The sequence below is a fragment of the Desulfolithobacter sp. genome, assembly GCF_054025815.1.
Window position 1 is genome coordinate 1 of the sequence record NZ_JBPMMS010000012.1, and the last position, 57,671, is coordinate 57,671.

The window sequence follows — 57,671 nt, forward strand, 5'->3', positions numbered from 1 at the left end:
GCGGCCACCGCGGCCAGGCCTCTTGCCTCGCTCCAGTCCTTCACCGGGATCTGGGATATGCCCACGGCCCGGATCCTGCCGGACTGGAGTGTCCGGGTCAAGTATGGCAAGGCCGAACCATACCGGTATTACGGTGTTGCGCTGGGTATCTTTGACCGGCTGGAGTTCCATGGTCAGTTTACGGAGATTTCCACTCTTCAGGGCTTTGCCGACTATGAGGCCTATGGGTATTACAAGGATCGTAATGCCGGGGCCCGGCTGGTGCTGGTCAAGGAAGATGCACTCTGGCCCCAGATAGCTGTCGGGGCCTATGATCCGGTTGGGACCTCTTTGTTTCCCTCCCGCTATATTGTCGCCTCGAAAATGTTCGGCAACCTGGACTTGACCCTTGGTCTTGGCCAGGGGTTGCTGGGTGGTGAGTCCCTGGACAACATTGCCCGGCAACGCCAGGGCGAAACGTTTGATACCACCTTTCTCCTTTCCAGTCCCCTTCGACCAACCAGCCTGTTTGGCGGTATCGAGTACCAGTATTCCCCGGATTTGACCCTGTCGGCAGAATATTCTTCCCTGAAATATGAAACCATGTTCGGCGCCCCGGAGGCGGCCCGCTGGCCCGTGAACCTGGGGCTGAAATACCGGTTGGGCAACCATGTGTATCTCCAGGGTGGGTTCATGCGCGGCCGGGAATGGAGCCTTGGTGTTTCTGGTGATTTTCCCTTGAATCCAGAGGGGCTTTTACCCTGGAAAAAGGAGGCGCCCTACCTGGCCACGGAAAAGAAACGGTGGCAGGCGTACGAGGCGGATAACCAGCGGCTGGCGGCGTTGGTCGCCAGGGAGCTGCGCAGTGACGGTTTTACCGGCGTGGAAACCGCGGTCCGGGACCATGCCATCTGGATAGAGTTCAACAACAGAAAATATCTCTCCCATGCCAAGGCCCTGGGCCGGGTTGCCCGGATAGTCGATGGTATTGCGCCGGAACGGATCACCACCGTGTACCTGAACCTGGTCTACATGGGCCAGGTACTCCAGTGCCTCCGGGCCAGCCGCCAGGAGTTGCGGGCCTTCCTGGATGGCCGGCTGGACAAGGAAGCCTTTCTCACCTTTGCCGACCTGTCGCTCTACAACCGTCGTCAACAGCAGGCCTTTTTCACCGGCGAGGAGGAGATCGGCAGCTATCGCGTCCCGGACAGCCTGTTTGACTACAGCGTCAACTTGAAGGTGCGAACCTTTCTGAACAACAAAGAGGGTTTTTTCAAGAACAAGGTATTCCTCCGGCCCAGGGCCTCGGTGAATCCCTGGAAGAATGGGACCTTGTACGGCGAACTGGAATTCACCCTGCTCAACGAGTTTGACGAAGTTTTGTTTGCTCCCCTTGAGCCCGAGCCCACCCGGACCGACGTGGTCCTTTATGAGCGCGAATCGCAGCCGCGCATTTCAGTGCTGGCCTTTGACCAGCATGCGTCTTTGCCGTTCAATGTACTGGGGCGATTTTCCGCTGGTCTTTTCGAGAGTGAATATGCCGGGTTCGGGGCCGAGGTCTTCCGGCTTTTCGATGATGGCCGGTTCGGGATCGGTTTTGAGAGCGAGGCGGTCTGGAAGCGGGATCCGGAAGATAATTTTAAACTGAGCGACACTATTACCAAGACCTATGATTCCCATTTTCTCAACTTGTATGGATTGCTCTGGCCGGAGCAGGGAATCGAGGCCGGGTTGAAGATAGGCAAATTTCTCGCTGGCGACATGGGCTTTCGCCTGGAACTGCGGCGCAGTTTTAAATACTTCACCATCGGCGCCTGGCTGACCAGGACAGATACCAGTGATTTTATAAATACAGATAACAGGGGTGCCAGTGAAAAGGGCGTGTTCATCCGCATACCTTTCTCCATCTTCAGTGATCGTGACCGGCGGGGAAATATCTATTACTCCTTCTCCACCTTTACGAGGGATCCCGGCCAGATGGTTCGCCAACCCAGCCGGTTGTATCCCATGGACCCCTACCAGTCGGTCGAGTACACCAGGGAGAGACTGGAGGATATGAGGAAGAATTGAGGAACAGCCGGGTCTTGGAGCAGTGAATGCACGCTGGCGCGGATTCATGGGGAAGTTGGGTTTCGTTCCTCAACCCAACCTACATGGGTTTTACCGGCGATCCGGGCCAGATGGTCCGCCAACCCGGCGGTTGTATCCCATGGCCCCCAATCAGGAAAAGCCTGGCATCGCTTTAAATTCGAAATTGTGTGAGCAATCGTAGGTTGGGTTGAGGAACGAAACCCAACGATATTTTTTTGATACCCCAGATCATGCAATATCGGCGGGCACGTACCAGGGGCGGAACTTATTTTTTTACCGTTGTTACCCACAAACGGCGAAGATTTTTATGTGAACCTGAAAATGTATCCTTGCTCCGTTTGATTTTCAGGGAGATAATGGAACATCATCCTTTTGTCATAGATGCCTTTGTGTTGTTGCCGGATCACCTGCATTGTATGTGGACCTTGCCGGATGATGATCAGGATTTTTCCAAACGGTGGAGGCTGATTAAGGGTTCATTCAGCAGGAGATGCGATTCTCGATTTAAAGGTGTGCTTACTGCATCACGAAAGCACAAACAGGAGCAGGCAATATGGCAGCGGCGTTTCTGGGAACATGTGATCCGGGATGAGAGAGATTTTACCCGACATGTCGAATACATTCATTATAATCCGGTAAAGCATGGGCTGGTGAAGATGCCCCGGGAATACCCTTATTCGAGTTTCCATCGTTATGTAGCCAATGGATTGTACGAATTGGAATGGGGGGCCTCAGGAGAATTGAAGTTCAATGATAGCGTTGGGATGGAATGACCCTTATTTTGTTGGGTTTCGTTCCTCAACCCAACCTACATGGGTTTTACCGGCGATCCGGGCCAGATGGTCCGCCAACCCGGCGGTTGTATCCCATGGCCCCCAATCAGGGAAAGCCTGGCATCGCTTTAATTTTGAAATTGTGTGAGCAATTGTAGGTTGGGTTGAGGGACGAAACCCAACGATATTCATCTGAAATCACCTCGGATTTAATGACTTCCAGCGTGATGTTCATGGTTCGTTGTGCAGGCCGTGGGAGGTTGCATGGGGGTTCTTCTTCAAGACATTGCTTCCAACAATACATGGAATTTATAAAAACCATCTCTATCTATCCTGTCCTTCTCGCTCTCCTTTTACTGGCAGGATGTGCCGGTTCCGAGTCCTGGCAGAAGCCGGGGGGAACACAGGCGTCTTTTAATCTTGATTCGCGGGAATGCCGGCTGATTGGCGAGAAGATTGCCCTGCTGCACAGCGAGACAGGCAAGAGTGTTGACCCGGTTTATGCTGCCCGGGCGTATGAAGAGTGCATGGCGGCAAAAGGCTGGCGGCGGCAGCAGGCCCGGGAGGGTGCCTCTCCTGATGCGGCGGCGGAATCAGGCAGCGGGTCGTTGCCGGTTCTGGCCGAAGTACACGGTGCTGATACCCTGGTCGGTTTTGGCCAGCGGATTGTGGTGCCGCCGGGCTTCAATATGCTGCCGGCCAAAAAGATGCGTATCGGGCCCACGGTCATGGAGCAGTTTTTCTGGCAGTGTGTCGAAGACAGACGAAACGACGCCGGTACCGTTATCGTCATCATTTTCCAGGAAAATAACCAGACCTCCTTCGAACAGATCGGCTACCCGGTCAACCCTCCCTATTCCCTCTACACCTCGGGCACTGCTGCCGGCGGACTGCTGCAGTGGGCCGCCTTCTGGGGCCAGGTCAAGAAGGACTGGGTCATGGGGCTTGGCGCCTACTATCACGTCTCGGGCAATCGGCGTATCATTGTTGTCATTACCTCCCCCCTCGGGCCACCGGAGTCCACCCCGCCGTCTAACGTAATCCTCAGCCGAGAGCAGTATCATCAGGTCGATAGTTTTGCCAGCCAGTGGCAGAGCTGGCTGGAAAAACAGTTTCCCAACGGCCCGGGAATGGTCTCCACATTGAAGAGATTTCTCACTCCTTCTGTGAAGTAACCCCACTTCAGCGGATCAGTTGGTTCATCTCGAAGATGGGCAGGAGGATGGAGACCACGATAAAGCTCACCACCCCGCCCATGACCAGGATCATGATCGGTTCGATGAGCGAGGTCATGGTCAGGATTTTTGCCTCCACCTCCCGTTCGTAGTTGTCCGCCACCTTGCCCAGCATTTTCTCCAGGGCGCCGCTCTGTTCCCCGACCCCGATCATCTGTACCAGCATGGGGGGAAACCAGGGGCTTTTTTTGAGGATCTGCGAGAGGCTGCGGCCTTTTTCCAGTTCCCGTGTCGCATCGTCGATGGTTTCGGCGAGGATGGTGTTGTTGAGGATGTTCTTGACGATCTGCAGGGCCGTGACCAGCGGGACGCCGGACTCCAGCAGGCTGGACAGGGTCCGGCCCAGGCGGGCCGAGGCGATCTTGATGTTGAGGTCGCCAAGCAGGGGCAGGGTGAGCTTGAGTCGATCCCAGAGCCGCCGGCCGGTGGGTCGGGTGATGAAGAAGCGGATGGCCGCGACAGCGGCGGCGATAAGCAGGATGAGGAGCCACCAGTAGTTTTTGAAAAATCCGCTCAGGTTGATCAGGAGGATCGTCGGCAGGGGAAGGGCCTGGCTGGTCCCTTCAAAGACCTTGGTGATGCTCGGAACGATGAAGGTGATGAGAAGAAACAGGACCAGGGTACCGACCACGGCCATGAACAGGGGGTAGGTGAGCGCGGCCTTGAGCCGGGACTTGAGGGCCTGCTGGCTCTCTCCAAACTCGGCCAGCCGTTCCAGCACCACATCCAGGGAACCGGAGGCCTCTCCGGCCCGGACCATGTTGATGTAGATCCGGGAGAAAAGGCGCGGATGCTCGGACAGGGCTGCGGTCAGGGAATTGCCCTCGTTGACGCTGTCCTTTATCTGGGCAATGATTTTTTTCAGGGACCTGTTGGTGGTCTGCTCGATGAGGCCGTTCAGGGCCTGGACCAGAGGGATGCCGGCGCCGAGCAGGGTGGCCAGCTGGCGGGTGGCTATATGGATCTCCTGTTGTCGCACCCGTTGCCCCAGTTCGATATGCAGAAAGGACGTTTTGCCGGGCTTTTCTGCCCGGGGTGTGGTTTCGATGATCTCCACCGGGTACTGGCCCCTGCTTTTGATCTTCTGCCGGGCTGCGCTGACAGAGTCGGCGTCGATAATGCCTTTTGTTTTCTTGCCGCTGCTGCTCAGTGCGGTGTATTCGTAAACAGGCATAGTTCAGGTTCCGGCAGGTTGGCAAAGGGTGCGGTTTATCTTTCGGTCAGGTCTTTTTCTGCAGTATACCGGCAGGAACCGGGCAGGGAAACGGAAAACATACTCCACTCTTTTCCCGTGGTTTGTGATATGATATAACATCCTGGGCGCTTCGCCAACTCGTTGTGCGGGTCAGAAGCTGGAACACATCGGATCTGGGCAGTCCGGGCCTGGCGTGGACCAAGAAAAGAAAGGAGGGTTTATCATGAAAGTTACCATTGAATATTGCGGCAAATGAAACTATAAACCGCGTGCCTCCAGTCTGGAGGCCGAGTTGAAGCAGGTGTTCGGCCCTGATGTCGACGTGGAGCTGATCGCAGGGTCCGGTGGCGTTTTTGAGGTCAGCCGGGACGGAAAGCTGATTTTTTCCAAAAAATCCTTGAGCCGGTTTCCCGAAGAGGGAGAGATCGTCGGACTGCTCAAGGGCTGATCAGGAGCAGGAGATCACGGGCACCACATCTTCGCGCGATCGCTCCCATCCGCATAGCAGGGTGTCTATAGCGGCCGGTGGCGCTTACGCGAATCTGCAGCAGCCGTGACCTCCTGTAATTTTTTTCCATATAATTTCAGCTTAGTGCGTACCTCGTGATGAGATATGATCAGGGTTTTCGCGATTTATTCTCCAGGCACTGCGATATGCAATGCTCGCAGTCTATCCTGGTTTCCCCTTTTTCAAAAAAATCGCTGAATCCCTGGATGAGATCCCGGCCGCCCCGGGGGCAGACTTCCAGGAAGCGGGTAAACTGGACGAGCCGATCGATGATTTCCTGGGGGGCGGCATGTTCTATCCTGCAGGCCCCTTTCTCGGCAATCTCGTGGTCGATCGCCAGGACATCGATGAAGAATTTTTTCAGGGCCTGGTGCCGATGGACCACGTCCCTGGCCACTGTCCGGCCCTGGTCGGTCATGGTGATGGCCTCGTAGGGGGTGTAATTGATGAGCCCTTTTTGTGAGAGTGAACGCAGCGCTTCGGTCACAGAGGCTCCGCTGACGCCAAGGCGGGTCGCGATATCCTTTCCGCGGGCCTCCTGTTTTTCGCAGGTGATGTGATAGATCGCTTCGATATAGTCTTCAAGGCTGGCGCTGAGCCGTTTGGTCGCTCCCATGGGCCACTCCGGATACAGTGTAAAATTTGCAAGAATAATCACGAAGATACAGGGTTCGTTTTCCGGAGTCAAGTTCTTTGTCTGCTGATGTCGGCTGCCTGGATGTGATGTCCTGGCGGGAACCGTCTTGCGGAAGTGGGATGCCTGATTTTGCGCTGATGCCACGAAGTGGTTAGCGGTTTCCCGAACCATAACATGGCCCGGGTCCTGTTCCCTGCGGGTTTTATTCAATATCGACCCAGGAAAGACAAATGCTGCAGGAACTGCACATAGAAAATCTCGCCCTGATCGATTCCCTGCATCTGGATTTCAGTGGCCAGGATACAGGGCTTATTGTTTTCACCGGTGAGACCGGGGCGGGCAAGTCCATCATCCTCCAGGCCCTGCATCTGCTCACCGGTGGCCGTGGAAGTACGACGTGGATCCGGAGCAACTGCGACCGGGCGGTGATCGAGGCCTGTTTTCTCCTGGGACCCGAGCAGCGCGAAAGCCTGGAACTGTTACGGGAGCACGGGCTGGAAAACGACGGTGAGTGTATTATTCGGCGAATACTCAGCCGCACCGGCCGCAGCCGGGTGTATGTCAATGATCATCTGGTTACCGCCAGGCTGGCCGGTCGGCTGGCCACCAACCTGGTTTCCATCGCCAGTCAGCACGATCACCAGGAACTGCTCAGCAGCCGGCGGCATCTGGATTTTCTCGACAGTTTTGGCGAACTCTGGCCGGAGCGGCAGGAATTCGCCGGGCTGTACGCGCGCTGGCAGAAGCTGGCCTGCAGCCTCCGGACCCTGCAGGAAAAAGAGCAGGACAAGGAGCAGCGGCGGGATTTTCTCGCCTTTCAACTGCGGGAGATCCAGGAAGTGGACCCGGCTCCGGGTGAGGATGAAGAGCTGTCCCTGGAGCGGGACCGGCTCAAGTCCTCCACCACCCTGGCGACCCTGGCGGCCAGAAGCCATGAGCTGCTGCATGGACGGCTGATCGAGCATCTGGCCGAGATTCGCAAGAACATGGAGCAGGTGGCCTCGCTGGATGAGAGTGCCCGGGAGCTCAGTGAGCGGATCACCACGGCCTGTTACGAGATCGAGGATCTGGAGTCGGCCCTGCGGGATTACCGGGGTAGCATTCCCATGGATCCGGGCCGGCTGGAGGAGATCAATGGTCGCCTTGCCGCTCTCAAGACCCTGCAGCGCAAGTACGGTCCGACCCTGGAAGAGGTGCTGGAGTTCGCGGTCCGGGCCGAGGAGGAGCTGCAGACCCTGGACAGCATGGAGCAGGAGATTGCGCGGCTGGAAAAGGAGCTGGAGATGCTGTCTGCCGAGCTTCGATCCAGGGCGAGCCAGCTGACCAGGAAACGGCAGCAGGCAGCGGCCAGTCTGAAAAAGGCCATGGAACGGGAGCTTTCTTCCCTGAGTTTCCCCCAGGCACTGTTCAGCGCGGCAGTGGAAAGTGATGCCGAAAATATGCAGGCTACTGGTCAGGACCAGGTCACCTTTCTTTTTTCAGCTAATCCCGGGGAAGAACCAAAGCCGCTGATCAAGGTGGTGTCCGGCGGAGAGCTGTCCCGGCTGATGCTGGCCATGAAGTGTCTTCTTGCCCGGCGGGATCAGGTGGAGACGGTCATCTTCGACGAGGTGGATGCCGGAATCGGCGGCAAGGCTGCCGAGGCCGTGGCCGGAAAGATCAGTGAGCTGGCCGGGCATCACCAGGTGTTCTGTATCACCCACCTGCCCCAGATCGCCGCCTATGCCACGGCCCATTATCTGGTGGAGAAACAGGTGCAGGAGGGCCGGACCAGTACCTCCATCCGGATGCTGGATGTGGACAGCCGGGTGCTGGAGCTTGCCCGGATGCTGGGCGGCAATTCGCTGACAGACCAGACCATGGCCTTTGCCCGGGATCTGATCGAGCGGGCAGGGACGCGCTGACAACGTGCACGTGCACGGGGATGGGAGTGGGCCTGCCTCCCGCGAACGGGATACCATCGTTTATGGCAATCAGATAAATTTTAACCCGTTAGTCTCTATATATGTCTGAAATTACAGCCCTTGGTCTCTATTCCGGGGGGCTCGATTCTCTTCTTGCCTGCCGGGTGATCGCGGCCCAGGGGATTCGAGTCATTGCCCTGAAATTTGTCACCCCCTTTTTTGATCACGACCTGTTGACGCGGGAAAAGGAGTTCCAGCGCGAGGTCATGAGAAAACACGGGGTCGATGTCCGGCTGGTGGATTTGAGCGAAGGGTATATCGAACTGCTTCGCAATCCGGCCCATGGCTATGGCAAGCATTTCAACCCCTGTATCGACTGCAAGATCCTGATGCTCTCCAGGGCCCGGGGGTTGATGCCCCGTTACAATGCGTCCTTTCTTTTTACCGGTGAAGTGCTGGGTCAGCGGCCTATGTCCCAGCGGCGCGATACCCTGCGGGTGATCGAACGGGATTCGGGCTGTGAGGATATTCTCCTTCGTCCCCTGTGTGCTCAACGGCTGGAGCCCACGCGACCGGAAAGGGAAGGGCTGGTGGACCGGGAAAAGCTGTATGGTTTTTCCGGGCGCGGGCGCAAGGACCAGATGGCCCTGGCGCGGGAATTCGGCATCACCGAATATCCGGGCCCGGCCGGAGGGTGCATTCTTACCGATCCCAATCTCGGCGCCCGGATCGAACGTTTTTACCAGGGCCTGTTTGCCACCGGCCGGGAGAGCATCGAGGTCGGCGATATCAAGTTGCTGCAGGTGGGGCGTCAGTTCCTGCTCCCCGGCGGCATCTGGCTGGTGCTCGGGCGCAAGCAGGCGGAGAACGAGAGAATCAAGAAGCTCTTTGAGCCGGGAGACTGGCTGCTGAAGATGGAAGACCGGCCCGGCCCCACAGGTCTGCTGCGGCGGGCCGAACACACCGTGGCCGGAACGGAACAGGAAGAGGAAATCCTGCGCCTGGCCGCGGGCCTGGTTATCCGGTATGGCAAAAAAATACACGGCGAAACGCCTCCGGCCACAGTGCGGATCTACGGCGAAGGCAGGGAAGAGACCAGGGACGCCCATTCTGTTGATGGAGCTGATTTTGCCTGTTGAATCGGCCGGACTACCGGCCGGGAAGCTCGCCGATCCTCCTGAAGTCCCAGCCGCTTGGGTTCTGAAACACCCGCAGGTCAAATTGCTCCACTGCGGCCAGCAGGTGGTCGAAGATGTCGGCCTGGATAGCCTCGTAGTTGGCCCAGACCTTGTCGCTGCTGAACACGTAGATTTGGATGGGCAATCCTTCCGACCCTGGCTGCAGGTGGCGGACCAGGAAGGTCATATTGCGGTTTATCTTGGGATGCTGTTTCAGGTAGGCGATGATATAGGCCCGGAAAATGCCGATGTTTGTCTGGCGCCGGCCGTTGATGATCACCGAGGTATCCACTCCGTGGGCCTGGTTGTATTCGTCGATCTCTTTTTGCCTGCTTCGTACGTAGTTGGTGATGAGCTGGATTCCGGCGAATTTTTCGAGTTCTTCATCGGACAGAAAGCGGATCGAGGTCATGTCGATGTTGATCTGGCGCTTGATCCTCCGGCCACCGGATTCCTGCATCCCGCGCCAGTTTTTGAACGATTTTGAAATCAGGGCATAGGTGGGGATGGAGGTTATGGTCTTGTCCCAGTTCTGCACCCGTACCGCATGGATGGAGATGTCGATCACGTCGCCGTCCGCCCCGTGCTCCGGGCTTTCTATCCAGTCGCCGACCCGCACCAGGTCGTTGCCGGTGAGTTGGATGGAGGCCACGAAGCCAAGAATGGAGTCCTTGAAGACCAGCATGGTGACGGCGGTCAAACCACCGAGCACAGAGAGCAGGCCCCAGGGAGAGCGGTCGGTGAGGATGGCGATCAGGAAGATGAGCCCGAGCACATAGGTGACGATGCGGGCCGCGTCGATATAACCGCGGATGGTGGAGCCCTTTTTACGGCGCAGGGAAGAGTAGATATCGTTGATCGCCCCCAGAATGGCGGTGATGCAGCGGATAGAGACAACGACAAAGCCGGCCATGATAAGCCGGCGGATGATTTCAGTTACTGTCTGGCCTGTGGCCAGCAGCAGGTCCTGGGCCAGGTAGAGGATAACCATGGGCACGTACCAGGACAGCTTGTGAAACACCCGGTTGTGAACCAGGGCATCGTCCCAGGATGGACCGCTTTCCTTGATGATCCTGATGACCATCTGTACCAGGATGCGGCGGGTGAGCCAGGTAGCCAGTGCCGTTACCAGGAGAACACCACTGCCGATGATGGCGTAGGCCAGGAGAGTGGCTGTTTCTTCTCCGGCTCCCATCTGGCCGAGCCAGGCGATAATGGTCGTGTCAGTCATGGCGGACAACCTCCCTGATCCACTGTTCCACCTGGGCTCTCGTGGGCAGCAGGCCACTGCTTTTGATCTTGCCGTTGATCATAAGGGCCGGGGTTACAGTGATGCCGGCCCGTCCGATTTCGTCCGGATCATGGATCTGTTCGACGTCGGCAGCTACTCCCATCTGGTTCATCACCTCGATCACCAGGGTCTGCAGGCTGTTGCAGCTCACGCAGCCGGGGCCAAAGATACGGATCACCAGGGCCTCTTGTTCCACCCCCTCATCCAAACCGATGAAGCGCAGATATTCTCGGCCCAGGGCTTCCCGGTAGTCTCTTTCCCGTCCCGGTGGGATGTAGTTTTTTCTTTTGATGGCCTGAAAAAGCTGGTCCACGGCCTCTTCCCGGGTAAGTTGCCTCGTATCCAGTTCGTTGAGGGCCACATCCAGGCCGATCAGGCCGATAGTTGATGCGCCGATTCGTATGGTTCGTGTTGTTGCTGCTTCTGTCATGGAGATCAAGGTGATGAGAGTGTGAAGTTGTCTGAAGCCCGCGGTTTTTTTTATCTGCCCAGATTGTGACAAAAATTGCCTGTTCCGGGTAACCACTGTATGAGACTGTAGAGGATTTTGTGGAAAAAACCAAGTGCTGGCTGGTATAGTGGCCTTGCATTCTTTCCTTTGATACATCGGTCTGGAGCGCAGCCTGTGATCAGGAAGCATGAAAAGGATACAAAAACAGTTGTTGACAGCAGTCGGCTGCGGGAATTGTTCCCGGCCGGAGTGCTGACCGCTCTGGCCAGGATATATGCCAAACGTCATGGTGGTGTCTATCTTACCGGTGGAACTGTGCGGGACCTGCTTATGGGGCGCATACCGGCGGATATCGATCTCACCGTTGATCGCCGGGCCCGGGCATGGGCTGCGGATTTTGCCGGCAAAACCCGCGGTACCTACGTGGAACTTGGCCGGGACGAGGATGCGGCCCGGGTGGTCTGCCGGAAGGTGGTGGTGGATTTCACCTCTTTTCGTGGCGTGGCGGATCATATCGAGGCCGACCTGCGGGAGCGGGACGTGACCGTGAATGCCATGGCGGTGGATCTGGGGCCCCTGCTGCGAGGGGAACTGGCAGGGGAGAGCGGGCAACCACAGGAGCCAGAGCGGGCACAAAGACCTGTCCCTGCGGCGATGCCTGGGGTGGGCGGAGAGAGGCTGCCGGTGATCGATCCGGTTGGCGGGGTGGAGGATCTTGAGAAAAGACGGATCCGGGTGACCGCGAACCATGCGTTCCGTGACGATCCGCTTCGTCTTTTGCGGGTTTTTCGTTTCTGTGCCACGCTGGATTTCACCATTGACGACCACACCCTGGACCTGGCCCGCCGGCAGCGGGATACGTTGAACCGGGTGGCGCCGGAGCGCATACGGCATGAGTTGAACCTGATCATGGATAGTGGCCGGGCTTTTTCTTCCTTTGGCGCCATGGCCGGGATCGGCCTCCTGTGGGAGGTGGTGCCCGAGCTGCAGGCCGGGGTGGGGATGGAGCAGCCGGCCAGCCATCACCTGGACGTATTTGCCCACTGCCTGGAGGCGTTGCGCTGGATGGAGCGGATTGTCGAGGATCCGGGCCTGTTTTATCCTGATCAGGTCGAAAAACTACACGAGTACCTGGCCGGGCCGCGCCGGGTTGTGCAGTTGAAATGGGCCGCTTTTCTCCATGACGTGGGCAAGCCGGTAACTTTGACCATCGACGAGGACCGGGGGGGACGGATAACCTTCTATAACCATGATCAGGTCGGGGCCCGGATCTGCCAGGACATCGGCAGCCGGTTGCGCTGCTCCAACGAGGATGTCCGGGTGATTTCCTCCCTGGTCGCGGCCCACATGCGTCCCTTTCACCTCAGCAATGTCATGCGTCGAGATCAGGAGGTCAGTCTCAAGGCCTGTCTGCGCTTGATTCGCGCCCTGGGTGAACATCTGCCGGGACTGTTTCTGCTTGGCATGGCCGATGCCCTGGCCGGTCGCGGCGATGCCCGGCCAGAAGAGATGGAAGCCGAGCTGGCCCGGCTTTTTGCCCGGGTGGAGCAGGTACGCCGCGAACACGTGGAACCGGTACGCCGGGGCAAACCACTGCTCACCGGGCACGATTTGATCGAGGAACTCCAGCTGAGTCCGGGGCCCATTTTCAGGGAAATCCTCGAGACTGTGGAAGAAGCTCATATGGAGAAGAAGATCAGTACCCGAGATCAGGCACTGGCCCTTGCCGCGGCTCTGGCGAACCAGGGAACGGGAAACGGAGCGATGCATGCGTAAGGTCAAGGACTATTACTTTGAAAAAGCCAAAAAGGACAACTATCCGGCCCGGTCTGTGTATAAGCTGGAAGAGGTCCAGAAAAAGTACCGTTTTCTCAAGAAGGGCCAGCGGGTGCTGGATCTCGGTTGCCACCCGGGAAGCTGGAGTCTGTATGCGGCCCGGATCGTCGGCAGCAGGGGAGTGGTGGCCGGTGTGGATCTTTCGCACACCGACCTGCCGACGCAAAAAGGCCATGCTGAAATCTGTTGGCTCTGTTATGATGTCTATTCCGATGAACTGCTGGAACACTTGAAGAAAACCTGGCCTGGCTTCCATGTCCTCCTGTCGGATATGGCCCCCAGAACCACGGGCAGTCAGTACGCCGACCACCAGCAGTCACTCCGACTCGTCCGCCGGGCCCTGGATATCGCCGCTGTGCTGCTCCATGAACGGGGCACCTTCTATGCCAAGGCGTTCCAGGGAGAGGATTTCCCGGAACTGCTCAAGGAGTGCAAGCCTCTTTTTGAAACCGTCAAGGTGGTCAAGCCGGACAGTTCCCGCCGGGAAAGTCGGGAGGTGTTCATCCTGGGGCGCGGTTTCAAGCCCAGAGAGGCCAGGGTAAGGCGACTTTTGAAGAAAAATCAATAAAATTTAATCAGTTCAATTTTAATTTCACCAAGAGGATAACGTGTCTGGACATTCAAAATGGAGCACCATCAAGAGGAAGAAAGGTGCCAATGACGCCAAACGCGGTAAGATTTTTACCAAGCTGATCAAGGAAATTACCATCGCCGCCCGGATGGGCGGGGGTGATCCCGAAGGAAATCCACGGCTCCGCAGTGCCATCACCGCAGCCAAAGCCCAGAACATGCCCAAGGACAATATCGAGCGGGCCATCAAGAAGGGTACCGGCGACATGGAAGGGGTGGCCTATGAGGAGATTTTGTATGAAGGGTATGGCCCGGGTGGCGTAGCGGTCCTGGTGGAGACCATGACCGACAACAAGAACCGGACCGTGGCCGATGTGCGTCATTTCTTTGCCAAGAGCGGCGGTAACCTGGGTGAATCTGGCTGCGTGGGCTGGATGTTTGACAAGAAAGGCACCATCCTGGTGGACCGGGAAGGGGTTGATGAGGACGAACTCATGGACCTGGCCATCGAGGCCGGAGCCGAGGATGTGATCGAAGAGGAAGCCTCGTTCCAGATCCTCACCGAGCCGGAAGATTTCAGCGAGGTGGTGGATGCCCTGGAAAAGAGCGGTATCACCATTGCCGAGGCCTCCATTTCCATGGTGCCCAAGAATACGGTGGAAGTGACCGAGGAGAAAAAGGCCAGGTCGCTTCTCAAACTGCTGGAGAACCTGGAAGACCATGACGATGTACAGAAAGTGCACGCCAACTTCGATATTCCCGATGAACTGATGGAGCAGCTGTCGTAGATGGCCGCGGACGAATCTTTTTCGTGCAACCTGTGTCGGCTGCCCGGTCGGTGGTTGGTCGCAGCTGAGCAATGGGAGCAGTAAAGATCATCCGCATTCTGGGTATTGACCCTGGTTCACGGACCACCGGCTATGGCGTGATCGAGAAAAACGGGCCCCTGCTCGGTTTTGTCACCTGCGGTACCATCCGGACCCGGGAAAAGGACTTTTCCCGTCGTCTTTTCGAGATTCACCAGGGGCTTTGCGAAGTGATCAACTGCCACCGGCCCGAAGTAGCGGCGGTGGAAGACGTCTTTGTGGCAACCAATCCCCGCTCGGCCATGAAACTCGGCCAGGCCCGGGGGGTGGCCGTGGTTGCGGCCATGCAAAGCGAGCTGGCGGTTTTTGACTACACGCCGCGGATGGTCAAGCAGGCCGTGGCCGGATACGGCCAGGCTGACAAGGCCCAGGTGCAGCGCATGGTCCAGGTGCTGCTCGAACTCTCCGGTACACCCTCCAGCGACGCTGCCGACGCCCTGGCCGTGGCCATCTGCCACGCCAATCACATGGATTATCCGAGCGGACTGTGAGGGGAGTTGACCCTGCACAGGTTCAGCGTCACCCTCGCAGGAGCGGATGCCACGAGTTTTTTCAGGGGATAAGACGAGCCCGGAGGAAGAATAGCCGCTGCCCTGGTATCCGGCTTACATCCGTGACCGTCCACGTGCTCGTGAACGTTCACGGGCACGGTGCTCGCGTTGTTACCGCTTCCCGGGATACCGTCGCCTCTGCGCCACCGAGTACTGTATATGAAAAGATACGATCGTAACCACTGGGAGTTAGATCTCCGTCAATGATAGCCGCGCTCACAGGAACCATTTTTCATAAACTGCCTGGCAGTGTCATTGTCGATGTCCGCGGAGTGGGCTACGAGGTCCAGGTTTCAGGCCGGACCTATGACCGGCTGCCTTCCACGGGTGAAGAAACCTTTCTTTACATCCATACCAGTGTCCGTGAGGATGCCATAACCCTGTACGGCTTCAGTGAGGTCGAGGAAAAGGAACTCTTCCTGCTTCTGAACACGGTATCCGGGGTCGGGCCCAAGCTGGCCCTGTCCATCCTTTCCGGGATTTCCGCGGCCGAGCTGTGCGAGGCCATCAGCATGAAGAATCTCTCCCGCCTGGTTGCTCTCTCCGGGGTGGGCAAGAAGACGGCCCAGCGGTTGTGTATGGAGCTGGGGGAGAAGGTGGGCGCCCTGGCCGGTGGCTGGGATGGGGGCGAGCCGGAAGCCGTCGCTCCGGTCGCAGTGGAAGGACATGCCATGCAGGACGCTGCCTCGGCTCTTGTCAATCTCGGTTATCCCCAGAACATGGCCTGGCAGGCCCTGCGCAGTGTCCAGCAGCATGATCCCGAGGCTGCCGCGGCCATGAAGGTCGAGGAGTTGATTCGTGAAGCGCTGCAGGTGCTGGCCCGATGAGATTTTTTTGTACTTTTTGTACTTTTTGTTGTGTTTCGGGACCAACCTATGAACTTTGAGGAAGAGCTGACAGGAAAGCGGCTGGTTGCCCGGCAGGAGCTGGCAGACGATGTGACGCCGGATACCGACCTGCGGCCGCGGAGCCTGGACCAGTATATTGGCCAGGAACAGGTCAAGGAGTCGTTGCGTATCTTCATCCAGGCCGCCCGGCAGCGGGGCGAAGCCCTGGATCATGTCCTGTTCCACGGTTTTCCAGGGCTTGGCAAGACCACGCTGGCCTATATCATCGCCCACGAGATGCAGGCCGGAATCAAGGTGACCTCGGGCCCGGTGATCGAGCGGCCCGGGGATCTGGCCGCCATCCTCACCAGTCTTCAGGCCGGCGACGTCCTGTTCATTGACGAGATCCACCGCCTCAATCACGTGGTGGAAGAGATCCTCTACCCGGCCATGGAGGATTATCAGCTCGACCTGGTGATCGGCCAGGGACCGGGGGCGCGCTCGGTGAAGATGGATTTGCCCCGTTTCACCCTGGTCGGGGCCACCACCCGGACCGGTCTTCTGACCCCGCCGCTCCGCGATCGCTTCGGGGTGATTTTGCGGCTTGATTTCTATTCTCCGGAAGAGCTGGTGACTATCATCAAACGTTCGGCCCGGCTGTTCGGGATGGAGATCGATGACGACGGGGCCATGGAACTGGGCCGGCGGTCCCGGGGGACGCCGCGGATTGCCAACCGGCTGCTCAGGCGGGTGCGGGATTTCTCCGAGGTGGGTGGCCACAAGGTGATCACCCGGGAAGTGGCGGACCGGGCACTGACCATGCTCTCTGTCGACCAGCGCGGCCTGGACGAGATGGACCGGCGTATTCTCCTGACGCTCATCGACAAGTTTCAGGGCGGTCCCATCGGGCTCGATACCCTGGCCACGGTGGTGTGCGAGGAAAAGAATACCCTGGAAGACGTGTATGAACCATTCCTGATCCAGTCCGGTTTCCTGGTCCGGACCCCCAGGGGACGCATGGCCACGGCTGCGGCCTATGAACATTTCGGCCGGCCGATGCGCCGGGGAGAAGGGCACCAGCCGGGACTCTTTGAGTAAACGAGGTTTGTTGTTGCGTGGTACGGTTGTGTTTTCGTGTCCGTTCACGAGCACGGGTGCGGGACTGGATCCGGTGCCACCTTCGCAGAGCGGCTGTCACGAGGAGGGGGTGGGGATATCATCGGTTGGGTAGCAACGGGATACCTACCTGAAAAAACCTGAAAAGGCCCATTAAGCTTACAGTGACAAGATGAAAAAACTCACGGTCAAGGATATTCGGGAAAAAAAAGGTGGCGGTCTGACCATGCTCACCGCTTATGACGCGCCCATGGCCCGGCTGCTTGAGCAGTGCGGGGTGGACATGCTGCTCGTCGGGGATTCTCTGGGTATGGTGGTGCTCGGTTATGACTCCACTGTACCGGTGACCATGGAGGAAATGCTCCACCACTGCCGGGCCGTGCGCCGGGGTGGTGGTCAGACCCTGGTGGTTGGCGACATGCCTTTTGGCTCCTACCAGGTCAGTGTTTCGGAAACCGTGCGTAACGGCTTTCGTTTTCTCAAAGAGGGCGGCTGTGATGCGGTCAAGCTCGAGGGTGGACGCGAGGTCTGCGACCATGTCCAGGCCCTGGTCCGGGCCGGGATTCCGGTCATGGGGCATCTTGGTCTGACTCCGCAGACCGCAGGCCAGCTGGGTGGCTACAAGGTGCAGGGACGGGACATGGACGCAGCCCGCAAGCTGGTGGAGGATGCCCTGGCCCTGGAAGAGGCCGGCATCTTTGCCCTGGTGCTCGAATGCGTGCCCGGTGGCCTGGCCCGGGTGGTCACCTCCCGCCTCTCCGTGCCCACCATCGGCATCGGCGCCGGCCCGGACTGCGACGGCCAGGTGCTGGTCACCAATGACATGCTCGGTCTATTTGAGAAGTTTACCCCCAGTTTCATCAAAAAATACTGTAACCTTGCTCCCCAGATCAAAGACGGGGTCTCCGCCTACCTGCGCGACGTGGCTAAGGGAACCTTCCCGGCGGACGAGCACACCTTTGCCAGCGATCTTGATTTTTCCTCCCTGTTGAAAGATTAGGATCTAAGCCACGCAGCATTTTTCACCCCACCTTGCCCCACCCGGCTGGAATGGTCGGCAGGGGTACAGGTTGTCCTTTTTTTATTATCTTTTTTTTCTCTTTTAAGAACAAGAAGTTCCTTCCTCGCACGCTCTTGGTCGGATTGCAGGAGCCTGTCCCTGTCCATCGTTGAGTCTTCTCTATGTAGTGCTCTGTGTCGTCTCGGCACACATTATATTGTGCTTTCTTCTGTTTTTGTCTTTCTGGTCAACTGGCTGAAGTTATGTCCTAATTTTTCTTGACTCCCAGGGGCTGCTGGGATAGAACCATAGCTAAGTGGTGTAAAGTGGTCCAAAGGGCCTCGAAATGGTTTTCCGGGGTCACGGAGTGCGGAGAGTGGTTTGAATAAGGACAGGGTCGGAGAACTCAGATTTCGCAGCAGGTCCGAGCATACGCTCGATGCCAAGGGGCGGCTCAATATTCCGAGCCGTTTCCGGGAAGTTCTGCGCGAGGTCTATGACGAGATCCTGATCGTCACCAACTGGCAGAAAAGCCTCAAGGCCTACCCCGTACCCGAATGGGAAATACTGGAAGAGAAGCTGCTCACCGAGGGCCGGATGCAGCCGGGGTTCGGCGATTTTGTCCGTTATGTCATCTCCGGTGTGACCGAATGTCCTCTGGACAAGCAGGGACGTATTCTTCTGCCCGGTTCACTGCGTACTGAATTCGGTATCGGCAAGGAAGTGGTCTTGAACGGTATGCTCGATCATTTCGAGATCTGGGACAAGACCGCCTGGCAGAACGAAACCCGCCGGACCAGGGAAAACTTTCAGGATTTCGAACAGGGACTTTCCTCGCTGGGGATCCTGTAGCCGGTGGAGAATATGGGCCCTGCTCCGCACGTACCAGTCCTGTCTCGCGAAGTGCTGGCGTATCTGCAGCCACGAAGCGGCGGGGTGTATGTGGATGGAACCCTTGGTCTGGGTGGACATGCCCAGGCCATCCTCGAGGCCAGCGCTCCCGGAGGCCGGGTGATCGGTTTTGAATGGGACCTGGAGGCGGTGTCCCTGGCTGCCGGGCGGCTGGCCCGGTTCGGAGACCGGATGAGGATCATCCCTGCCTCGTATGTAGAGCTTGCCGGGCGCCTGGAGGAGGCCGGGGAATCGTCTGTTGACGGATTGCTGCTTGACCTGGGGGTTTCCTCCCTCCAGCTCGATCGGCCGGAGCGGGGTTTCAGCTTTCGCCACGACGCACCGCTTGACATGCGGATGTCTGCGGATTTGTCGCTGACCGGCGCCGACATTGTCGCCCGGCTCAATGAAGAGGAGCTTGCCGATGTCTTCTACCGCTTCGGCGAGGAACGGCAGGCCCGGCGCATAGCCCGGTTTGTGGTCGAAGAACGGAAAAAGACACCGATCACCACCACCAGGCAGTTGTCCGAGCTGGTGGCCCGGGCTATCCCGCACAAATATCACCCCCGCAGAATCCATGTGGCGACCCGGGTGTTTCAGGCCCTGCGCATCGCGGTCAACAGGGAGTTCGACAATATTGTCCAGGTGCTTGCCCAGGCACCGTCTGTCCTCAGGCGGGGCGGGGTAATCTGCGTAATCACCTTTCATTCGCTGGAAGACCGTATCGTCAAACGGGGACTTATGGACAACCCGGCCTATGAGCTGATGGTCAGGAAACCGGTGGAACCGTCCCCGGAAGAAATTGAGCGAAATCCCCGGGCCCGCAGTGCCAGGCTCAGGGTTGCAAGGATTGTGACCACGTAACTGATAACAGGAGGAAGAGATTATGACGCCAGGTATGAATACCAGAATATATCGGCCAGGTCCTGTTCATCTTGGCATGCGGCAGCAGGTGTCGTCCCGCAGCGATGAATTTCTTCCCCGGCGGCTGCACCGGCCGGTGGCTTTTGTTGTTGCTCTTGGTTTTGTGGCCGCGCTCGGGGCCGGGCAGTTGATGCAGTGGCGGATCGGATCTGCTTTGCGGGTTATGGAGCAGCAGCAGAGCCAGCGGGTCGAGCTGGGCGAGGAGAATATCCGGCTCCTGGCCTCCCGGGCCAAGCTGGCCTCCAGGCAGCATGTGGAGGCTGTGGCCGCTGTTCGTTTTGATCTCCATGTACCTGGAAAGAACCAGGTGCATCGGGTCAAGATGTAGTGTCGGCCAGACCTGTCTCCGGGCGGGCACAGAGGCGTCTTCGCTCTCTACTTTCGATCAACACCCTGATTTTTCAAACTACCTGAAGATGAAACGGCCTTCCAGGATACGAAAACATACAAAAAGAAGGCGCTTTTGTCTCTGTATACTGCTTGTCTTTTTGCTGGCGGCAGCTGGATCATTCCTGTTCAGATTACCTCTTTCCCTCCAGGATATCGGCAGAATCATTCAGCTCGCTGCCGGCGAAAAGGCTCCTTCAGCGGACACCAGGTCCGCTGAACCTGTTTTAAGGGGCACGGTGTACGATCGTGGCTACCGGGAGCTGGCGATCAGCTATCCGCTGTTTAGCCTGTATGTCCGGCCGGCCGAAATCGGGGATAAAAAAGAGCTTGCCGCCTTCCTTGCCGGCTTGACGAAGCGTTCTCCGGAGGAGGTCGAAAATCAGCTCCGTTCCGCCCGGCATACGTTCAAGGTTGCCGATAATCTGACCCGGGAAGCGGTTTGGGAAGTCTGCGCCGGCAAGCGATCCGGGGTGTACTGTCGGCCGGCCGAGGCCAGGTATTATCCGGCCCATACCAGCGGTGCGCATGTGGTCGGTTTTGCAGGAGATGGAGTGGGGCTCGCCGGGGCCGAGTCCATCTATGACATCCTCCTGCAGCCTGGTGAGCTCCAGGCCGCGGATATGCCGGAGATCGACTTTGGCGGTCAGGAGAGTTTCGGCGAGCACGGCATGGATGTGGTTTTGAGTCTGGATCTTGAGCTGCAGAAGAAGATAGAGCGGGAGTTTGGGCGGATGCTGGAACAACAGTCCGCCGACCGGGGCATGGCCCTGGCCATGGAAGTCCGCACCGGCAGGATACTGGCCATGGTGAGCCTGCCATCGTTTAATCCCAATCATTTCTGGCAGGCTGATGATCCGGCCCGCCGCAACCAGGTGGTCAGTGAACCCCTGGCAGAAGACCTGATTCGGCCCCTGCTGGCCCGGGCCTGGGCGATCACCGGCCAGGGGCCCTTTGGCCCGCCGTTGCCGCCGGAAATGGTCGCGGCTCCGGATCTGGGGTTGAAGGCCGGGGATGTGGCGGCAGCCATGGCCCGTTTCGGGCTGCGCAATTCGCTGCCGGAACGGTCGTCTGTCTTCGACACACCGTCTGCCCTTGACACACTGGCGTCGGTGGCCGGGGTCGGGGCTGCCGGTCAGGATAATGTCACGGGGCAGAGGATCACCCCCCTGAAGGTGGCGGCTGCGGCGGCCAGCATGATCAATGGCGGTCGCCTGGTGGAACCTGTATTCCTCGAGTCGGTGTATGACCGGGCGACAGGCCGTACCTATACCCGTTCGCAGAGTTATGACCGTAAAAAACGTCGTCAGGTGGTTGACCCGGTTCTGGCACTCAGGCTGCGTCGGGAACTCCTGTCCACCATGAAGGGCAGCAAAACCATGGCCGTGTACAGCCGCTCGGGTCGCCGCACCGAGGTGGTGGACCAGGCAAGAATAACTGTCCTGCAGGACCTGGTTATCGGGGTGACTCCAAGGAAAAATCCACAGGTTCTGCTCTTGCTGGTCACCAGTCGTGACTCCTGCTACCCGCTGCCTGGAGAGGTCGATACCAGGGGCCGGTCTCTGGCCGACCTGGGAATGGAGCTCCTGCCGGACATTCTGGAGAGTAGCAGCCAGACCCTGGTGGCAGACCATCCTGCCGGTCGGAGTGAGGCCAACTACAAACGGTTTCTTATTGCCAGTACCATCAATTACCGGGAAGAAAAAAAGAAAGCCGGTCCTTCGCCCAGGGTGGCCATGCCGGAGCTGTTGGGCTTGAGCCTGCGCAAGGGGCTGCAGCGGCTCGATGGCAAGAAAATCCTGGTTCGGATCCAGGGCAGCGGCCGGATAGTCGGCCAGCGCCCAGGTCCCGGAGAGCCCCTGGCCGCCGGTCAGGAATGTGTGTTGACCCTGGAACCGGTTATCTGAACCATTGACCAGACGATGCGCTCCGGTACGGGAGAGCATCGCTGTAACCGTTGGTTTGTATCCAGTCTGTAAAGCATGAAACTTGACGCCCTGATAGATTCCCTGCCCCGGGACCTGGTGCTCCAGGTGCAGTCGGACAGCCATGCTCCGGAAATAACGGCCATAGCCGCCGATTCCAGGGAGGTGGGTCCGGGCAGCCTCTTTGTCGCCCTGGCCGGAGAGCATGTGGACGGGCACGATTTTATCCTCCAGGCTGTGGCGCAGGGGGCAGCGGCGGTGGTAATCGAGCGGGAAGTGCCGGCCCCGGGTCCGGGTGTGCAGCTGATCCGGGTGGCAGACACCCACCTGGCTCTTGGCCTGCTGGCCGCGGCCCTGCACGATTATCCGGCCAGGAAGATGGTGTTGATCGGCCTCACCGGCACCAACGGCAAGACCACCACTTCCTGGCTCATGGAAGCCATGCTCACTCACCAGGGGTACCGGGTAGGGGTGATCGGAACGGTGAATTACCGTTATCCCGACGCCCACGGAGAACAGGTCCTGCGGGAAGCGTTGTTGACCACCCCGGATCCGGTTCAGCTTCAGGGGTTGTTGGCTGAAATGGCGGCAGCCGGAGTGAGCCACGTGATCATGGAGGTTTCTTCCCATGCCCTGGTTCAGAAACGGGTGGCCGGGCTCAGGTTTCAGGTGGCGGTTTTTACCAACCTCAGTCGAGATCACCTGGATTTCCACGGTGATATGGAGTCCTATTTTGCGGCCAAGAAGATGCTCTTCACTCGTTATTTGGCCCCGGACGGAGTTGCGGTTATCACCATGGATAAGGCGGAGGGCTGGGGGCGGCGGCTCTATGCTGAGCTGAGAGCAGTATGTGGCAGACAGATGGTGGGTCAGAAGCAGACGTCCGGGGGCCAGCGGCTGCTTGCCTGCGGTTTCACCGCCGACTGTCATCTGCGCGGACGCATCGAACAGCAGGGGGTGACCGGAAGCCGCCTGGTTATGGAGTGTGTCGAAGACAGACGGTGTGTCGAAGACAGCCGGTGTGTCGAGGACAGACGACATGAGACCACAAGGGTGATGCTCGATACTCCGCTGACCGGGACATACAACATGGCCAACCTGCTCAGTTCCGCCGGGGTCGGCCTGGCACTTGGCCTGGATTTTAAGCAGGTGGCTGCTGGACTGGGCACGGTGGGGCAGGTGCCCGGGCGGCTGGAACGGGTCAGTCTGACGGGAGGATATCCGGATCTCTTTCCCACCGTGTTTGTTGATTATGCCCACACGCCCGATGCCCTGGCCAGTGTCCTGGCCGCTCTCCGTCCCCTGGCCAGGGGCAGGCTTGTCTGCGTCTTTGGCTGCGGCGGTGACCGGGACCAGGGCAAACGACCGGAGATGGGTCGCATTGCAGCCAGGTTGGCCGATACCGTAGTGGTGACCTCGGATAATCCGCGGACCGAAAATCCCGCTGTCATCCTGGCCGGTATAGAGGAGGGTATCCGCGAAACCGGGCTCGCCAGATATTCGGCTTCTGAGCTCTTTTCCCGCCAGCGGGGCTATACCCTGGTGGAGGACCGGAAGAAGGCCATCAAGCTCGCCTGCAGCCTGGCTGAATCGGAAGATGTTGTCCTTGTCGCCGGCAAGGGGCATGAGAGTTGTCAGGTCATCGGTCCGGCCGGGCAGCCCGGGAGCCGCCGTTTTTTTGACGACCGGCTCGAGGCGCAAAACGGGCTTATGACCTGGAATCCGCGCCTGGTCTGCGCCGCAACCGGAGGACATCTCCTCTCTCCGGATCCCGGCCCCCGCATGTTTGTCCGGGTTTGCACCGACAGCCGCGCTATCCGTCCCGGCGACATCTTTGTCGCCCTGGTTGGAGAGAGTTTTGACGGTCATGCCTACATTCCGGAAGCAGTGGAAAAAGGAGCGGCCTGCGTCGTGGTTTCCCGTGATTGCCGTGAAACCGGGGTGGCGACCGTCCGGGTCAAGGACACATTGCAGGCCCTTGGAGATCTGGCAGGATTTCGGCGCCGTCTGGCTGGCCGCCAATGCACAGTTGCGGCCATCACCGGCAGCTCGGGGAAAACCACGGTCAAGGAGATGACAGGTTCCATATTCAGCCGTCATCTCGAGCCGCCGTGGAAGGTGCTCAAGACCCGGGGCAATTTCAATAATCTGATCGGCCTGCCCCTGTCGCTTCTCCCCCTGCAGGCCACCCATCGTCTGGCTGTCCTGGAGATGGGGATGAACCGGCCCGGTGAAATCGAGCGCCTGACCGGGATCGCCGATCCCGATATCGGCTGCATCACCAATGTCCAGGCCGCACACCTGGAAGGCCTTGGCAGCCTGGATGGGGTCAGGGAGGCCAAGGGCGAACTCTTTGCCGCCATGCGCGCCGATGGTGTCTGCGTGATCAATTACGACAACCCCCATACAAGACGGTTGGCCCGGCGTGCCGGTAAGCACCAGATCGGCTTTGCCGTGACCCCTGCGGGAAGAAAATACAATCCCGTGGTCCGGGCCACCCGGGTGGCAAACCTTGGGGAAAAAGGGATCCGTTTCACCCTTCATATCGGTCCCTGGAAGGAGCGGATCAACGTGGCGGCACCAGGTCTGCACAATGTGAGCAACTGCTGTTGCGCCGCCGCCATCGCCCATGCGGCCGGGATAGCGCCGGAAACCATTGTTGAGGGCCTTGTTGTCTACCGACCGCAGGATAAACGGATGCAGGTCTGCCGGTTGCCAGGCGGCATCCAGGTGGTCAATGATGCCTACAATGCCAATCCCGCCTCCATGGCTGCGGCCCTGGAAACCGTATCATCGTTTGGCAGCAAAGACTGCCGACGGGTGGCGGCCCTGGGTGATATGCTGGAGCTTGGCCCCGGAGCAAGGCAGGCCCATCATGAGGTGGGTTTGCGGGTGGCAGAGCTTGGTTTCGATCTCCTGGTCGTCACAGGCCAGTTTGCCGATACTGTGGCCGAGGGAGCGCGGACGGGCGGGATGGATCCGGCACAGGTACAGGTCTTTGCCGATACCGATACCATGGCCGGTTGGCTCCATGCCCTGGTTATCTGTGGCCGGCTGACCGGGGAGGACTGGATTCTGGTCAAGGGCTCGCGCGGGATGCGTATGGAGCAGGTAATCAAGGGGCTTAAGGACCGATTGAGCCTGCGACCGGACCGGCCGAGCTGATGTGTCTGGAAATTGGTTCTGCAACAACCCACAACACGGAAGATAAAAAATAAAACCGCATGCTCTATCATCTTCTTTATTCGCTGCATACCACCTTCGGCGCCCTGAACGTGTTTCGTTACATCACGTTCCGGTCCATCGGGGCGACGATCACCGCCTTTCTGATCGTGATCTGGCTCGGCCCCCGGTTTATCCGCTGGCAAAAGGCCCGCCAGATCGGCCAGGTGGTGCGCAGTGACGGACCCAGCAGTCACTTCTCCAAGCAGGGCGTACCGACCATGGGCGGGGTATTGATACTGGCAGCCATGATGGTCTCCACCCTGCTGTGGGCGGACCTGACCTCTGGTCTTATCTGGCTGCTTCTGGGGATCTGCCTCTTCTTCGGTATGATCGGCTCCATCGATGATCTGCGCAAGATAAGAAAACAGAACACCCAGGGACTCTCGGCCCGTGGCAAGCTGGTGCTGCAGATGATCGGGGCTTCCATGGTCGGGCTCTATATTCTCCTTCATCCGGAGTATGACGGCACCCTCAGTCTGCCCTTTATCAAGAATTTTCATCCAGATCTCGGCTGGTGGTATGTGCCCTTTGCGGTCCTGGTTATCGTTGGTGCGTCCAATGCTGTCAACCTCACCGACGGACTCGACGGCCTGGCTGCAGGCCCGGTGGTGATCAGCGGTGGAGTGTACCTGATTTTTTCCTATGTGGCCGGTAACGCTGTGGTGGCGAGCTATCTGCAGATTCCTTATGTCCAGGGTGCCGGCGAGGTGGCCATTTTCTGTGGCACCATGGTGGGGGCCTGTCTGGGATTTCTCTGGTTCAATGCCTATCCGGCCGAGATTTTCATGGGCGATGTGGGATCCCTGGCCCTGGGCGGTACCCTGGGCGCGGTGTCCATTATCATCAAACAGGAATTTCTTCTGGCCATTGTCGGCGGTATTTTTGTGCTGGAGGCGCTCTCGGTGATTCTGCAGGTCGGTTATTTCAAGATTTCCGGTGGGAGGCGGATTTTTCTCATGGCACCGTTTCATCACCATTTCGAGAAAAAGGGCTGGCAGGAACCCAAAGTGGTGGTCCGCTTCTGGATCATCTCCATCATTTTGGGGCTGATCGCCCTGGCTACCCTGAAACTGCGCTGATGCTGAATCCGGGTCCTGATACAAAGGCAGTGGTTCTCGGCCTGGGAAGTTCGGGCCTGGCCACGGTGCGTTTTCTCCGTCGGCTCGGCGCTTCTGTGGTCGTGTCCGAGTTTCGGTCCGAGGAAGAGCTTGGCCAGGAGGATCTTGCCCTGCTTGACAGGCTCGGGGTCGAGCTGGAAAGCGGCGGGCACACGGAAAAGTGTATCGAGGATGCCGATCTGGTGGTGCCCAGTCCCGGGGTGCCCCTGGATCTGGATGTTCTGGCTTTTGCCAGGGAGCGCGGGATTCCCGTGGTCGGCGAGCTGGCCCTGGCCAGCGGTCGTCTGAAGATGCCTGTGATCGCGGTGACCGGCAGTAACGGCAAGACCACGGTCACCGGGCTCATCGGCACCCTGCTGGAAACCGGCGGTATGCATCCCTTTGTGGGTGGGAATATAGGCCGGCCGCTGCTGGATATCTTTTTTTTATCCCCGGAGGAAGATAAGCAGGCGAAAGAGGCAGAGGAAAAAAAAGAGCAGGAAAAAAACCAGGTGGCGGTCCTGGAGCTGAGCAGCTTCCAGCTGGAGCTCAGCGGTGATTTCCGGCCGAATATAGGGATACTGCTCAATTTAAGCCCTGATCATCTTGATCGCCATGGAACCATGGAGCGCTATGCCGCGGCCAAGGCCAGGCTCTTTGCCAGCCAACGTGCAGGGGATACGGCGATTCTTTGCATCGATGATCCGCTGGTCATGGAAACCCAAGTGGTGGCGGATGTCAGCGTGCTTGGTTTTGGTGAAAAAGAGTCGGCCCAGGCCCGGGTGATACCAGACGGTGTCCGGTTGCACGGTGTTATCCACGGACAGATGGTCGACGAGACCTACCCGCTTGCGGGAACCCGGCTGAGTTCGCGGATCAACCGATTCAATGCGGCAGCGGCTATCCTGGCGGCCAGGGTGGCAGGATGCCCGCCATCGGCCATTGCAGCCGGTTTGCAGAGGTTCACGCCGCCAGCGCACAGGATGGCCGAGGTGGCCTTGGTGGGTGGTGTTCGTTTTATCGACGATTCCAAGGCCACGAACACCGGGGCGGTGATCGCGGCCCTGGAAAGCTGTGACAGTCCGGTGGTGCTGATTTGTGGCGGACGCAGCAAGGAGAACGATTTCAGGGTTCTGCGTGAAAGTGTGGCTGCCAGGGTGAAGCACCTGGTGCTGATCGGCGAGGCGACCGAGGCTCTGGAAGAGGCCCTTGGTGACCTGGTGCCTGCGGTACGGGCCGGGTCCATGGAAGAGGCGGTCCGAAAGGCCTGGACCCTTGCCGGGACAGGGGGGACAGTGCTTCTTTCGCCTGCCTGTGCCAGTTTTGACATGTTTGCGGGATATGGACAGCGTGGAGAGGTTTTTGAAAACGCGGTTTGGTCCCTGCAGTCGGAGAAGAAAAAAGAAGAGAGCGAAGGAGATCCTGGAGATGGTTAAGATTTGTTGTGCCTGCCAGCGCACAGAGCTTGGCGGCATCTGGGTGGAAGGGGTTGTCCTCCCGGTCGATGAACGGCTCACCCATGGCTATTGTCCGGAGTGCTTTGCCGAGGCCATGGAAAACCTGCAGGTTTTCATTGCCGCGCAACAATCTGGTGCAGGCGCGGGATGTCACTGTTCGACCGGTGACCTGGCCACATGCGGATTATCGTAACCGGAGGCGGAACAGGGGGGCACCTCTTCCCCGGCATTGCCGTGGCCACTGCAATGCAGGAACGGATTCCCGGCTGCCGGGTACTCTTTATCGGTACCGAGCGGCAGCTTGATCAGACCACTCTTGGTGGCTGTGATTTCGAGCGGAGCACTATCTCCTGCATGGGGCTCAAAGGTGTGGGGATTGGCCATAGGATGCAGTCACTGGCTGTTTTGCCAAAGGCGGTGTGGCAGGCCGGGAGGATTCTGTCCCGATTCAGGCCTGATCTGGCCCTGGGGGTTGGCGGCTATGTGACCGGGCCGGTGTTGCTGGCGGCAAAGCTTGGTCTGGCCGGGAAGAGGATACCGGTCTGTATCCACGAACAGAATTCGGTCCCTGGCCTGGCCAACCGGATACTGTCCCGGATAGCTGACCGGATTTTTCTTTCCATACCCTGCGATTATCCGTTTCCGGCCGCACGGACAATGGTGACTGGAAATCCGATCAGGGCGGAGATTCTCCATGTTGCCGCAAGGAAGCGTGTCTGGTCCGAGCCTCCGGTGATACTTGTCCTGGGCGGCAGTCAGGGAGCGCACCGTCTCAACATGGTGATGCTGGAGGCGGCCCCAGAATTGAAAAAAAGGCTGGCTGGTGACTTCATGGTCATTCACCAGACTGGAAGTCGAGATCAGGATCGTGTCCGGGCGGGCTACAGCGCCCTGGGGATCCGGGCCGAGGTAAAGGATTTTTTTCAGGATATGGCCTCGCTCTACAGTCGGGCCAGTCTGGTGGTTTCCCGGGCCGGGGCCACCACCCTGGCCGAACTGGCGGTCGTGGGGCTGCCGGCCCTGCTGGTGCCCTATCCCCATGCCGCTGATAATCACCAGGAAATCAACGCCAACTATTATGCCCGGAAAGGCGGGGCCGTGGTTTTCCCGGAAAGAGAACTTTCCGCAACTGTCATCGCCGATCAGGTTGCGGGGCTCTTGCAAGCTCCGGAGAAATTGCATACTATGGCCGATTACATGAAAAAAACGGGCCGCCCCGATGCTACGTTGTGTATCGTTGAAGAATGCCTGTGCCTTGTGAGCGCAAGGAGCGATTAAACAGCCTTGTATAACAAAACAAAGCATATTCATTTTGTCGGAATAGGTGGGATCGGCATGTCCGGGATAGCCGAGCTGCTGCTTGACCTGGGTTACCGGGTCAGCGGTTCTGATCTCAACCGTTCAGAGATCACCAGCAAGCTTGAATCCCTGGGAGGGACGATTCACATCGGACACGACGGGGCCTGGGTTGACGGGGTTGATGTCGTGGTTACCTCGTCGGCCATCTCCGCCGATAATCCAGAGGTCTTGGCGGCGCGGGAGCAGCAGATTCCGGTCATTCAGCGGGCCGAGATGCTCGCCGAGCTCATGCGGCTCAAGAAATACGGCATCGCGATAGCCGGCAGCCACGGCAAGACTTCCACCACGTCGCTCATCTCCACCATTCTTACCGAGGCCGGCCTGGATCCCACCGTGGTGGTGGGTGGCAAGGTCGATAACCTGGGTGGCAACGCCAAGCTGGGTGAGGGTGAGTTTCTGGTTGCTGAAGCTGACGAAAGCGACGGTTCCTTTCTCAAGCTCTCCCCTGTCATCGAGGTGGTGACCAACATAGACCTGGAACACCTGGACTACTACCGGGACCTGGACCATATCAAGGAGACCTTTCTCGAGTTCATCGACCTGATTCCTTTCTACGGGGTGGTGATCTGTTGCCTGGATGATCCCAACATCGCCAGCCTGTTGCCCAGGATCGAGAAGAGAAAGATCACCTATGGCCTTACCGAGCAGGCAGACCTTCATGCGGTGCGCATCGACACCGTTAAGGGCGGCTCCGAGTTCATGGTCCGTTACCGGGACAGGGAGCTGGGACGAATACGGCGAAACACTCCCGGCCGACACACAGTTTACAATACACTGGCCGCCGTGGCCGTGGCCCTGGAACTGGAAATCGATTTTGACGTCATTACCCGGGCCATGGCCTCCTTTGCCGGGGTGGAACGGCGGCTGCAATTCAAGGGGGTGGAGGGCGACATCCTGGTGGTCGACGATTATGGGCATCATCCCACCGAGATACGCGTCACTCTTGATGCGGTTCGCGAGGGGTGGCCGGAGCGGCGGCTGGTGGTGCTTTTCCAGCCCCACCGCTACACCCGGACCGCGGCCCTTTTTGATGAGTTCACCACCGCTTTTCACCGGGCCGACGTGCTGCTGCTCACCGATATCTATCCGGCCAGCGAGGAGCCCATTGCCGGCGTGGACAGTGAAGGGCTTCTGGTGGCGATAAAGCGGCATGGCCATCGCCAGGCCCATTATCTGCCGGCGGGAGAAGACTTGCTCCAGCGGCTGGACGAGTTTGTCCGCCCGGGGGATCTGCTCCTGACCCTGGGGGCCGGCAACATCGTCCGTACCGGGGAACAGTTTCTGGAACAGTTGCGGAGCAGGTAGGGCATGAAACCGGGTGAGCGGTGGGAATTTGCGGCCTTCTGGAGCGGCAGGGTGCTCTGGGATGTCTCCATGGCCAGGTATTCGACCCTGCGCACCGGGGGCGTGGCCGAAGCCCTGGTGACGGTCACGCATCTGGCGGAGCTCAAAAAGCTGCTGGCCTGGCTTGAAGAGCGTCGCATCCCCTGGCGGGTGGTTGGTCGCGGTTCCAATATCCTGGTGCGAAGCGAGGGATTTGCCGGAGTAATCATTCAGCTGCAGGGCGAGTTCAACCATGTTGTCAGGCTGGAAGAGAGTGTGGAGATGGGCTCGGATCCGGTCCTTGTCCGGGCCGGGGCCGGCTGCCCGCTGGCCAGGCTGGTGGCCTGGTGCACCAACCATGCCCTGGGCGGAATGGAATTCATGGCCGGAATCCCTGGCAGTGTCGGCGGGGCCGTGCGGATGAACGCCGGTGCCTGGGGACGGGCCATGGCGGACAGCTTGCACTCCATTACCCTGATCGACCGCAGCGGCCGGGTGATGGAGGTGGATCAATCGGGGATGCGGCCGGGCTACCGGAGAATGGAGCTTGTCCAGGCAAGTTTTGACGATCTGATCGTGGTGGCGGCCACCGTGGTGCTCAAACGGGGTCATCAGCGGCAGATACTGCATAACTGCAGGGAAAATATCAAAAAACGCAGGGAGAAACAGCCAGCCAACATGGCATCGGCTGGCTCGTTTTTCAAAAACCCTGAAGGAGACTCTGCCGGTCGCCTGATCGACGCCGCCGGACTCAAGGGGTTGCGGCACGGCCAGGCCATGATCTCGCCTGACCATGCCAATTTTCTGGTCAATACCGGTGACGCCACCCCTGAGGACATTCTCTCTCTGGCCGGCGAGGTCAGGCAGCGGGTTTATCAGAAGTTTGGCATCTGGCTGGAGCCTGAAGTCCATATAATTTAAAGGTTCCAGAATCTGTTCTCAAATGAAAATCCCGGAAGGGTGAAACGCTCGATTCAGGTGTTATTTGACACATGGCCCCGTACACTCCGAAAGGTACATCCTCCCCGTCCGGAAGGCCGGGAAGACTCGGCAGGATCTTGTCATCCTGCACGGAGTGGTTGCGCCGTATACGAGGTGCATCCAGCGCTCGGCCGTACTCGCGAAACCTGGTGGCCAGTGCCCAGCGGTCGTGGAAGCTGCGGCGAATATCCAGGGGCGGGATGGTATGTCTGGTGGTGACCCTGCTGCTTGGCTTAAGCGGGTATGGAGCCTACCGGGTTTTTTCCGGTTCAGACATCTTCAAGCTGGTTACCATCTCTGTCCAGGGTAACCGGATGGTGGAAGACCAGGCTGTTATCGATCTGGCCGGTATTGAGCGGGGGATGAATCTCCTGCGACTGGACGTGGATCAGGTGGGTAAGCGTATCGCCGAACATCCGTGGATCGATGCGGTGACCGTGGTTCGCTCCTGGCCCTCCGCCCTGGTACTGACCGTGGTCGAGCATCGGCCCCTGGCCATGATCAACATCGAGGACAGGGGTGACCTGTCCGGGCTCTATTACGTGGACAGCGATGGCGAGATCTTTGCCCGGGTGGTCAGCGGCTATGAGCTTGATTTTCCGGTCCTGACCGGCATCCAGGATCACTTGAAGCTCAATGATGGCATGAAGGTCGTTACCGGTACCCCGGCCGACCAGGCGCTGGATTTTCTCCGGTTGACTGCCCGCAGAGGCAATCCGGTGCTGCCGGTCCAGGGGATTTCTGAAATTCATGTCACCCCGGAGCAGAAACTTGTCATGTACCTCCTGGACCGGCCGTTTCCCATTTATCTGGGCAGCGGGAGAATGAGGACAAAGTATGCCCGGCTGATCAAGATCCTCGACCGGTTATACCGGAAGAAGACCATTGATCATGTTGCTGAAATCCAGATGGAATATGACGAAAACAAGGTCCTTGTCGCAAAAACGGACCTGTAGCGTGTCGAGTAGACAGGCGTCAGTGTCGAGTAGACAGGCGTCAGTGTTGGAGATAGAGAATGACCAGTGAGAAGGATGGATACGGTGCAGATGGCCAGGAAGCGGGCGAGCTGATCGCCGGCCTGGATATCGGCACCACCAAGATATGCGCGGTTATCGGTGAGGTCTTTCCGGACCGGGTGGATATCATCGGTGTGGGCACGGCCGCTTCCTCGGGTATGAAGAAAGGGGTGGTGGTCAATATCGAATCCACGGTCAAAGCCATTCTCCAGGCCCTGAATGAGGCTGAGGAGATGGCTGAATGTGATATCGAGAGTGTCTACGTGGGCATTGCCGGCAACCATATCAAGGGATTCAACTCTCCTGGTATCATCGCCATCAACAACCAGGAAATACGGCAGAAGCATATCGAGGACGTGATCGAAGCCGCCCGGACGGTCAAGATTTCGGACAACCAGCAGATCATCCATGTCCTGCCCCAGGAGTACATGGTGGATGACCACACCGGGATCCAGAATCCGCTTGGCATGACCGGCGTCCGGCTGGTGACCAATGTCCATATCGTCACTGCGGATGTGACCTCGCTGCACAATTTGATGACCAGCTGCAACCGTTCCGGACTCCAGGTTTCTGATATTGTACTTGAATCCGTGGCCTCTTCCCGAGCGGTACTGAAGCGGGACGAGATGGAGCTGGGGGTGGCGCTCCTGGATATCGGTGGCGGGACCACAGACCTCGCTATCTTCTGTAACGGGACCATCAAGCATACCTGGGAACTGGCACTCGGCGGCAACAACCTGACCTCGGATCTTTCCATCGGGTTGCGGACTCCTCTCCAGGAGGCGGAACAGCTGAAGTACCTTTATGGCGGGGCCCTGTCGTCCATGGTCAAGGACAACCATATCATCGAGGTGCCCACGGTGGGCGACCGGAAACCGCGCAAGGTTTCCCAGCGGGTCATGGTTGAGATCCTCGAGGCCCGGATGGAGGAAATCCTCGAGCTGGTGAACAAGAACATCTGTTCATCCGGCTATCGCAACCGGATCAACGCCGGCCTGGTTCTGACCGGCGGCACCGTGCTGTTGCCCCATATCGTGGAAATGGCCGAGCAAATATTCGATATGCCTGTGCGGATCGGCTATCCCCAGGGGATCGGTGGCAAGGTGGGAGAGGTGGAATCACCCCGCTGCACCACGGCGGTCGGGCTAGTGCTCTATGGCAGCGAGGAACGGAAGTATGGGGTGAAAAGCCGCAGCGGTGTGGTACAGCGGCTGAAGGAATGGATGAAAAACATTATCTGATCGGGCTGCGGACAAACTGTGGCCACGGGGATTTTTTCCGCGGAACTGGAAAAAGGACCTCCCTGCGGGGAACCGGCGAGGGAAGTAAAATTCACATAATTTATACTTTAGTCTGAATTACATTAATGGTATAGTTTGTCAAGATCAGGGATACCAGAGTTCAGTTCGAGGGGGAACCATGCCGTTTAGAATGGCGGAAGAAGAATCGGTAGCAGTCATCAAGGTAATCGGAGTCGGAGGCGGTGGCGGCAATGCCATCAACTCCATGGTGGAAAACCGGCTCAAGGGTGTCGAGTTCATCGCCGCAAACACGGATATGCAGGCCCTGGAGAAATCCCGGGCCGACATCCGGCTCCAGCTTGGCCCCGGGATTACCAAGGGTATGGGTGCCGGGGCTGATCCGGAAAAGGGCCGGGAAGCGGCCCAGGAAAGTTACGAGGATATTCAGAACGCCCTGGCCGGGGCGGACATGGTCTTCATTACCGCCGGTCTCGGGGGCGGCACCGGCACCGGTGGGGCGCCGGTAATTGCCAAGCTGAGCAAGGAGATGGGGGCGTTGACCGTTGCTGTTGTCACCAAGCCCTTTTATTTCGAAGCCAGGAAGAGGATGCGTAATGCCGAGGCTGGCTGGGAAGAGCTGAAAAAGTATGCCGACACCATCATCACGGTTCCCAACGACCGGCTGCTGAGCCTCATGCAGACCAACTCCACCCTTGTCGATATGATGAAGATGGTGGATAACGTCCTGCTGCAGGCGGTCAAGGGCATCACCGATCTCATCAACCTGCCCGGGCATATCAACGTGGATTTCGCCGACCTGAAAACGGTCATGAAAGAAGTCGGCCCGGCCATCATGGGCTCCGGTGCCGCAGTGGGCGAGAACCGGGCGGCCGAGGCGGCCAAGAGGGCCATTGACAACCAGCTGCTCGAGGATGTCGGTATCGACGGCGCCAAGGGAATTCTGATCAATATTTCCGCCACCGAGTCCAGTCTGACCATGGCCGAGTTCATGGAGGCCTCGGCCCTGATCCAGGATAAGGCCCACGAGGACGCCAACATTATTATCGGCGCTCTGTTTGACGAGGGCCTGGGTGATGAGCTGCGGGTCACGGTGATTGCCACCGGTATCTCTTCCATCGAGGACTCCGAGACCATATCGTCGCTCGATGTCAGCCGCAGCCGCCGTCAGGAAAAGGCCAAGCCGCAGAAAACCACGGTGCTGCCCCTGGAAGAGCGGGTTGTCGGAGCCGAGGATCTGTCACCCAAAGCCGTGAGTCCGGCCAAGCCAAACCCCGTACCCAGGACCCGGTCCATGCCCACCCCTATTTTTGATGAACATGAGCATGACGACTGGGACGAGCCGGCCTATATCCGTAAAAAGGCCAACTGAAAGCAGGGACGCTGCTTCAAGGTACCATCAGGGGGGCGGAGGAAATCTTTCCCCTTCATCAATCCAGCCCGGACACTGTGTCCGGGCTTTTTGCTTCCCAAGGTAAGGAGCCATGGCGTCCTGGCTTGATCGAGAAACAGGGACCATTGTCAAGAAATGGAAGGGCCGTTTGCCGGTGGCCCTGCTTTATCCCAACATCTATCCTCTGGCGGTATCCAACCTGGGACTGCAGCTGGTCTACCACCTGTTGGGCGAACTTGATTATGTGGTCTGCGAGCGGTTTGTCTATCCCGGGGAGCCGGGCCGGCTCCGTTCCCTCGAATCAAGCCGACCACTGGCCGATTTTCCTGTGGTACTCGGCTCCATCAGCTTTGAACACGACTATCCCCGTCTGATTCGCATGCTGCATGCAACCGGCCTGGAGCCCCTGGCCGCTGACCGGACCAGAGAGGTGGGGCCGGGCAGTCCCCTGGTGATCCTGGGTGGGGTGGGAGTGTTCATGAATCCCGAACCGCTGGCCCCTTTTGCCGATCTGATCGTGCTGGGCGAGGCCGAACCGGTGCTCGGCCCCCTGATGGAGATTCTGGACAGGGACCTGGCTGCGGACATCCCACGTCGAAAGATGCTGGAAAACATATCCTCCACTCTGGATGGCTGTTATGTGCCTGCGTTTTACCACTTCGAATACGGGAAAGACGGTCGGGTCCAGGGGATTCGGGCGGAGGCGGGACAGGACAGGAGGGTTGCCAGGGTGATCCAGCCCGATATCGGGGTCGCGGCTCATTCCCGCCTGCTTTCGCCGGATGCCGAGCTGGAGATGTACATGGTGGAGCTGGGACGGGGCTGCAGCCGCAGCTGCCGGTTTTGCGCCGCCGGGTTTATCTATCGGCCACCCAGGCTCTGGAGCGGGGAGGCCATTCTGGAGAGCCTGGAGGAACGTCCTGTCTCGGTCAACCGGGTAGGGCTCCTGGGTATGGAGATGGCCGATCCGGAGGTGCTTGACCGGATTACCGCCTACCTGCAGGGTCAGGGGTGCAGCCTGTCCTTTTCCTCCCTGCGGGCTGACCGGATAAACGATCAGCTCCTGGCCCTGCTGGCCGATTCGCAGCTCAAGTCGGTGGCCATCGCTCCGGACGGCTGTTCAGAACGGTTGCGTCGGGTCATCAACAAAAACCTGACCGAGGAGGATCTGCTCTCCGCGGCCGTGGCTCTGGTCGGGGCCGGGATCGTCCATCTCAAACTCTACGTCATGATCGGCCTGCCCACCGAGACAGTAGCGGACCTGGATGAGATGATCGCCCTGGTTCACCGGGTCCACAGGGAGATCCTGCCACTCGGCCGCCGACGGGGCCGGGTAACTGAACTGACCTTGTCGGTCAACTCCTTTGTTCCCAAGCCGTGGACTCCTTTTCAGTATCTGCCCTACGGCGGCCTGGAGGAGGATGAGGCGGCCCTGGACCTGACCTGTTCCCGGGCGGTGTCAGCCCTGAAAAAGAAGATTAAATATCTGCGCACGGGACTTGCCGACCTGGCCAACCTGCGGATTAAGGTGGATCGGCCCGACCGGGTCCTGCAGCAGGCGGTTTTTTCCCGGGGTGATCGTCGGCTGACCCCGGTTCTGCTGGACATGGCCGCAGGTGAAACGTTCAAGCGGGCCATGAAAAAACATGGGTGTACGGCCTGGGAATACGCGGTCCGCCCGCGGGCGAGGGACGAGCTCTTCCCCTGGGACGTGGTGGACCATGGAATTGATAAACGCTATCTCTTACAGGAACTTGAAAAGGGGCTGGCTGAGCGGTCCACTGCTCCCTGCAATACGGATATTTGCCGACGCTGCGGGGTTTGTGGTGGCATAACTCCCTGATATGTTGTTTTATGTGTGAAGTCGGAATTTTTTGTGTTCCGGGCCTGGCTCAGTCCCAGGCGCCCCTTTGAGGGCAAAGGCATGGATACGCGAATTTCTGGATCAGAACTGTGAGAAAAAAGATACGTAAAACCCTGTCTCCGGAAAGGCTGTGGCAGGCACTGGATGTTCTTCGCTCCCAGGTCGGTCCGGAACGTTTCTTTCAGCGCCGGCCCAGGGGCAATCGGCGACGTAAGGTCATGGAGACCGGACCGCAGCCGTTTCAGCTGGTCAAATATTTTGCCTTTACCAGCCTCTCGGTGATTCTCATTGCATCTCTGGTGCTTTCCTGGGTGGTCTCCAACAAGGCCCGCCAGGTGCTTCTTGCCCGCAGCGAGGCCTATTCGCTGCTGTTTGCAGAAAATCTGAACCGCCAGGTATTCCTCCAGTTTGTCCTGCCTACCGTGGTTCGTTATGGCCGCATTGCCCTGTCCAACGAGGAACAATTTGCCCGCCTGGACATGATCGTTCGCAATATAACCCGGGGTATGGGGATCGATTCGGTGACTATCTTTGATTCCCGGGAAAATATTATCTCCTATTCCACCAGGACGGAACTGGTGGGTAAGCGGAATGTGGGGGGAGTCGAATACCAGAAGGCACTTCAGGGCGGAAACTCCACCGTGCTGGAAAGCCGGGGAACCATTTTCAACCTGCTTCCCGGCACCCCACCGGTCACGTGCAAGCTCAAGACCTATATACCCTTTCGTCAGGAGCACCAGTTCGGCGAACGCAGCGGTACCATCATGGGCGTGATAGAGGTGGTCAAGGATCTGTCCGGTGACCTGCGGGCCATTATCGAGATGCAGGCCCGGATCATTGTATTGTCTCTGGCCATCATGGGTATGCTGTTCGGGGTGCTCGGCCTGATCGTGGCCCGGGGTAAGAGGATCCTGGAGGAGCGGGCCGAGGAACGGCGGCGTCTGGAAAAGAAGCTCCATGAAACCCAGCGGCTGGCAACGCTTGGCAAGATGGTGGCCGCAGTCTCCCACGAGATCAAGAATCCCCTGGGTATTGTCCGCTCCACCGCTGAAATTTTGAGCAAACGGATCAGCAGGGTGGCGCCGGGCAACGAGCACCTGGCTGATATCATCGTCGAGGAAACCACCCGGCTGGACAATATCGTCCGCGAGTTCCTCGATTTTGCCCGTCCCCGGGATCCGAAGATGGAGAAAGGTTCCCTCAACGAGTTGATCCTGCGGGTCACCCGGTTCATGGAGCAGGAGCTTGAAAAACATGGCGTGATCCTGAATATGCAGCTTTACCCGCATCTGCCGGACGTGGTCATGGACAGTGAACAGATCTACCAGGTTTTGCTCAACATGATGTTCAACGCGGTCCAGGCCATGCCCGAGGGCGGGACTCTTACCCTCACCACACTTCCCTGTGCCAGTGGGGCCGGGGTGATTCTGAAGGTGGCGGACACCGGGGTGGGTATGGAACAGGAGAAGGTGGAGCAGATTTTCACGCCCTTTTTCACGGACAAGAACCGGGGTACCGGTCTGGGGTTGGCTATTGCCAAAAACATCGTCGAAAAACATGGCGGTCGGATCGAAGTGGAGAGCCGTCAGGGAGAGGGTAGTGTCTTTACCGTTTATCTTGGCTGTGAAAAAATTCCTGAGCCGGAAATGGAAACCGGCGCCGGGCTGGAATAATGGCCGGGAATTTCTTGAGTGCCGATTTCCCCTTCCTCTTTTTTTCGCGAGAGAGAACAGAACATGGCGGACTTACGGGTTGATGAGCTGAGGTTTCGTGATCACGGTCCCTACAGTTTCACGGTGGAGACCGGGCAGTGCGCTGGCCTGTACGGGGCCTCCGGGGCCGGCAAGACCCTGTTGCTGCGGGCCATGGTCGACCTCGATCCCCACCAGGGCACGGTCTGGCTCGGTGATGTCCGCCAGGAGGAGATTCCGGCACCCCGGTGGCGGCGCAGGGTGGGGCTGCTGCCGGCCGAGAGTTTCTGGTGGCACGACCTGGTCGGCGAACATTTTACCCGGCCGCCGGCCAGCGAACAGCTCAACCGGCTTGGTTTTGGTCCCGAGGTACTGGGCTGGCGGATAAGCCGACTTTCCACCGGGGAAAAACAGCGTCTAGCCTTTCTGCGTCTCCTGGCCAATCGTCCCGAGGCTCTGCTGCTCGACGAACCCACCGCCAGTCTGGACGCAGTGAACATAGAACGGGTAGAGAGCCTTGCCCTGGAGTACATGCAGGGTCAGCAGGTGCCTGTCCTGTGGGTCAGCCATGATCCGGAGCAGCTGCGGCGGGTGGCTGACTGGCGGCTGTTTATGGACGGCAACTCCATTCTCCACCGGGAGACATGAGAACATGGGGGTGATACAGCTTTCTCCTCTGGACCTGGCCCTGGCCGCATCTCTTGTTGTGCTTCTCGGTCTCACCAGCTACCGGCTGGGGCTGGGGCTTGAACGGCGGCTGGCCATCTCGGCCCTGCGGACTACGGTTCAACTCCTGCTCATCGGCCAGGTGCTGCGGCTGGTCTTTGCAAGTGGCAGTTTCTGGTTCGTGCTGGGTATTGCCACGATCATGCTTGCCGTAGCCGGTCGGGAGGTCATTGCCCGGCAGAAATATAGTTTTCACGGCCTGGCGGGCTGGCTGCTGGGCACCGGCTCGATGTTCGTTTCCTCCTTTACCGTGGCTCTGCTGGGCCTGATCGTTATCATCGGCAATGATCCCTGGTATACCCCCCAGTACTCCATCCCGCTGCTGGGCATGCTGCTGGGCAACACCATGAACGGGGTCGCCCTGTCCATGGACCGGTTCACCGAGACCCTGTGGCAGCAGCGTCAGATGGTCGAACAGAGGCTGCTGCTGGGGCAGACCGGCCTGGAGTCCGTGGAGGAAATCCGGCGCTCGGCGGTCCGGTCCGGTATGATACCAATCATTAACTCCATGGCCGCGGCCGGCATTGTCAGCCTGCCAGGGATGATGACCGGGCAGATACTGGGTGGCTCTTCGCCAATGGACGCGGTGAAATACCAGATCCTGATCATGTTTCTGCTCTGCGCCGGCACCGGGTTCGGAACCATGTTCGCAGTGGGTCTCACCGGCCGGCACCTCTTTGACGACCGGCATCGGTTGCGACTTGACGAGCTTCATAAAGAATAACCAGGAATTTCATGAAGGTCAGATTCCAGATCGGTCTTGCCTGTATTCTCGTGTTCTTCGGGGCTATCGTCGCCCTGATCACCTATTTTTACGAAAAAAGTTTCTTTGAGGAGGAGACCTTCCAGAAAACCCAGTTGGTCATGGCCGCGGTGGAATCCACCAGGACCTATGTCCATACCACCCTGCGGCCCAGAATGTTTGAAGAGCTGGGCCCGGACCGGTTTGTCCTGGAGGCCATGTCCACCTCGTACATCTCCCGGGTGATCATGGATATCTTCCATGAAAAGCTGCCCGAGTTCAACTATCGTCGTTCTGCGCTCAATGCCAGGAATCCTGATTTTGAAGCCACCCCGAAAGAGCGGGAGATGATCACCTGGTTCCGGGATCATCCTGATGAGGAGTTGTGGTTTGGCATGATCAGGGATCAGGGCGAGGAGTGGTTCGTCCAGTTCCGACCGGTGGAGTTCTCAGCTCAATGCCTGCACTGCCACGGCGATCCAGCCGATGCCCCGGCAGCGATCCGGACCAGATATGGGAGCGACCGGGGATTTTACAAAACAGAGGGTGTGATCGCCGGGGTTCAGTCGATATCTATTCCCGCTGGCAGTCAGATGGCCGCCATCCGTGAGGCCGCCCTCCAGGTGTTCAGTTTCATTGTCCTGGTGCTGTTGTTTCTCTACGCCATTATCTGGATATTCTTTGACCGGGTGGTGGTGCGTTCCCTGCGCTCGGTCCTGACCCTGTTCAGGGACAGCCTTGGTGACAGTGAAGGAGAGAAGATCTACCAGATGGCCCGAAAAGGTGATGAACTGCGGGATCTCCATACGGCGGCCGAGATGATGGCCAACCATCTGGCGGAAAGCCGGAGAAAGCTGGAGCAGTATGCCTGTCATCTGCGCTCCATGGTCGAACAGCGGACCGAGGCCCTCAAACGTTCCCAGGAGCGGCTGCATCACCAGGTTCGGGACCGGAACAAGGAGTTGGCTCTGCTCAACACCATTGCCGGCCTGATCACCCAGACCAGGACTCTTTGCGACCTGCTCCCGGCCCTGCTGCAGGCAGCGCTCAAGGTGATTCCGGCCCGGGGAGCCGGGATATATCTCTTTGACCGTGCGCAGCGGCAGCTGGAGCTTCGCTGCCAGGAAGGAGACCAGGATCTGGCTTTGCGGCTGGAAGTCGATGCCGCTTCCCTGAGTGGTGCCCGGGTAACGGATCCGGACGCCATTGCCCGGCTGGTTGCCATCGAGGGGTGTGGCAATATCCGGTTGACCGGCGATGGGGAAAACCGGGAGCTGGGAATTCGGGTCCCGCTGTGTTGCCGGGAACGGCTGTTGGGGATGATGGTTTTTTCCGGTATCCAGCTTGAGGACCTGGATGACGCCTTACAGGCGCTTTTGATCTCCATTGGCCGCCAGATCGGTATTACCCTGGAAAGTCTGGAAAGTATCTCCCGTCTGCGTCATTCCAAGGAACTGTTGCAGACCGTCTTTGATGCCATTACCGACCCCATGGTACTGCTTGACAAAGATGGGATCGTGCGGATGGTCAACCGGGCCTTTCTCGAACACTGTGGACAGGAAGAGTCAGAGATATATGGCCGTACCACCGAGGAGCTGTCCTGCGATTCTCCGCTTCCCTTTTCCCGCTGTATTCATTTGCTGGAAGCAGGCCGCCTGCCGCAGTCGACCGAAGTGACACTGGATAACGGAACAGTGTTCACCGTCACGTTCTATCCGGTCCGGTTTTCCGGGATCGCTGAAGAATCCATTGTCTGTTTTGCCCGTGATATTACCAGGCAGCAGATGGTGGCCCGGCAAATCAAGCAGGCTGAACGGCTGGCCGCCGTTGGACAGCTGGCCGCTGGTGTTGCCCATGAAATAAACAATCCGCTTGGGGTTATTCTCTGCTATACCGATATCCTGAAAAAGGAGGTCGGAGGAGGGCAGGCCTATCGGGACCTTGTGGTGATTGAGCGTCATACCCGAACCTGCCAGAGGATCATAAGTGATCTGCTCAGTTTTGCCCGCAGTCAGAAGTCCAGCAGGGAACTGGTGAACATATCGTCTGTTCTTCTGGATATGCAGAGAATACTCAATCGGCAGATGGAGCGAAAACGGATATCGTTTTCACTGGATCTGGCCCCTGAACTTCCCTTGATCATGATGGACAGGGAACGGATCAGGCAGGTTTTGTTCAATCTCTTTATCAATGCCATCCAGGCCATCGGCGAGGACGGAGAAATTCATGTCGCCGTACGGGTGATTTCCATCCCGGACACCATGGATTCCAGGGCCCTGGAGATCAGGGTCCGGGACAGTGGCTGCGGTATCAGCCCTGATATCCTCCCCCTGATCTTTGATCCGTTTTTCACCACCAAGAATATGGAAGAGGGAACCGGCCTGGGACTGTCGGTCAGTTACGGAATTATCGAGGACCACGGCGGCACCATCACCGTGGAATCAGAGCCGGGCCAGGGTGCCGTGTTCATCATCACCCTGCCGGTGATTGAGGAGGATGCGGGGGATGAAATCAACGGGCCTGTTCAGCAAGGGAAGAAAGGAATGTGAATGGTGGTATTCCCTGGAGGGGTCAAGTCGACCGGGCCGGCTCAGACTTTGATACCCCGTTCCTGAAGGTCCGGAACGGTGAGACCGTAACGTTCCAGGAGACGGATTATCTTGTTTCTGGGCGGAATGTTGCTGAGAAACAAAAGCCCGATGAGGAGGAGGAAGAACAGTCGGCTCACACTGGAGCTGCCCCGCATGGTACTGAGTGCCAGGGGTAAAAACAGCACCCCCATGTAGAGCATGCGTTCGTAGGCGGTTTTCATCAGGAGCCGCAGTTCAGCCAGGCCCTCTTCGTCCAGTTCCGGGACTTTGTCCGGTGTCAGGCTGGCGAGCTGGCTGCGCCGTTGCTGAAACAGGTAAATAATGGACGCTCCCACAAGCAGGTAGAGAATGCCGCTGGTCATTTCCGCTGTCATTTTTCGCTCCCTGTAACCCGGCCGGATCGGAACCGGCCGGGTTTTTTTACTCTTGAAGGATCAGTTGATGGTTGCTCCTGCCAGGGACGCCATGTTGGGGATCTGCATCCCGTGGTGGAACAGGTAGGCGATGATGAGCGCCACCGGAATGATGAACAGGAACAGGGCAACAAAGTAGACCCAGACCATCTTGCCAAACTGGGCCTCGGCCAGTTTCTTGAAATCTGTGATAATACCAAGGCTCATGAAGGTCAGCATGAAGAAAAGCTTCCGCATGCCTTTTTCCACCGGCACGGCACCGGCCTTGGCGGCCTTGAGCACTGACATGCCCTCTGCGGCGCCGGCATGTCCCGGACCAAAGAAGATACCCAGGTAGACAAACCAGGCTGCAAAGTAACCAAGAACAAATTTTGGAAAGCGGAACCAGACCTCTGAGAACGGGACCCGGTCTCCTTCGTGTTTTTCTATTTTATACACCCAGACCAGGGCCAGAATAAAGGCCCACAAACCGATGAACATGTCGATCCAGATCTTGGTCATTACCGCGGAGGTGGTGATGATGCCGCTCATCCAGACCACCTGGCCGTTGGTTTCCTGTTCGATTTTGTTCCGCATGAACTCGTCGAGCAGTTCTCCGGCGGCCGCGTCGGCGCCATCGGTCTTGACAGCCATACCCATGGCCGAGCCGGCGACCAGCGGGTCACTGGTGCCCGGCCAGACATGGGTGAAGACACCGGGAAGAATAACCAGCTCGATAACAGCATAGACAACCACCAGGGCCGATACCATGATGGAGACCACCGGCCGGGCCCGGACCGCGCCACCGGTGGCTACTGCGGCGGAAACACCACAGATGGAAATGGCAGACGCCAGGACGGCGGCCGTTTTTCTGGGAAGTTTGAAGATGAGCCGGGAGAGAGAGTAGACGCCCGGCCAGAAGATCAGGTAGGCGACAACCGTAGCCGCGGCCCCGGCGGTGAACAGGTCAAAGGTGAGATTGGCCATTTCATGGCCGATCTGGGCTCCTTTGCTGCCGAGGTGGGCGGTCTGGAGAACGGCTTTGATCGGCAGGTAGCCGACCTTGACGCCCAGGAAGACGATGGCGGTCTTGATGAACCATTCCGGCTTGGCCGCCTCGCTGAGATAGCGGGCCAGGGGTTTGAAGAAGTTGCCGATGATCAGGCCGACAATGAGGGCCAGGATGAACGATGCTCCGCCTCCCAGCGAAAGGGTGAACATCTGTGGAAAATGGCTTTTTTTCAGGTCAACCACTGAAGCGGAGAAAAAGGCGTGGTGGCCTATGAACCAGACAAAATAGGTCAGAAAGAAAATAATGGTCCATCCTGCCACGTACCGCTTCACGTCCCATTTTTGGAAATAGGCGCCGATGGTGGTCGCGACGGTGAATACTACGTAAGTAACCAGGATTGAACCAATGGGGCCCAGAGCCTTGTAGGTGTCTTTTGCGGTCAGGCTGTATTTGCCGCCCAGGGCGTAGAAGGCTTTGTCGATGGTGACGATTTTTTTGGCAATGGCCCCGTCGGGCAGGCTGAAGACCCATTTCTTGGGATAGGCAATCCAGCCAACGAGGTCAATGCCGGCCAGGGTGAGCAGGCCAAGGCCAAAAAAGGTGAGGCCGAGCCACACTGCCCACCAGTCTTCGGTTGTGAGCATGCCTGAGTACCAGGCGCGTTGTGTTTTTGCCATTTCTCTATTCTCCTCCCTTCATGGTTTATTCTTGAAACATAAACCGGCTTTAAAGGACCGTGCAGGACCCGGACTCCGTTACCAGGTCACAGCCCCGGAACTCAGTTGTACCTCAGCGGCAGTTCAAGGATCCGGTTGAAGTAATGATTCATGAATGGCCGCATCCAGCCGGGAATCATTTCGTTGTCGCTGGTCATGAAGACCTCGAGCGGTTCCTGTTTCCATACATGCTGCAGGGCTGATTCCAGCTTGCGGTCCAGCTCGTCGAGTGTGGGCGCGGACAGTGAGGTCAGCTGATCACCGGACAGGGTCCAGTTGCGGCCATCGTGACCAAGGATCAGTTCAATGGTTTTTCGGTTCTTTTTTGCGTTTTTTGTCTTTTTTTTCCTGAACATGGTTGTTCCTCTCAGTGGAGAACGGATGACGGGACAAGCATCAGACCGACAACCAGGGCAATGGCTGCGGCGATCAGCGAGCCCACGACCAGCTTGGTCTCCACTGGTTCCCAGGGCTCGGCGCCTTCGAGAACACTGCTGGTGTCCATTTCGCCACCGGACAGAGTTCCGGATCCACTGGACTTCATCTGTTTCTTCTCTGTCATGACTACCTCCGTTTTAAAGCATGGTTCGCGATTTTCCCGCCCGCTCCGCCTGGATGTGCGTGGTGCGGACGCCCTGTCTACAGCCTCGAAATTGCAACAGGTATGCCGTCCCGGAGATGGTGTGGGCCCATGTATTTAACTATTTGACAGGATGAATAATTTTTTTTATCAAAACCATGAGACCGGGTCGGGAAAAGGGCTGTGGAAGGGAAAAAGCAGCAGTATTTTGATGACAGTGCCAGATTTTTTTTGCAGTAAAGCGGGCAGGTACAGGCAGGGCAGGTCAGGACCGGGCGGTGCGGAACTGCTGGGCCGAGATATTGTATTTGCGCAGCAGGTGCTGGAGGGACTGGCGTTCCAGGCCGCACTCCCTGGCGGCCTGGCTGACATTACCGCCGGTTCGTTTGAGAAGTCTGGTGAGGTACCTGGTGCTGAATAGCCGCAGAGCCTGGTTTTTGGCACTCCGGTAGTCCATGTTGAGCAGGGCTTCCATGTCGTCCTCGCCGCAGGTACAGGGATTGTCTTCAAGGGCGAGGTCCTGCGGCTGTATGACCGGGCCGGGGGCGAGGAGTACTGTCCGCTTGATGGTGTTTTGCAGCTCCCGGACATTGCCGGGCCACCTGGCCTGGCAGAGTTGACGTACGGCCTCGGGCGAGAGAGTTTTGGGTTCCCGGTTCTGTTCCCGGCAGTAGTGATTGAGAAAATGCTCGGCCAGAAGCGGAATGTCCTCGCACATGGAACACAGGGGAGGCATCTGGAGGGTGATTTCACTGAGGCGGTAGTAGAGGTCTTCGCGGAACTGGCCCTGGCGCATTTTTTCCTGGAGATCCTGATTGGTCGAGGCGATGATCCGCACGTCGATCCTGCGGGTCCTGGTACCGCCCACCGGGCGGATTTCCCGCTCCTGGAGGACGCGGAGCAGTTTTGTCTGCAACCCGAGGGGCAGGTCGCCGATTTCATCGAGAAACAGGGTGGAGCCGTCGGCGGCGGCAAAGAGTCCCGGATGGTCCGTATCCGCGCCGGTGAAGGCACCTTTTTTATGGCCAAACAGTTCACTTTCCAGCACCGCTTCCGGCAGTGCAGGGCAGTTGACGGCGATCATTTCCCGGTCAGAACGGTCGCTGAGCCGGTGGATGGTCTTGGCTGCCAGCTCTTTACCGGTCCCTGACTGGCCGGTAATAAGTACCGAGATGTTGGAGGCGGCCACCAGTTTGATTACCGACAGAACCTGGGCCAGGGCAGGACTCTGACCGATGAAACGCCCGGTTTCACGCTGGGCTTTGATCTGGCGTTCCAGGTTGACGTTTTTCTGGAGCAGGTGGCGTCGTTCCAGGCAGTTGCCGATGATGTGGAAGAGCTGTTGGTGGTTGAGCGGTTTGGTGATGAAGTCGTAGGCTCCCTGCTGGAGGGCCTTGACCGCCTGGTCAATGGTTCCGTAGGCTGTCATCAGGATGACATCGGTTCCGGGAAATTCGTTCTTGATTCGCTCCAGCAGTGCCATGCCGTCCATGTCCGGCATGCGGATGTCGGAGAGGACGATCTGGATATCCATGCTCTGGAGCAGGGTCAGGGCCTTGTGCCCGCAGTCAGCTGTCAGGACCTCGCAGTCCAGCGAGCTGGCGGCAAGGCGCTTGAGTCCGGCCAGCAGGTCGGTCTCGTCGTCAACAATGAGCAGAGTGTCGGCAACCACGGCAGATGTATCCGAAACAGTGACTGTTTATTCAACCTTTTTCAGGCGGCTCAAACGTTCAATCTGGGTGCGAATCATGGTTTGCACCAAGTACATTGTACGTACCCTGATCCCTGTTGACAAGGATCCTCTTTCGCGGCAAGGTAGCCATCAGGTGTAGGTTAGAACAGCAAGAGGCGCGAGTTGGCAGCAAAGAACACGAGAAAAATACTGTGGATACCCGTTCTGTTCCTTGCCGGACTGTTTTTTTTCTTTCTGCCTGTCTTCCTTTCCTCTGCAGTGGTTCTGGACCTGATAGAACAAGAGCTCCGTTCACGCCTGTCCATTACTCTGGAACTGGGTTCCTGCTCCATTGGCTGGTTTCGGGGTCTGGAAGTCCGCAATCTGACCTGCCGGAAGCCGGAGTTGGGTGTAGAGTTGACTGTCCCCAGGGTCAGCGGTAGCCGCGGGCTGCTTGCCCTGGTTGCGGCGCCGAAAAATCTTGGAGTTTTCACCCTTGAGCAACCGGTTGTCCGGGTCGGGATCCGGTCCCGTACACAGTCACCGGTCCAGACTACCAGGCAGGAGTCCATCGGTGAGGCCGTTCCGGGGACCTGGTTTCTCCCGCCCTGGGACGAACTGCTGGTCCAGTTACGTATAATCGATGGAGCCATCCAGCAAGCGGGCCTGTTATCGGAGACCCCGCATCGCTTCCGCATCAAGGCCGCCCTGGAAGGTGGCACCATTACCTTTTCCTCTTCGGTGCTCCTGGCCATGGATAAGGGCCAGGTGGTCACGGTCAGGGGGCGGGTCAATCTGCCTCCCGCACATCTGGGAATAGACACCGGTGCCCTGGTGGTCAAAGCCAGTGTCGGGGCACGTCATTTTGCCCTCGCCTCGCTGCTGGAGCGGATTTCAGGGCGTACCGGGTGGCCGTTGCGAGGTGATGGTGTTCTGGATCTGGACCTTGAATACCACTATTCCGGTTCCGGGTTCGTGCTCGAGAGCCAGGCCCAGGTCAAACAGTTTGCGCTGTTTTACCGACAGAAGAATATTCTTTCCGGGGAGCCTCTCAAAGTTCGGTTGAGCCTGGGTGGTACAGGAACCCGGCTGGGAAAGGGATTGGTCCGGGAAGGACGACTGCAGCTTGATTCCCGACCTGGCCGGCTTTGGTTTGATTTTGAAAATTTCCCTGTCCCGGTTTCCGCAGCGTTGCAGGGACGCTACCGGGTTTTTCTGAATATGGATCTGGAGCGACTTGGCGCCATCCTGCACCAGGGAAAATGGCTTGATCCGGAACTGCGTTTTGGCGGGAGTTTGCAGCTGGAGGGTGCGGGCTATTTTGAGGATTCCCTGCTTGTGCTGCCGCGATTTAAGATGATAGGGGAGCAGGTGGTCTTCCGTGGTCCTCTCGATTGTGTCGAGGAACCTCATCTCGCGGTCCAGGCTGGTCCGGGAGGCGATCCCGATCAGGCGGTTATGGCGGTCAGACCTTTGACTGTGGCCACGGCCATGGAACCCTGGTTCCGGGCCGGCGGTGGCCATACGGCGGTTGATTTGACCGGCCATACTGTGTATCTTCGTGGATTACGTCTTCAAACCAGCGCTGGAACCATCAGCCTGGACGAGATGGTATTTGACGACTGGTCCCGGTTCCTGTCCGGAGCGGTCCAGATATTGAAACAGCGGTGACCTCGGCCTGCAGACCAGAGATTCTTCTGGATCTCCCGGCCGGGAGGCGCAGAGAATTTTGCAGCAGGTGTCATGGAATCACTGGGCAGACTGGCTATTATAGGCATGGGCGGTTTCACGGGCGCGGTGCTGAGATACCTGGTCAGCGGCTGGGTCCAGGATCGGTCCGGCTCCATCGTTTTTCCATTTGGCACCATGGCGGTGAATATGCTCGGCTGTCTGGTTATCGGCCTGCTGTCCCAACTGGTGGAAACCAGGGGTATGCTGTCGGTGGAGACCCGTGCTTTTGTCCTTATTGGTCTGCTTGGAGCTTTCACCACTTTTTCGACTTTTGGCAACGAAACCCTGAATCTGATCCGGGATGGCCGTATGGGCCTGGCCACGGCCAATGCCGGTAGCCAGGTTGTTGTCGGTCTCCTGATGGTCTGGCTTGGCCGGATGATAGCATCTGCTATCTGGAGGTGATCCATGGAACTGCCCGGAGAGGGATATATGCTGCGGGTGATTATCGGCGAAAAGAACCGGTGTGATGGTAAACCACTCTACGAGTGGCTGGTATTGAAGGCCCGTGAATGCGGGATTGCAGGGGCCACTGTGATTCGGGGTATGATGGGATACGGCGCTAATTCCCGGATCAAGACCGCATCTATTCTCCGACTGTCCGAAGACCTGCCAGTGATTGTCGAGTTTATCGATACCCGGGATATGCTGGAACAGTTTTTCGAGATCATAGATCCCGTACTTGATGACGGCCTGGTCACCTTTGAAAAAATGCATATTCGAATGTATCGGGGGGGTCGGTCCGGTTCCAGGTCCTGATTGTTGGATGATCATCCTTTCCGGTCCTTGAACGGGGTTTTATTTAGCTCTGTGGTACAGAGTCTTTCCGTGCTGAATCGATACGTTATTTTTCTGCACACCAGGTAATCTCGGTGGCGATCAATTTTTTTCACAGGAGGAGAAAATGAGTGAGGTCAAGAAAGTTCTCATTATCGGCGGGGTGGCTGCCGGACCCAAGGCCGCCTGTCATCTGAAAAGAGTCAGGCCCGGATGGGAGGTGACCGTTGTCGACCAGGATTCTCTCATATCGTACGGCGGCTGTGGCATTCCCTACTATGTCTGTGGCGATGTCTCCGATGAATCCGAGCTCCGTTCCACCTCGTTTCACATGATCCGGGACGAGAAGTTTTTTGCCGATGCCAAGGGGGTCACTGTGCTGACCAGGACCCGGGCCCTTTCCATCAACAGAAAGGACAAAAAGGTGCTGGTGGAAAATCTCGACACTGGTGAGCAAACTGAGCTGTCCTATGACAAACTCATGCTGGCCACCGGAGCCCGGCCGGTTGTTCTTCCTGTCCCTGGAACAGATTTGGACGGGGTTTTCACCATCTCGGATCTCCATAAGGCCATCGAGATAAAGAAAAGAATTGCCCGGGGCATGGTGGAAAAAGCCGTGGTTATCGGCGGTGGTGCCATCGGTGTGGAGATGGCCGAGGCCCTGACCGATCTCTGGGGGGTACAGACGTCCCTGGTGGAGTTTATGCCTCAGTTGCTGCCACGGATCGTGGACTGGGAATTTGCCGCCATGCTCAAAACCCACCTCGAAGAAAAGGAGATCGCGGTTTATACGGGTGAAGGTGCAACCGAGCTGGTCGGCAATGACGAGGGCAAGGTGGTGGCGGTCAAGACACCGGAGCGGACCCTGGAAGCTGATCTCGTTATTATGGCCGCCGGTGTACGGCCGCGCAGCGAGCTGGCCAGGGAGGCCGGTCTTGCGGTGGCTCCCTGGGGTGGGGTCGTGGTCAACCGCAGGTTGCAAACAACCGACCCTGATATCTACGCCGCCGGCGACTGCATCGCCACCACCAACCTGATCACAGGCAAGGAGACCTATGCGCCGCTGGGTTCGCTTGCCAACCGCGAGGGGCGTATTGTCGGCGACAACATGGCCGGCATTCCGTCCACCTTTGACGGAGTGGTCGGCTCCTTTATCATGAAGGCCTTTGATCGGTGTATCGCAGCCACGGGCCTGACCTTCGAGGCGGCCCTGGCCGAGGGGTTCGAGGCGGATTATGCCCTCACCGCTCCCTCGGACCGGGCCCATTTCTTTCCCGGTGAGGCCATTGTCGTCTACCAGATGGTCTTTGATAAACGGACCCGGAAGGTCCTGGGGCTGCAGGGATTCGGGATGATGAACGATTCCATTTCCGCTCGCATCGACACCGCGGCGGCCCTCATCAGCAAGGGGGCGACCATCGAGGACTTCATCACCGTGGAAATGGCTTATGCGCCGCCTTTTTCCGCCGCTGTCGATTCAATTAATGCGGCGGCCTTTGTGGCCGACAATATCTGTGCCGGCCGGCTGAGGAAGGTGTCCATGCGCCGTTTCCTGGCCTGGATGGAGGACTTCTCCCGGGAACCTGACTGGGCGGCCCTGGACATCCGCCATCCACTGGAAGCCTCGCCCTTTGTGGAAAAATTTGGCGCCGGGCGGTGGGTGGCGGTGCCCTATGCCGAGGTTCGGAAACGGCACCAGGAAATTCCCGATGACAAAACCTTGATCATTCTCTGCGACGCCGGGACCAGATCCTTTGAGGTTCAAGTCTTTCTTGACCATATTGGAAAAACGAATACCATGGTATTAAGCGGTGGTTTTAACGTGATCCGCCGTATCGGGGTGGACTGGATTCCCCGGCAATAGGTCTTGGCTGGTCCCGGGAGACGATCAGTGTTTCCCGGGACATGATCAATTTATGGAAACAAGGAGCGGATGAATGGCAGGCGTGAATCCCGAACACATGGTCCAGGAAATACGGGACAATATCAAGACCGGTGACACTCTCAAGGCTTGTCTTGTCCTTGATCATCTTGCGGATGTGGACAAGACAAGCCAGAACCGTATTCTTTACGAGCTGTCCCGGGCCGATCCCAGGTTCAGTGTTCGGCTTCTCAACTACCTGCTCACAACTCAGCCCGAGCTCTGTAATTCCCTGCCCGTGGTCCGGGAAACACTGATATCCCACCTGATCGCTTATCCGGATGTCCTTATCGAGAGTCTGCGTGATCCGCAGATCAAGGATAAAACCATCATGATCGAGACCGCTGGTGAGCTGCGCCTCGAGGAGGCAACCCAGGCGTTGATTGATCTCCTTGGCGAGACCGATGATTCCCTGCAGATCAAGCTGATTATAGAGACCCTGGGGCTGATAGGGGATCCCCAGTGTATCAATACCCTGACCGATTACCTCTACTCGGCGGACCGGGAGCTGATCATCACCGCCATTCATGCCCTGGGGATGGTGGGTACTTCCACGGCCATGCATCGCCTGGCAGAACGGATGGGGACAGATAACGAGCTTGATTTTCTGATTCTCGGTATTTTCGCCGATGTCCAGGATTCGGTCTCGCTGGAAAAATTAAACGACACCCTCCGGTCCCATTATGCCCATATGAGGACCTATGCAAAAGAGGAACTGATCCGGATCGGAGTCAAGTCGGTACCGGTGCTCATCGAAAATCTCAAGGAAGAGGACGATGATCTGCTCATCCATACTCTGAACGTACTCGGAGATATCGGGGATGAGAGCGCCATCATGCCGATCCGTAAACTGTTGAACAGCGAGCCGCGCAATGCAAATGTCCGGTTTGCCGCCTATGAGGCCCTGGCCAGGCTGCCGCTGCGCAAGGGCGCCTACACCCTGGCTGCCGGACTGACCGATCCGGAGGACCATGTCTGCATTGCCGCGGCCCGGGCCATTGATCGGAATTTCAATGAGATTCTCGCCGCAGGAATAAAGAATCTGATCAAAAACGACAGCGACGAAGCGCGCCATATCGTCAAGATTATCGTCAATGCCCAGGTAGACAATGTTTTCCTCAGTCTGGCCGGAGAAGATTATTTCCAGGAAAAAGCCCTTATCTATCTGCCCCATGCGCACAAGGATATCCGTGATCACTATGTTCAGTTGCTCAAAAAGCATGGCCTGGACAGCTTTGCGTCCCGGATTGGTGACGGGACTGTCGATGCTGCCGGCAGCCGGCAAAAGATCTGCGCTGTGGATGATTCACGGATGATTCTCAATATCTACAAGGCAACCCTGCATGAGCTTGGCTTTGAGCCGGTTCTGTTCGAGTTTCCGGCCGGGGCCCTGGAATGGCTTGAGAAGGAGAAACCGGCCCTGGTCCTTACCGATTTGAACATGCCGGAAATCACCGGTATTCAGCTTACGGAAAAGATCCGGGAGAAGTATGGGGCCTCAGAGTTGCCCATTATTATGGTGACCACCCAGGGGGATACCCAGGATCATGAGGCGGCACAGAAGGTCGGCGTGAACGATATCCTGATCAAGCCGTTCAGTGCCGAGTCTCTGAAAAAGGCCATGGGGAAATATATCGCGGTTTCCTGATCCTGGAAAGGTCGTTGGGGTGAAGGCAGGGAAGCGGGTTACCGGATATGGCACCCGCTTTTGTTGTCAGTGGAGTGTGGAGCCGCCTGACGACACGGTTTCTGTCCTCTGGCTGAGCCGGTTTCTGATGGTAGCGCCGGTGTCGGACTTCACAAGGTCGGCCAGGAAGCAGATGGCCCTGGCCGAGGGATGGGAACGCAATTTTTCCGTATTTAAGACTTCCTGGACTAAAACCGGTGTCTCCGCCTGCCATATCCGGTGGAGAATTGTTTCCATGTCCATGCCGGACATGCGGAGCCGGGCCAGGTCGGTAGCGTACAAGCCCATGGCGGTATTCTTCCTGCCGATTCGCAGGACCAGTGGTTGCAGGTTTTCCAGTGGTTCCCTGAGTACCAGGGCAGATACACTGAGCCAGTGGCTGGTCTGGTCGCTGATAAGCTGTTTCATTTTACTTTTCTCTCCCTTCTGCATGGCCCATCCCCGTCGCACCCCTGACCAGTTGCAACTTCTGGACAGGTGAAATTCCCTGGTCACAAACCCGGTAACGCTATACGATTGTGCTGTCTCTGTCCGGTCGTTGCCCGGTCCGGTTCAGGACCTGTCAGTCCTCCTGACGATGAATAATACCGAACGGATCTCACAGGTTTGTCACATTTCTCCAGGTCGGGATTCTTTTCAGGGTTGCGGCATTTTTCTGTGGGAGGGAAGGGTGTGGCTGAATCGAGCGGCTGGTTATTGCAGACGGCGGATCGAAGCCAGGTTTATGTTTGGGTCAGTTGCCAATGTTGAGAAGGCGGGCAAGGTCCCTGAAATGGCGACCCACCTGGCCTGGATGGTGGGCATCCGACCCGGCAGTCAGTAAAATGGCACGATCTCTGGCTCTGGCGATGATGTCCGGCGACGGATGGGGGGTGTCGCGGATGGAAAAACCGGAGGTGTTGATCTCCAGGGAAATGTTCCGGCTGGCCATGAGGTCGAGCAGAGTGTCTATCTGGCGGTGGTGGGAAGGCAGGAGACAATATCCGGGGTGGTGGCGCATGACCGCGTCCAGGTGACAGAGCACGTCGCACTTCAGTTCCTGGACAGCTTGAACGAGACCGCTGAGATAGTCGCTGATAACCTGTTCGACACCGATTCGCCCCAGCACGGTCATGTTTTCTCTCCTTCGGCTGACCATGTTGTAATGACGTGAGCCCACCCGATAGAAATGGTAGGAAAGGCCGATCCGTTCAAAGGGCCAGCGTGCGAGCTGGGCCTGCAGCAGATCCACGGCCTCGGGATTATAGCCCGCTTCCACTCCAAGCTCGATGGTGAGCTGGCCTTTATATTTATCCTGGAGCCGGGAACCTTCGGCGAAATAGCTGTTGAAGTCATGCTCCCTCAGCCAGGTTCGTTGCGGGTAGGTGATATCTGCTTCCAGGTGTTCGAGAAAGGTCAACCGCGTCAGGTTGCGTCTGAGCGCAGCCCGGACATAGTCTTCCATCTCGCCCCGGGCGTGGTTGCACAGTCTGGTGTGGACGTGGGTGTCGGATCTGAGATCGTAGTCAGTCACGGGACAGGGGTGGCGCCGGCAAAGGGGAGAGAAAATGGTCACGCTCTGCACTGCCTATCGACCACCAGGAGGAAAGAGAGATTCGGTGGAGTTCAGGACCGGGCTGGCGGGGTGGTCTGGAAACCCAGGTGGTCGGCGGCCACAGGTTCAGGCATTTCCCCGGGGAAAGAAATGAATCACACCATCAATGTCAGAGGTGTCACAGATATCACCGATTTCCAGTTCGATTTCAATGAACTCATCCATCCCTTTCATCTCAAGAGAGAAGGAAGGACCATCGGGCAGGTGGTAGATCAGGGTTTCCACCTTGCTCAGGTCAATGGGGGTGGTAAAGATTTTTTTCATCTGGGTTGTATGGTTAAGGTATGAAGATCATATTTTACGAGAGCAGATAAATATATATACTTTTCATGGAAATGGCAAGGAGTCCCGACCCTGGCCCCTGGAAAGTTCAGCTGTTTTTTTATTCATTCCCCTGGTCAGTGGTCTTATCATTTGACAGAAAACAAGGAGGTGGTACAATAAAAGATTGTGTTTTCTGTCTGCTTTCAAAGAGCTGCGGGCTGGTTCCCGGCCAAAACCCGGACCGGGACGGGACAGTGTTTCGGCCGGGAGATCATCTGGGGCAGGGCCAGGATGTGCGAGCTGACAAGGGCTTGCCTCTTCTGGTTGGCAGACGGGATATCCCCTTGATCCTGATACCAAAGACAAACCTTTATAAAGGATATTGCATAGCATGACAGAGACAAAAAAGAGCTTTACAGGTAAAGAAAAAGATTTCAGTACGATAACGGACAAGAATCCCTCCCATATCCTGCCGGAGAAACTGACCCTGGACTCCCATCTCCAGTTTCAGTGTCATCCCGGTGTTTCCTGTTTTACCGCCTGCTGTCATAATATCAAGATCGTTCTGACCCCGTACGATATTTTGATCCTGCGTCAGCGCCTCGGAATCCCGGCTCATGAATTCATTATGAAGTACACCGAGCCAACCTACCTTGAAAAGACCGACATGCCGGGGGTCCAGATCAAGCTGACGGAAGAGAAAAAAGCCTGCCCTTTTGTCACGCCCGAGGGATGTACCGTTTACTCTGACCGTCCGTCCGCCTGCCGGTATTATCCGGTTGGCATGGCCGATTTCCATGAAGGGGGCAGCAACGACGCCAAGGAGGAAAAGTTTTTCTTCATAGTCAAGGAACCGCACTGTAAGGGTTTTGAAGAGCCCAAACACTGGACTATCGGTGAATGGCGGGCTGATCAGGGGGTGGATGTACGGGATGAAATGAACAAGGAGTGGTTGCGTCTGGTCATGCGCCGCAAGTCCTTTGGTCACCAGGCTTCCCTGTCCGAGGCTGCAAAGCGGATGTTTTTCATGGCCTCTACCGATCTTGATTCCTTTCGCAAGTTCATCTTCGAGAGCTCCTTTCTCGATACCTACGAGGTGGATCAGGAGACCCTGGACAAGATCCGGGAAGATGATATCGAACTGATGCTGTTCTCGTTTAAATACCTGGCCAACACCCTGTTCGGGGCCGAAGGCCTGAAGATTCGGGAAGAGAAGATCAAGGCTAAGGTCGAAGAGATCAAGAAGCGCCAGGATGAAGCTCTGAAGAAGGCTGAGCAGGAGTATCTGGAACTCAAGGCTGAACGAGAGCGGATGAAAAAAGACCAGGAGAAGCGCGCCAGGGAACTGGCGGCCGGTAAAGAGGCCAAAGGTTGATGCCCTTTCCCTGCATTGCCTGCAGGTAGACGTCAGAGGTCGGGTAAGCGTTAGATTCCTGGCACGTTGGGTCCGGGAGGGAAGAGGGTAGTTGCTCGCAGCTCCCCCGGTCCGGGCGAGCATCATTATAAAAAAGTATAAAAAAAGCCCTTCCAGCGCTGGAAGGGCTTTTTTTATTTACATGCTTCGTTTTAAGATCAGCTAACCTGCTCAACCCTCTTCCAGGGCTTTGTAACGTCCCATCAGGAACTTCCAGGAACGCTCCACGTCCTTCTGGGCCTGCTCCATGAGTTTGTCGGCCATTTCCGGATTGGTCAACTTCAGCATGCGGTAGCGGTTTTCCGCCAGCGCATACTCGGAAAACGGAATGGACGGCTCTTTGGAGTCAATGATGAGCGGATTCTTGCCTTCCTCTTCCAGAAGCGGGTTGTACCTGTACAGCGGCCAGTGACCACAGGCAACCGCTTTTTTCTGCTGCTCAAGCCCAAAGGCCAGGTTCAGGCCGTGGTTGATGCAATGCGAGTAGGCGATGATCAGCGAGGGACCGTCGTACGCCTCGGCCTCGTTGAAGGCCTTGACGGTCTGCTGCGGGTTGGCTCCGAGCGCTACCTTGGCCACGTAGACGTTGCCGTAGGTGGAGAAGATCATGCCCATGTCTTTCTTGGGCATCTTCTTGCCGCCGGCTGCGAACTGGGCTGTGGCTGCGCGCGGAGTGGACTTGGACATCTGACCACCGGTATTGGAGTAGACCTCGGTATCCAGAACCAGAACATTGACGTTCTCGCCAGAGGCCAGCACATGGTCAAGACCACCGTAACCGATATCGTAGGCCCAGCCGTCACCACCTATGATCCAGACGGATTTTTTGACCAGGTAATCGGCCACGTGGTAAAGGCGAACGGCAACCGGGTTCCTGTTGCCTTCCAGCTTGGCCTTGAGTTTGTCCACGCGTGCCCGCTGCTGTTCGATTTCGTCCTGAGTCTTCTGGGACGCCTCGATCATTTCGGTGGCCATTTTCCTGGTGACCAGCTTTTGAGCTGCCGCTTCCTCCAGCAGCTCCACTGCCTGCAGGGCCAGTTTGTTCACTGACT

The 57,671-nt window shown here is 57.9% G+C and carries 51 protein-coding genes (1 of these 51 running past the window's edge); 38 read left to right on the forward strand and 13 right to left on the reverse strand.

Going from position 1 to position 57,671, the window contains the following annotated elements; all coding sequences use genetic code 11:
* From ACXJJY_RS02495 to ACXJJY_RS02505, 3 genes are all read left to right on the forward strand, one after another.
* Nucleotides 1–2,049, forward strand: a 2,049-nt coding sequence (locus tag ACXJJY_RS02495; protein ID WP_456385128.1) for a YjbH domain-containing protein, incomplete at its 5' end; no start/stop codon positions are given.
* Between the two features lie 251 nt (nucleotides 2,050–2,300).
* Nucleotides 2,301–2,843, forward strand: coding sequence for an REP-associated tyrosine transposase (locus ACXJJY_RS02500; protein WP_456385129.1), 543 nt, complete (start codon nucleotides 2,301–2,303; stop codon nucleotides 2,841–2,843).
* A 302-nt stretch (nucleotides 2,844–3,145) separates the two neighbouring features.
* Nucleotides 3,146–4,018: a hypothetical protein gene (locus ACXJJY_RS02505; protein WP_456385130.1), complete on the forward strand. Its 873-nt coding sequence runs from the start codon at nucleotides 3,146–3,148 to the stop codon at nucleotides 4,016–4,018.
* Between the two features lie 7 nt (nucleotides 4,019–4,025).
* Here ACXJJY_RS02505 and gspF read toward each other — a convergent pair whose 3' ends face one another.
* Complete coding sequence (gspF, locus tag ACXJJY_RS02510; protein WP_456385131.1) at nucleotides 4,026–5,252, reverse strand: type II secretion system inner membrane protein GspF; 1,227 nt, start codon at nucleotides 5,250–5,252, stop codon at nucleotides 4,026–4,028.
* Nucleotides 5,253–5,496: 244 nt separating this feature from the next.
* Here gspF and ACXJJY_RS02515 point away from each other — a divergent pair, with 244 nt between their 5' ends.
* Nucleotides 5,497–5,721: a SelT/SelW/SelH family (seleno)protein gene (locus tag ACXJJY_RS02515; RefSeq protein WP_456385132.1), complete on the forward strand. Its 225-nt coding sequence runs from the start codon at nucleotides 5,497–5,499 to the stop codon at nucleotides 5,719–5,721.
* 169 nt (nucleotides 5,722–5,890) lie between these two features.
* Here the strand turns inward: ACXJJY_RS02515 and ACXJJY_RS02520 are convergent, their stop codons facing one another.
* A complete protein-coding gene (locus ACXJJY_RS02520; protein WP_456385133.1) occupies nucleotides 5,891–6,397 on the reverse strand; it encodes a metal-dependent transcriptional regulator in 507 nt (168 codons plus the stop codon).
* 251 nt (nucleotides 6,398–6,648) lie between these two features.
* On the opposite strand from ACXJJY_RS02520, the gene recN reads away from it, so the two are divergent.
* A complete protein-coding gene (gene recN, locus ACXJJY_RS02525) occupies nucleotides 6,649–8,322 on the forward strand; it encodes a DNA repair protein RecN (protein WP_456385134.1) in 1,674 nt (557 codons plus the stop codon).
* 101 nt (nucleotides 8,323–8,423) lie between these two features.
* On the forward strand, nucleotides 8,424–9,461 hold the full coding sequence (locus ACXJJY_RS02530) for a thiamine biosynthesis protein (RefSeq protein WP_456385135.1): 1,038 nt from the start codon (nucleotides 8,424–8,426) through the stop codon (nucleotides 9,459–9,461).
* Nucleotides 9,462–9,471: 10 nt separating this feature from the next.
* Here ACXJJY_RS02530 and ACXJJY_RS02535 read toward each other — a convergent pair whose 3' ends face one another.
* Together ACXJJY_RS02535 and ACXJJY_RS02540 are read right to left on the reverse strand one after the other, a co-directional pair.
* Nucleotides 9,472–10,731, reverse strand: coding sequence for a mechanosensitive ion channel family protein (locus tag ACXJJY_RS02535; RefSeq protein WP_456385136.1), 1,260 nt, complete (start codon nucleotides 10,729–10,731; stop codon nucleotides 9,472–9,474).
* Nucleotides 10,724–11,221, reverse strand: coding sequence for a thioredoxin family protein (locus ACXJJY_RS02540; protein WP_456385137.1), 498 nt, complete (start codon nucleotides 11,219–11,221; stop codon nucleotides 10,724–10,726). Before ACXJJY_RS02540 ends, ACXJJY_RS02535 begins: the two co-directional genes overlap by 8 nt.
* Before the next feature lie 195 nt (nucleotides 11,222–11,416).
* Here ACXJJY_RS02540 and ACXJJY_RS02545 point away from each other — a divergent pair, with 195 nt between their 5' ends.
* The 26 genes from ACXJJY_RS02545 to ACXJJY_RS02670 all read left to right on the forward strand — a co-directional run bounded on the left by ACXJJY_RS02545 (nucleotide 11,417) and on the right by ACXJJY_RS02670 (nucleotide 42,817).
* The gene (locus ACXJJY_RS02545) at nucleotides 11,417–13,018 is read left to right on the forward strand and encodes a CCA tRNA nucleotidyltransferase (protein WP_456385138.1); all 1,602 of its coding nucleotides are present in this window, start codon (nucleotides 11,417–11,419) and stop codon (nucleotides 13,016–13,018) included.
* Nucleotides 13,011–13,646 carry an SAM-dependent methyltransferase gene (locus tag ACXJJY_RS02550; RefSeq protein WP_456385139.1) on the forward strand — a complete coding sequence of 212 codons (636 nt, stop codon included), beginning with the start codon at nucleotides 13,011–13,013 and terminating at the stop codon, nucleotides 13,644–13,646. The genes ACXJJY_RS02545 and ACXJJY_RS02550 overlap by 8 nt, the downstream gene beginning before the upstream one ends.
* 40 nt (nucleotides 13,647–13,686) lie before the next feature.
* Nucleotides 13,687–14,436, forward strand: a complete 750-nt coding sequence (locus ACXJJY_RS02555; protein WP_456385140.1) for a YebC/PmpR family DNA-binding transcriptional regulator — start codon at nucleotides 13,687–13,689, stop codon at nucleotides 14,434–14,436.
* A gap of 71 nt (nucleotides 14,437–14,507) precedes the next feature.
* Nucleotides 14,508–15,005, forward strand: a complete 498-nt coding sequence (gene ruvC, locus ACXJJY_RS02560; RefSeq protein ID WP_456385141.1) for a crossover junction endodeoxyribonuclease RuvC — start codon at nucleotides 14,508–14,510, stop codon at nucleotides 15,003–15,005.
* 263 nt (nucleotides 15,006–15,268) lie between these two features.
* Entirely contained in the window at nucleotides 15,269–15,892 is a 624-nt protein-coding gene (ruvA, locus tag ACXJJY_RS02565) for a Holliday junction branch migration protein RuvA (RefSeq protein ID WP_456385142.1), read from the forward strand.
* A gap of 48 nt (nucleotides 15,893–15,940) precedes the next feature.
* A complete protein-coding gene (gene ruvB, locus ACXJJY_RS02570; RefSeq protein WP_456385143.1) occupies nucleotides 15,941–16,990 on the forward strand; it encodes a Holliday junction branch migration DNA helicase RuvB in 1,050 nt (349 codons plus the stop codon).
* Nucleotides 16,991–17,180: 190 nt separating this feature from the next.
* Entirely contained in the window at nucleotides 17,181–18,008 is an 828-nt protein-coding gene (panB, locus tag ACXJJY_RS02575) for a 3-methyl-2-oxobutanoate hydroxymethyltransferase (protein ID WP_456385144.1), read from the forward strand.
* A 381-nt stretch (nucleotides 18,009–18,389) separates the two neighbouring features.
* Nucleotides 18,390–18,860, forward strand: coding sequence for a division/cell wall cluster transcriptional repressor MraZ (mraZ, locus tag ACXJJY_RS02580; protein WP_456385145.1), 471 nt, complete (start codon nucleotides 18,390–18,392; stop codon nucleotides 18,858–18,860).
* A 12-nt stretch (nucleotides 18,861–18,872) separates the two neighbouring features.
* A complete protein-coding gene (gene rsmH, locus ACXJJY_RS02585) occupies nucleotides 18,873–19,763 on the forward strand; it encodes a 16S rRNA (cytosine(1402)-N(4))-methyltransferase RsmH (protein ID WP_456385146.1) in 891 nt (296 codons plus the stop codon).
* A gap of 34 nt (nucleotides 19,764–19,797) precedes the next feature.
* Nucleotides 19,798–20,151, forward strand: coding sequence for a hypothetical protein (locus tag ACXJJY_RS02590; RefSeq protein ID WP_456385147.1), 354 nt, complete (start codon nucleotides 19,798–19,800; stop codon nucleotides 20,149–20,151).
* A gap of 88 nt (nucleotides 20,152–20,239) precedes the next feature.
* Nucleotides 20,240–22,117, forward strand: a complete 1,878-nt coding sequence (locus ACXJJY_RS02595) for a penicillin-binding transpeptidase domain-containing protein (protein WP_456385148.1) — start codon at nucleotides 20,240–20,242, stop codon at nucleotides 22,115–22,117.
* A 75-nt stretch (nucleotides 22,118–22,192) separates the two neighbouring features.
* Nucleotides 22,193–25,300: a UDP-N-acetylmuramoyl-L-alanyl-D-glutamate--2,6-diaminopimelate ligase gene (locus ACXJJY_RS02600; RefSeq protein WP_456385149.1), complete on the forward strand. Its 3,108-nt coding sequence runs from the start codon at nucleotides 22,193–22,195 to the stop codon at nucleotides 25,298–25,300.
* Nucleotides 25,301–25,359: 59 nt separating this feature from the next.
* Nucleotides 25,360–26,439 (forward strand): phospho-N-acetylmuramoyl-pentapeptide-transferase, encoded by a 1,080-nt coding sequence (mraY, locus tag ACXJJY_RS02605; RefSeq protein ID WP_456385150.1) that lies wholly within the window; start codon nucleotides 25,360–25,362, stop codon nucleotides 26,437–26,439.
* Nucleotides 26,439–27,893, forward strand: coding sequence for a UDP-N-acetylmuramoyl-L-alanine--D-glutamate ligase (gene murD / locus ACXJJY_RS02610; RefSeq protein WP_456385151.1), 1,455 nt, complete (start codon nucleotides 26,439–26,441; stop codon nucleotides 27,891–27,893). The genes mraY and murD overlap by 1 nt, the downstream gene beginning before the upstream one ends.
* Nucleotides 27,886–28,107, forward strand: a complete 222-nt coding sequence (locus tag ACXJJY_RS02615) for a hypothetical protein (RefSeq protein ID WP_456385152.1) — start codon at nucleotides 27,886–27,888, stop codon at nucleotides 28,105–28,107. The genes murD and ACXJJY_RS02615 overlap by 8 nt, the downstream gene beginning before the upstream one ends.
* The gene (murG, locus tag ACXJJY_RS02620; RefSeq protein ID WP_456385153.1) at nucleotides 28,092–29,192 is read left to right on the forward strand and encodes an undecaprenyldiphospho-muramoylpentapeptide beta-N-acetylglucosaminyltransferase; all 1,101 of its coding nucleotides are present in this window, start codon (nucleotides 28,092–28,094) and stop codon (nucleotides 29,190–29,192) included. Before ACXJJY_RS02615 ends, murG begins: the two co-directional genes overlap by 16 nt.
* Nucleotides 29,193–29,198: 6 nt before the next feature.
* Nucleotides 29,199–30,578, forward strand: coding sequence for a UDP-N-acetylmuramate--L-alanine ligase (murC, locus tag ACXJJY_RS02625; protein WP_456385154.1), 1,380 nt, complete (start codon nucleotides 29,199–29,201; stop codon nucleotides 30,576–30,578).
* 3 nt (nucleotides 30,579–30,581) lie between these two features.
* On the forward strand, nucleotides 30,582–31,517 hold the full coding sequence (murB, locus tag ACXJJY_RS02630; protein WP_456385155.1) for a UDP-N-acetylmuramate dehydrogenase: 936 nt from the start codon (nucleotides 30,582–30,584) through the stop codon (nucleotides 31,515–31,517).
* Nucleotides 31,518–31,675: 158 nt separating this feature from the next.
* Nucleotides 31,676–32,533 (forward strand): cell division protein FtsQ/DivIB, encoded by an 858-nt coding sequence (locus ACXJJY_RS02635; RefSeq protein WP_456385156.1) that lies wholly within the window; start codon nucleotides 31,676–31,678, stop codon nucleotides 32,531–32,533.
* Nucleotides 32,534–32,592: 59 nt separating this feature from the next.
* The gene (ftsA, locus tag ACXJJY_RS02640; protein WP_456385157.1) at nucleotides 32,593–33,834 is read left to right on the forward strand and encodes a cell division protein FtsA; all 1,242 of its coding nucleotides are present in this window, start codon (nucleotides 32,593–32,595) and stop codon (nucleotides 33,832–33,834) included.
* A 178-nt stretch (nucleotides 33,835–34,012) separates the two neighbouring features.
* Nucleotides 34,013–35,224, forward strand: a complete 1,212-nt coding sequence (ftsZ, locus tag ACXJJY_RS02645) for a cell division protein FtsZ (protein WP_456385158.1) — start codon at nucleotides 34,013–34,015, stop codon at nucleotides 35,222–35,224.
* A 112-nt stretch (nucleotides 35,225–35,336) separates the two neighbouring features.
* The gene (locus tag ACXJJY_RS02650) at nucleotides 35,337–37,088 is read left to right on the forward strand and encodes a radical SAM protein (RefSeq protein WP_456385159.1); all 1,752 of its coding nucleotides are present in this window, start codon (nucleotides 35,337–35,339) and stop codon (nucleotides 37,086–37,088) included.
* Between the two features lie 110 nt (nucleotides 37,089–37,198).
* Nucleotides 37,199–38,782, forward strand: coding sequence for a sensor histidine kinase (locus ACXJJY_RS02655; RefSeq protein WP_456385160.1), 1,584 nt, complete (start codon nucleotides 37,199–37,201; stop codon nucleotides 38,780–38,782).
* Nucleotides 38,783–38,845: 63 nt separating this feature from the next.
* The gene (locus tag ACXJJY_RS02660) at nucleotides 38,846–39,448 is read left to right on the forward strand and encodes an ABC transporter ATP-binding protein (protein ID WP_456385161.1); all 603 of its coding nucleotides are present in this window, start codon (nucleotides 38,846–38,848) and stop codon (nucleotides 39,446–39,448) included.
* Between the two features lie 4 nt (nucleotides 39,449–39,452).
* On the forward strand, nucleotides 39,453–40,250 hold the full coding sequence (locus tag ACXJJY_RS02665; RefSeq protein ID WP_456385162.1) for an ABC transporter permease: 798 nt from the start codon (nucleotides 39,453–39,455) through the stop codon (nucleotides 40,248–40,250).
* Nucleotides 40,251–40,261: 11 nt separating this feature from the next.
* Nucleotides 40,262–42,817: a c-type heme family protein gene (locus ACXJJY_RS02670; RefSeq protein ID WP_456385163.1), complete on the forward strand. Its 2,556-nt coding sequence runs from the start codon at nucleotides 40,262–40,264 to the stop codon at nucleotides 42,815–42,817.
* 41 nt (nucleotides 42,818–42,858) lie between these two features.
* Here the strand turns inward: ACXJJY_RS02670 and ACXJJY_RS02675 are convergent, their stop codons facing one another.
* From ACXJJY_RS02675 to ACXJJY_RS02695, 5 genes are all read right to left on the reverse strand, one after another.
* Nucleotides 42,859–43,233, reverse strand: a complete 375-nt coding sequence (locus ACXJJY_RS02675; protein ID WP_456385164.1) for a hypothetical protein — start codon at nucleotides 43,231–43,233, stop codon at nucleotides 42,859–42,861.
* Nucleotides 43,234–43,293: 60 nt separating this feature from the next.
* Nucleotides 43,294–44,940, reverse strand: a complete 1,647-nt coding sequence (locus ACXJJY_RS02680; RefSeq protein WP_456385165.1) for a putative sulfate exporter family transporter — start codon at nucleotides 44,938–44,940, stop codon at nucleotides 43,294–43,296.
* 101 nt (nucleotides 44,941–45,041) lie between these two features.
* Nucleotides 45,042–45,335 (reverse strand): DUF5395 family protein, encoded by a 294-nt coding sequence (locus ACXJJY_RS02685; RefSeq protein WP_456385166.1) that lies wholly within the window; start codon nucleotides 45,333–45,335, stop codon nucleotides 45,042–45,044.
* An 11-nt stretch (nucleotides 45,336–45,346) separates the two neighbouring features.
* A complete protein-coding gene (locus ACXJJY_RS02690; protein WP_456385167.1) occupies nucleotides 45,347–45,541 on the reverse strand; it encodes a hypothetical protein in 195 nt (64 codons plus the stop codon).
* A 283-nt stretch (nucleotides 45,542–45,824) separates the two neighbouring features.
* Nucleotides 45,825–47,231, reverse strand: a complete 1,407-nt coding sequence (locus tag ACXJJY_RS02695; protein WP_456385168.1) for a sigma-54-dependent transcriptional regulator — start codon at nucleotides 47,229–47,231, stop codon at nucleotides 45,825–45,827.
* Nucleotides 47,232–47,414: 183 nt separating this feature from the next.
* Between ACXJJY_RS02695 and ACXJJY_RS02700 the strand changes: the two genes are divergently transcribed.
* The 5 genes from ACXJJY_RS02700 to ACXJJY_RS02720 all read left to right on the forward strand — a co-directional run bounded on the left by ACXJJY_RS02700 (nucleotide 47,415) and on the right by ACXJJY_RS02720 (nucleotide 53,308).
* A complete protein-coding gene (locus ACXJJY_RS02700) occupies nucleotides 47,415–48,902 on the forward strand; it encodes a hypothetical protein (RefSeq protein ID WP_456385169.1) in 1,488 nt (495 codons plus the stop codon).
* Nucleotides 48,903–48,974: 72 nt separating this feature from the next.
* A complete protein-coding gene (gene crcB / locus ACXJJY_RS02705; RefSeq protein ID WP_456385170.1) occupies nucleotides 48,975–49,367 on the forward strand; it encodes a fluoride efflux transporter CrcB in 393 nt (130 codons plus the stop codon).
* Between the two features lie 3 nt (nucleotides 49,368–49,370).
* A complete protein-coding gene (locus ACXJJY_RS02710) occupies nucleotides 49,371–49,721 on the forward strand; it encodes a DUF190 domain-containing protein (protein ID WP_456385171.1) in 351 nt (116 codons plus the stop codon).
* A 145-nt stretch (nucleotides 49,722–49,866) separates the two neighbouring features.
* Nucleotides 49,867–51,603 (forward strand): FAD-dependent oxidoreductase, encoded by a 1,737-nt coding sequence (locus ACXJJY_RS02715; protein ID WP_456385172.1) that lies wholly within the window; start codon nucleotides 49,867–49,869, stop codon nucleotides 51,601–51,603.
* 73 nt (nucleotides 51,604–51,676) lie between these two features.
* The gene (locus ACXJJY_RS02720; RefSeq protein WP_456385173.1) at nucleotides 51,677–53,308 is read left to right on the forward strand and encodes a HEAT repeat domain-containing protein; all 1,632 of its coding nucleotides are present in this window, start codon (nucleotides 51,677–51,679) and stop codon (nucleotides 53,306–53,308) included.
* 66 nt (nucleotides 53,309–53,374) lie between these two features.
* On the opposite strand, the gene ACXJJY_RS02725 is transcribed toward ACXJJY_RS02720, so the two are convergent.
* The 3 genes from ACXJJY_RS02725 to ACXJJY_RS02735 all read right to left on the reverse strand — a co-directional run bounded on the left by ACXJJY_RS02725 (nucleotide 53,375) and on the right by ACXJJY_RS02735 (nucleotide 55,205).
* Nucleotides 53,375–53,755: a hypothetical protein gene (locus ACXJJY_RS02725; RefSeq protein ID WP_456385174.1), complete on the reverse strand. Its 381-nt coding sequence runs from the start codon at nucleotides 53,753–53,755 to the stop codon at nucleotides 53,375–53,377.
* Nucleotides 53,756–54,080: 325 nt separating this feature from the next.
* The gene (locus tag ACXJJY_RS02730) at nucleotides 54,081–54,860 is read right to left on the reverse strand and encodes a histidinol-phosphatase (RefSeq protein ID WP_456385175.1); all 780 of its coding nucleotides are present in this window, start codon (nucleotides 54,858–54,860) and stop codon (nucleotides 54,081–54,083) included.
* 147 nt (nucleotides 54,861–55,007) lie between these two features.
* Complete coding sequence (locus tag ACXJJY_RS02735; protein WP_456385176.1) at nucleotides 55,008–55,205, reverse strand: hypothetical protein; 198 nt, start codon at nucleotides 55,203–55,205, stop codon at nucleotides 55,008–55,010.
* A gap of 391 nt (nucleotides 55,206–55,596) precedes the next feature.
* On the opposite strand from ACXJJY_RS02735, the gene ACXJJY_RS02740 reads away from it, so the two are divergent.
* On the forward strand, nucleotides 55,597–56,580 hold the full coding sequence (locus tag ACXJJY_RS02740; RefSeq protein ID WP_456385177.1) for a YkgJ family cysteine cluster protein: 984 nt from the start codon (nucleotides 55,597–55,599) through the stop codon (nucleotides 56,578–56,580).
* 210 nt (nucleotides 56,581–56,790) lie between these two features.
* Here ACXJJY_RS02740 and nifJ read toward each other — a convergent pair whose 3' ends face one another.
* Nucleotides 56,791–57,671, reverse strand: the final stretch of a protein-coding gene (gene nifJ, locus ACXJJY_RS02745) for a pyruvate:ferredoxin (flavodoxin) oxidoreductase (protein ID WP_456385178.1). The gene runs 2,659 nt beyond the window's last position; only the last 881 of its 3,540 coding nucleotides appear in the window; its start codon lies beyond the right edge, outside the window; the stop codon is at nucleotides 56,791–56,793.

Bases quoted from the DNA above. Each gene is read 5' to 3' on its own strand.
- ACXJJY_RS02520 (WP_456385133.1), bottom strand. From the start codon at position 6,397: ATGGGAGCGACCAAACGGCTCAGCGCCAGCCTTGAAGACTATATCGAA.
- murB (WP_456385155.1), top strand. From the start codon at position 30,582: ATGAAACCGGGTGAGCGGTGGGAATTTGCGGCCTTCTGGAGCGGCAGG.
- ACXJJY_RS02735 (WP_456385176.1), bottom strand. From the start codon at position 55,205: ATGAAAAAAATCTTTACCACCCCCATTGACCTGAGCAAGGTGGAAACC.
- recN (WP_456385134.1), top strand. From the start codon at position 6,649: ATGCTGCAGGAACTGCACATAGAAAATCTCGCCCTGATCGATTCCCTG.
- ACXJJY_RS02720 (WP_456385173.1), top strand. From the start codon at position 51,677: ATGGCAGGCGTGAATCCCGAACACATGGTCCAGGAAATACGGGACAAT.
- panB (WP_456385144.1), top strand. From the start codon at position 17,181: ATGAAAAAACTCACGGTCAAGGATATTCGGGAAAAAAAAGGTGGCGGT.
- ACXJJY_RS02540 (WP_456385137.1), bottom strand. From the start codon at position 11,221: ATGACAGAAGCAGCAACAACACGAACCATACGAATCGGCGCATCAACT.
- murG (WP_456385153.1), top strand. From the start codon at position 28,092: ATGCGGATTATCGTAACCGGAGGCGGAACAGGGGGGCACCTCTTCCCC.
- ACXJJY_RS02535 (WP_456385136.1), bottom strand. From the start codon at position 10,731: ATGACTGACACGACCATTATCGCCTGGCTCGGCCAGATGGGAGCCGGA.
- ACXJJY_RS02600 (WP_456385149.1), top strand. From the start codon at position 22,193: ATGAAACTTGACGCCCTGATAGATTCCCTGCCCCGGGACCTGGTGCTC.
- ftsA (WP_456385157.1), top strand. From the start codon at position 32,593: ATGACCAGTGAGAAGGATGGATACGGTGCAGATGGCCAGGAAGCGGGC.
- ruvC (WP_456385141.1), top strand. From the start codon at position 14,508: ATGGGAGCAGTAAAGATCATCCGCATTCTGGGTATTGACCCTGGTTCA.
- ruvB (WP_456385143.1), top strand. From the start codon at position 15,941: ATGAACTTTGAGGAAGAGCTGACAGGAAAGCGGCTGGTTGCCCGGCAG.
- ACXJJY_RS02650 (WP_456385159.1), top strand. From the start codon at position 35,337: ATGGCGTCCTGGCTTGATCGAGAAACAGGGACCATTGTCAAGAAATGG.
- ACXJJY_RS02505 (WP_456385130.1), top strand. From the start codon at position 3,146: ATGGAATTTATAAAAACCATCTCTATCTATCCTGTCCTTCTCGCTCTC.
- ACXJJY_RS02675 (WP_456385164.1), bottom strand. From the start codon at position 43,233: ATGACAGCGGAAATGACCAGCGGCATTCTCTACCTGCTTGTGGGAGCG.
- ACXJJY_RS02725 (WP_456385174.1), bottom strand. From the start codon at position 53,755: ATGAAACAGCTTATCAGCGACCAGACCAGCCACTGGCTCAGTGTATCT.
- ACXJJY_RS02550 (WP_456385139.1), top strand. From the start codon at position 13,011: ATGCGTAAGGTCAAGGACTATTACTTTGAAAAAGCCAAAAAGGACAAC.
- ACXJJY_RS02595 (WP_456385148.1), top strand. From the start codon at position 20,240: ATGAAACGGCCTTCCAGGATACGAAAACATACAAAAAGAAGGCGCTTT.
- ACXJJY_RS02660 (WP_456385161.1), top strand. From the start codon at position 38,846: ATGGCGGACTTACGGGTTGATGAGCTGAGGTTTCGTGATCACGGTCCC.
- mraY (WP_456385150.1), top strand. From the start codon at position 25,360: ATGCTCTATCATCTTCTTTATTCGCTGCATACCACCTTCGGCGCCCTG.
- ACXJJY_RS02670 (WP_456385163.1), top strand. From the start codon at position 40,262: ATGAAGGTCAGATTCCAGATCGGTCTTGCCTGTATTCTCGTGTTCTTC.
- ACXJJY_RS02710 (WP_456385171.1), top strand. From the start codon at position 49,371: ATGGAACTGCCCGGAGAGGGATATATGCTGCGGGTGATTATCGGCGAA.
- ruvA (WP_456385142.1), top strand. From the start codon at position 15,269: ATGATAGCCGCGCTCACAGGAACCATTTTTCATAAACTGCCTGGCAGT.
- gspF (WP_456385131.1), bottom strand. From the start codon at position 5,252: ATGCCTGTTTACGAATACACCGCACTGAGCAGCAGCGGCAAGAAAACA.
- ACXJJY_RS02685 (WP_456385166.1), bottom strand. From the start codon at position 45,335: ATGTTCAGGAAAAAAAAGACAAAAAACGCAAAAAAGAACCGAAAAACC.
- ACXJJY_RS02665 (WP_456385162.1), top strand. From the start codon at position 39,453: ATGGGGGTGATACAGCTTTCTCCTCTGGACCTGGCCCTGGCCGCATCT.
- ACXJJY_RS02615 (WP_456385152.1), top strand. From the start codon at position 27,886: ATGGTTAAGATTTGTTGTGCCTGCCAGCGCACAGAGCTTGGCGGCATC.
- ACXJJY_RS02690 (WP_456385167.1), bottom strand. From the start codon at position 45,541: ATGACAGAGAAGAAACAGATGAAGTCCAGTGGATCCGGAACTCTGTCC.
- murD (WP_456385151.1), top strand. From the start codon at position 26,439: ATGCTGAATCCGGGTCCTGATACAAAGGCAGTGGTTCTCGGCCTGGGA.
- ACXJJY_RS02740 (WP_456385177.1), top strand. From the start codon at position 55,597: ATGACAGAGACAAAAAAGAGCTTTACAGGTAAAGAAAAAGATTTCAGT.
- crcB (WP_456385170.1), top strand. From the start codon at position 48,975: ATGGAATCACTGGGCAGACTGGCTATTATAGGCATGGGCGGTTTCACG.
- ftsZ (WP_456385158.1), top strand. From the start codon at position 34,013: ATGCCGTTTAGAATGGCGGAAGAAGAATCGGTAGCAGTCATCAAGGTA.
- ACXJJY_RS02715 (WP_456385172.1), top strand. From the start codon at position 49,867: ATGAGTGAGGTCAAGAAAGTTCTCATTATCGGCGGGGTGGCTGCCGGA.
- ACXJJY_RS02530 (WP_456385135.1), top strand. From the start codon at position 8,424: ATGTCTGAAATTACAGCCCTTGGTCTCTATTCCGGGGGGCTCGATTCT.
- rsmH (WP_456385146.1), top strand. From the start codon at position 18,873: ATGGGCCCTGCTCCGCACGTACCAGTCCTGTCTCGCGAAGTGCTGGCG.
- ACXJJY_RS02590 (WP_456385147.1), top strand. From the start codon at position 19,798: ATGAATACCAGAATATATCGGCCAGGTCCTGTTCATCTTGGCATGCGG.
- ACXJJY_RS02680 (WP_456385165.1), bottom strand. From the start codon at position 44,940: ATGGCAAAAACACAACGCGCCTGGTACTCAGGCATGCTCACAACCGAA.
- ACXJJY_RS02500 (WP_456385129.1), top strand. From the start codon at position 2,301: ATGCAATATCGGCGGGCACGTACCAGGGGCGGAACTTATTTTTTTACC.